The organism is Pseudomonas sp. GW823-FHT06B06 (assembly GCF_058795195.1).
This window is the reverse complement of record NZ_JBXAHO010000011.1, coordinates 56,215-110,582: the sequence shown is the minus strand read 5'-3', so window position 1 is coordinate 110,582 and position 54,368 is coordinate 56,215. Positions and strand designations below refer to the sequence as shown.

Below are 54,368 nucleotides of genomic sequence, written 5' to 3'. Positions count from 1 at the left end.
AAGATGCCAGTCGGTATCATGGAGTCCCTGTGGGAGCGAGCCTGCTCGCGAAAACGGTGGGTCCGGCAGCTATGATGTTGCATGTGCCGACCTCTTCGCGAGCAGGCTCGCTCCCACAATTAGTAATCCTTTGCATTCGGCAAGCAGCGTCCGTATCTTGCGGCGCTTGAGCCTGATCAGACATTTTTGAGGTTGCCGCAATGAGTTTGTCCGAAGCCCGTTTCCACGATCTGGTCGATGCCACCCAGGAAAAACTGGAAGACATCTTTGACGAAAGCGACCTGGATATCGATCTGGAGAGTTCGGCCGGTGTACTGACCGTCAAATTTGAAAACGGAACCGCACTGATTTTCAGTCGCCAGGAGCCCCTGCGCCAGCTGTGGCTGGCAGCTGTGTCCGGCGGCTTCCACTTCGACTACGACGAAGAAAGCGAGCGCTGGATGTGCGACAAGAGCGAAGAGCAGTTGGGCGAGATGCTTGAACGTATCGTCAAGCAGCAGGCTGACGTCGAGCTCGATTTCGAAGGCCTGTAATCTCGTGACCCAGTCCGCGCCTGCTCGCCCTCCCAAGCCGCTTTACAGCAACGTCAGCCCGGCGGTGCCTTCCCCGTGCAGCGGCGTGTGTCGGCTGGACGAGCAGAAGGTCTGTCTCGGGTGTTTCCGTCATGTGGAAGACATACGCGAATGGCGCTCGGCGGATGACGAACGCCGCCGGGTGATCTGCGCCCAGGCCTCGCAACGCAAAACCACCGACACTCCCCGGTAGGGACACACAGCCGTACGCCGGTGGCGGCTTGTATATTTTTTGAGCTGTGATAGTGTCCAGAAACGCCTCAACCCATCGAGGCTTGTGAAAACCCCGCCTTTTTCTGGCGGGGTTTTGCTTTTTTCGTGCAGAAGAAAGGAGTCTGCCCTGATCATGACCGCACCTTCCATCACCCTTACCCGTCTAGACGTTCAGCGTCTGGAGCGTCTGATCGACAGCCTGGATGAATCGCTGCCGGGCGTTATCGCGCTGCAAACCGAACTGGATCGCGCCGATACAGTGGTCGGCCACGATGAAGTGCCCGCCGATGTCGTGACCATGAATTCCCGCGTGCATTGCCGTGAAGAAGGCAGTGGCAAGGACTACCACCTGACGCTTGTGTATCCGAAGGATGCCAACGCCGATGAGGGCAAGATTTCCATTCTGGCGCCAGTCGGCAGCGCGTTGCTGGGCCTGAAAGTCGGCCAGCACATCGACTGGCCAGCACCGGGCGGCAAGACGTTGAAACTGACCCTGCTTGAAGTCGAATCGCAGCCAGCCAATGGCGGCTCCTTCCCCGAGTGACGCCCTTTCAGACCTGCCCGAGCGCCTCGTTCAATGCGCGCTCCAGGTCGGCCTTGTAGCGCAGATACAGATTGCTTGACCCCTGACCATCACCGAGCAGGCCTGACAGGTCCAGATCGGTGATGTAGCAGCGGTAGCGTTCGGTCTCGTGGCGCTGCTCGACGATTTCCCGGGCGACCACGCTGAACAGCTGGTCGCCATGTTCCAGCTCGCTAAACTCCCGCTGATTGCAATACAACGTGACCTGCAACTTGCCCGGAGCGGCTTTGCCGACGATCGCCTGTACGTCATAGAAGGGTTTGTTGACCGGGGTTTGCGGTGCCGACCGCGCATCCACCCGCCGCGCCCGGCCTGTACCCGAAGGCAGCAGTTGGTAATACCGGGTGTCCAGGTTCGCAGGCTGAGCCGTGTCCATTGGCAACGCGGCGTCGCGCCGGTACTGGATCGATTGCAGGAAACGCTGCAGCGGCGCCAGCAGGCTTTGCTCGTCATGCCACGGCAGGCGTTGCTGCCACAGGGCATTGAATTCGTCGAGCACGTACAGATCGGCCTGTGCTTCATTGACCCGGTAGAACACCTGGATGCAGCCGGGCCGACCCATCGGCAGCAGCAAGGACAGGTCGTGGTCGTCCAATGCCATCGGGTCCAGGTGCAGCGGGCTGTAGCTCGCCCGGTCTTCGCCGAGACAGTCCAGCAGTCCCGGCAGCGTGGCCTGCGTGATGTGATTGACCTGGCCGGGTATCAGCTCAAGTACGTGGTAATGCTGCTGGACCTGGATCAGATAGCGGTGATTGAGATTGCTCAGCAGCAGGTTCTGCGCGGTTTCGAGAATGTCTTCGACGCGCTGGGCAATGAATTGCGCACGGTTGTGACAGAAACAACGGACTCTCAACCTGGGTTGGCGTGGCCCACCAGGCAGAGCGTTGAGATAGTCGCGTAGGCAATCAAGCAGGGCGTGGGGACCGTCGTAGCGGCTGACCAGCACCTCGTTCCAGCTGTTGAGCGTGACCTGGTCCAGGGTCAGCACCAGGTTTTCCTTTACGCCTGCGTAGCTCAAGGAGTCGGTGCGCTCGGTGGTCATCAGGATGTTCAGTTCGCGGTGGTGCTTGAGTGGATCGATGCCAACGTTTACCAGAATAAGCACTTCGCTGGGCGCGCTGGCACGCAGCAGGGCTTTTTCGGCGACGGCCGGCAGTGGCAGGGGAATGCTTTGTTGCAGGCTGCCAAGCAGGTTGAACAGCTCGAATTCGCTGAGGTCGCTGCTGCCCGGGTGCAAGGCCAGGCGGGTGCTGCTGTCGATCACGCCGTTGCGGTGGCACCAGGCGAGTAGCTCGATTAAATGGCGACTGCGTTTGATCGGGGCGAAATGTTCCCACTCAAGGGCGGTGAGGCTGCCGTTGTACAAGCCCCACTGGCTTTGGTCCGGTTCTTTCCTGCTCGGCGCGTACACCAGCGTCAGGGTATCTTCGGCCAGGTCCGGGGCGATTCCGGGGTTGATGAACTCGACCTTGTTCGCCTTGCGTTCAAACGCTGCGTACAGTCGCCTGCCCAGTACGCTGAGGTCGCGCTTGTTGATCGGGCTGATGGTTTGTTCATGGCGGGCAAACTGGGTCAGGAAGCGATAGCTGAAATTCAGTTCGTTGACCAGGGCCCGGCGCTCCGAGATGACCTGGCGGACTTTCCACTGGCTGCGGCTATCCAGCAGGGCCAACTGGCGCTGATCCCATTGCCATTCGCGGGCCAGGCGCTCAAGTAATGAGCGTTGCCAGCCCTGGGTGCGCCCACCGCTGCCGGTGAGTTTGCGGTTGACCTTCAGGTACAGCGCCCGGCGCACCAACTCCAGCCGCTCCGGTTCGTTGCGGGCGATGAGGTACTGCGCGATGCGCCGATAGACCACGACGTACGGGTCCAGCTCATCGAGGTCGAGCCGATTGGCGAACACCTCCTGTTTGAAACGCAGGCTCAGGCATTGGACTCTGGGGTGTTCGCTGGCGTACACCTCGATCAGCAGGAGTTTGAGCACCGACTTGTACGGCGACTCGATGCCCTTGAACAGCTGCCAGAGCCCGGCACCAATGAACTCGCCGGGCGGAATGCGGGCCAGATGGCCCAGGTCCAGGGTTTCATCGGCGCGAATGAAGCGCTTGGACGTCAGGGTATGGGTGTACTGGGCATAGTTGGCTTCCTCATACACCGGCACCAGCCACCAGATCGGCGTGCGCCCCGCCAGCCAGATCGCCGTGCGATAGAACTCGTCCAGCAACAGATAATGCTGGGTGGTACCGCAGTCTTCCGAACTCAACTGGCCGTCGCGCTCGCCTTTTACGAAACGGACCGGATCGATCAGGAAAAAGTGCGCTTCGGCGCCCTGGGTCGCAGCCCAGGCTTCGAGCAGATGGCATTTGCGGCGCAACTCGGTCAGTTCGTTTTCGCTCAGGTCCGGACTGTGGCAGACCCACACATCCATATCGCTCTGGTCGGCCTGGGCCAGGGTGCCGAGGCTACCCATCAGGAACAGGCCGTGAATCGGCCGTGGTGGATTGCTGCCGTGGCGCGGCTTATAGGAAAAGGAGCGGGTCAGGCGCTGGGCTTCGGCGAGGACGTTGGCATCCGGCTCGAAATTCGACAGCCCGGCCGGCGTGCCGCCCGAAACGTAACCCGGCAGCAATGGGTGATTGACATGGAAGAACAGCGGAAGGAGGTTCAATACCCCTTGCTGGCGCGTCGACAACCCTTCCATGGCACGGGCCATGCGCCCCTCGTTGAGCTTGAGGAAGCGTGCGCGCAGTTGGCTGAGCACCTTGCGGTCAATTCCCTGGTCCAGATCGGGGCGGATTTCATGGGTGCGGGTCATGTCAGCTCAAACCGGCTCGCAGGGCTCGGACGTGGAGGCTCTCGGGATGAGGGGCAGTTTAGCGCCTGGGCCCCGGGACTTTTAAGCTGATTTTTTATTTCTGGCGTCAGATTTGTATCGTGTTACGAAAGCGGGCTACAAAGTGCGCCCGCGGAAATCCTTGAGCAGGAGTTTCCGTGGGCGGTGCAGGGGAATTCAGGCTGTTTCTTCGGCTCTCAGAATGGTGAGCACGGTTTGCACGTTTTGCGCGGCATCACGACCCAGGCTGGTCAGGTAACCGCCATCAGGCTGGTCGATCAGTTCTTTTTCATGCAGGCGTTTGGCAGCGGCAATGTGTTTCGGGGCAGCGGTTTGATGAATTTTCAAACCTTCCTGGGAACTGTCCAGGTTGAAGAGTGCGAGGACTTCCAGTTCGGCAACCAACTCAGGGGTAAGCGACATAAGGACTCCAGACTTTCTAGGAATTTGGCGACAGCGTCCCTAAGGTGATCCCACTTGTGCGGCATGTCCAGTGTTCGTGACAGGGTTATTTCTTTTCCGGCGGCAACTCGGGCAGAGCCCGCAGCGCGGCTTCGTACCATTCGGTATTGAACGCGCGGTCTTCGTCGAGCATCGTGTCGATTTCTATGGCCAAAACGTGAGCCATCAGATTGAGGATGTCTTCGCGCTCGTAGCCCACCAGCGTCAGCTTGTTGAAGGTCGCTTTGGCAGCCGGCGGATTGTCGCTTTCGATCTGGTTCTCGATGGCTTCGGTCAGCGTGGTTTCGGCGAATTCTTCTTCGTCGTTATCGATATCGGTTGGCTCGGTCATGGCAGGCTCCTCTGGGAAAGTTCATCAGTTTAACTGCATTCAGCCGCGTGATGCTGCTGGAAAGAAAGCCCGGAGCATTCTATAAACAGGCACTGCCCACCCCCGCACAGCCTGGAGGCTATGTGATGCTCAAGCTTTATGGTTTTTCCGTCAGCAACTACTACAACATGGTCAAGCTGGCGCTGCTGGAGAAAGGATTGCCGTTCGAAGAAGTGCCGTTTTACGCGGGCACCAGCCCTGAGGCGTTGGCCATCAGCCCGCGCGGAAAAGTTCCGGTACTGCAGGCAGAGCAGGGATTCATCAATGAAACCAGTGTGATTCTCGAATACATCGAGCAAAGCCAGGGTGGCAAGTCATTGCTGCCAAGCGACCCCTTTGAGCGGGCGCAGGTGCTGGCGCTGGCCAAGGAGATCGAGCTGTATATCGAGCTACCGGCGCGTGCCTCTTATCCCGAAGCGTTTTTTGGCATGACGCTACCGGATGCGATCAAGGAAAAAACCAAGGCCGAACTATTGCAGGGTATTGCGGCGCTAGGCCGGCACGGAAAATTCAGCCCCTACGTGGCAGGCGAAAACCTGAGCGTGGCGGATCTTTATTTCCTGTACAGCGTGCCGCTGGCGTGCGGAGTAGCGAAGAAGCTGTTCGAGATCGATCTACTGGCTGAGCTGCCGGCAGCCAAGGCGCTGCTGGAGCGTCTGGGCGATAACCCGAATGTTCAGCGAATTGCGGCGGACAAGGAAGCAGCGATGCCAGCGTTCATGGCGATGATCGCGTCCAAGAAGTAGATTGTAGCGTTCTGAAATCAGTCATCGCGAGCAGGCTCGCTCCCACAGAATTTGATGTGTGAACACCATCCAATGTGGGAGCGAGCCTGCTCGCGAAGCTTTTAGCTTTTAGCTTTTAGCGGCTGGCGAGCAGTGCCTGACCGCGTGCTACGGCGGCCTTGACCTGTGCTGGCGCTGTCCCGCCGATATGGTTACGGGCATTGACCGAACCTTCCAGGGTCAGCACGGCAAACACGTCCTGATCGATCTGGTCGCTGAACTTGCGCAGTTCTTCCAGGCTCATTTCCGCCAGGTCCTTGCCGTTTTCCACGCCGTATTTCACGGCATGGCCAACGATTTCATGGCAGTCGCGGAAAGGCAGGCCGCGGCGTACCAGGTAGTCGGCCAAGTCGGTGGCAGTGGAGAAGCCGCGCAGGGCTGCTTCGCGCATCATCGCGTGCTTTGGCTTGATCGCCGGGATCATGTCGGCAAAGGCACGCAACGAGTCGCGCAGTGTGTCAGCGGCGTCGAACAGCGGTTCCTTGTCTTCCTGGTTATCCTTGTTGTAGGCCAGGGGCTGGCCTTTCATCAAGGTCAGCAGGCCCATCAGCGCGCCGAATACACGACCGCTCTTGCCACGTACCAGCTCCGGCACGTCAGGGTTTTTCTTTTGCGGCATGATCGAGCTGCCGGTGCAGAAACGGTCCGGCAGATCGATGAACTGGAACTGCGCGCTGGTCCATAGCACCAGCTCTTCGGAGAAGCGCGACAAGTGCATCATCGCGATGCTGGCCGCTGAGCAGAACTCGATGGCGAAGTCGCGATCGGACACGTTGTCCAGCGAGTTGCCGCCCACGGCGTCGAAGCCCAGAAGTTGGGCGGTGTATTCGCGGTCGATCGGGTAGGTGGTGCCGGCCAGCGCGGCGCTGCCCAGTGGCATGCGGTTGGTGCGCTTGCGGCAGTCGACCAGGCGCTCGTAGTCGCGGCTGAGCATTTCGAACCAGGCCAGCATGTGGTGCCCGAAGGTCACCGGCTGAGCCGTCTGCAGGTGAGTGAAGCCAGGCATGATGCTACCCGCTTCGCGCTCGGCCTGCTCCAGCAGGCCTTTTTGCAGGCGGGTGATTTCGCCGAGGATCAGGTCGATTTCGTCACGTAGCCACAGTCGAATGTCGGTGGCGACCTGGTCGTTACGGCTGCGGCCGGTGTGCAGTTTTTTACCGGTCACGCCAATGCGGTCGGTCAGGCGTGCCTCAATGTTCATGTGCACGTCTTCGAGGTCGACGCGCCAATCGAACTGGCCGGCCTCGATTTCACCCTGGATGGTCTTCAGGCCATCGATGATGCTGTCGCGCTCGGCATCGGTCAGCACACCGACCTTGGCCAGCATGGTGGCATGGGCGATCGAGCCCATGATGTCGTGGCGATACAGGCGCTGGTCGAAGGTGACGGAGGCGGTGAAGCGGGCGACGAAGGCGTCGACGGGTTCACTGAAGCGGCCGCCCCAGGACTGATTGGTCTTGTCAGTGCTCATGAATTCGCTCGTATCGGCTGTAGAAAGATGGCGTTGAAAGCTGCCGCGGATAATAACAGGGTTGCCAATCCTGTCGCTGGCACTGGTCGACTGGTTTTCATTGCCCAGGGTGTCAGAGCATGTGTGCGAACAATTTGCACAACGATATTTTTCAATTGAGCAATAACGTTCCGGCAACCGTCTACAGTTGGACAGTAGGATGAGCGCACTTCTCGGTGCGCAAGAGGACTATAAGAAGAGGGGGTGTTCATATTGCGTATCAGCAAACCCTGTGGCGATGTGTCGCCAAAGCGGGCCTGGGCCGCTAATCGCCCGGCAGATAAAAATTTAGCTGCCCGACCAGCGGCACTTTTTGACGCTCGCGCTAGTCTTAGCGTGGATCGCGGTGACGGACGTCACTTCACCTGTCTACGCTATCCTTGTGCGAGACTCACGCAGGAATCCAGCGCAATATGAATGTCCTGATCGTTGATGACGACCCCCTTGCCCGCGAGCGCCTGAGCCGAATGGTTGGCGAGCTCGAGGGATACAGTGTCCTGGAGCCCAGCGCTACGAACGGCGATGAAGCGTTGGCACTGATCGACAGCCACAAGCCGGATATCGTGCTTCTTGATATCCGCATGCCAGGCCTCGATGGCCTGCAAGTGGCCGCGCGATTGTGCGAACGTGAAACCCCGCCCGCCGTGGTGTTTTGCACGGGGCCCGATGAATTTGCCGTGGAAGCCTTACAGGCCAGCGCCGTAGGCTATCTGGTGAAACCTGTGCGAACTGAACAATTACATGACTCGTTGAAAAAAGCCGAACGGCCCAATCGTGGCCAACTCGCCGCCCTGACTCGCCCTGCCGCCGAAAGTGGCAACGGCCCGCGCAGCCATATCAGTGCTCGTACCCGCAAGGGGATCGAACTGATCCCGCTGGACCAGGTGGTCTATTTTATTGCCGACCACAAGTACGTGACCTTGCGTCACGAAAGCGGTGAGGTGCTGTTGGATGAGCCGCTCAAAGCCCTTGAAGATGAGTTCGGTGACCGTTTCGTGCGTATTCACCGCAACGCACTGGTCGCTCGCGAGCGCATCGAACGGTTGCAACGAACACCGCTGGGGCATTTCCAGCTGTTTCTAAAGGGCCTGAACGGCGATGCATTGATCGTCAGCCGACGCCATGTGGCCGGCGTGAGGAAAATGATGCAACAGCTTTGATTCGCTGGTTGCTGGCGGACTTCACACCCGATTGCCGGATATCCGGGGCCAGGGAGGCCGAGTAGTTTCTGATACAAGTCAAAGTGGATTTGGCTGAGCTGTTATTATCCGCCGTATCTATTCAGTACGGATTGATCCATGTCCTCTCGCCAGATCCGCATCGCCACCCGCAAAAGCGCTCTTGCCCTGTGGCAGGCCGAATATGTCAAAGCCCGTCTGGAACAGGCCCATCCGGGTCTGCTCGTGACCTTGGTGCCCATGGTCAGTCGCGGCGACAAGCTGCTTGACTCACCCCTGTCGAAAATCGGCGGCAAGGGCCTGTTCGTCAAGGAACTGGAAACCGCGCTGTTGGAAAACGAAGCCGACATCGCCGTGCATTCCATGAAAGACGTGCCGATGGACTTCCCCGAAGGTCTCGGCCTGTTCTGTATTTGCGAGCGCGAAGACCCTCGCGATGCATTCGTGTCCAACACTTACGCCAGCCTCGATGCATTGCCTGCGGGCAGCATCGTTGGCACGTCGAGCCTGCGCCGCCAGGCCCAGTTGCTGAGCCGTCGTCCGGATTTGGAGATCCGCTTCCTGCGCGGCAACGTCAACACGCGCCTGGCCAAGCTCGACGCTGGCGAATACGACGCCATCATCCTTGCGTCCGCCGGCTTGATCCGGTTGGGCTTTGAAGATCGCATCACCTCGGCCATCAGTGTCGACGACAGCCTGCCGGCCGGTGGCCAGGGCGCAGTGGGCATCGAATGTCGCACCGCCGACAGCGAAATCCACGCACTGCTTGCACCGCTGCATCACCAGGACACCGCGACTCGCGTGAGCGCCGAACGTGCCCTCAATAAACACCTCAATGGCGGCTGCCAGGTGCCGATCGCCTGCTACGCCGTGCTTGAGGGTGAACAGGTCTGGTTGCGTGGCCTGGTGGGAGATCCGAGTGGCGGCCTGCTGCTCAGTGCCCAGGCCCGAGCGCCGCGTGGTGACGCCGAGGCGTTGGGGGTGCAAGTGGCCGAAGACCTTTTGAGCCAGGGCGCCGCCGAAATTCTGAAAGCGGTCTACGGCGAGGCAGGCCACGAGTGACGGGCTGGCGCCTGCTGCTGACGCGTCCGGCGGATGAGTCGGCGGCGTTGGCCAGTCTTTTGGCCGACCAGGGGATTTTCAGCAGTAGCTTGCCGCTTTTAGACATAGTGCCGATCCCTGTCTCTGACACAATCTGCGAAGTGATCCGCGAGCTCGATCGCTACAGTGCGGTGATTGTGGTCAGCAAGCCCGCTGCGCGAATCGGCGTCGAACTGCTCGAGCGATTTTGCTCTCAAGCACCGCGTGTGAAGTGGTTTAGCGTCGGCTGCGCGACGGCACGGATTCTTCAGGATCACGGCATGGACGTGAGCTTTCCGGAGGAGGGCGACGACAGCGAAGCCTTGCTCGAGCTTGCGAGTTTGCGCGAGGCTCTCGCCGGGCCTGATCCGCGTGTGCTGATTTTGCGCGGGGAGGGCGGGCGTGAACTGCTGGCTGAGCGTTTGCGCGAGGCAGGTGCTAGTGTCGAGTATCTGGAGTTGTACCGCCGCGAGCTGCCGCAATACCCCTCGGCAGCCTTGGAGCAGCGGATCGAAACGGAACGCCTGAATGCACTGGTGGTCAGCAGTGGACAAGGTTTTGAGCACCTGCATCAATTGGCTGGCGATGCCTGGCCGCAGTTGTCGCGGTTGCCGTTGTTTGTACCAAGCCCCAGGGTCGCCGAGCTGGCACGTGCCGCCGGAGCCCAAACAGTTGTGGATTGTCGTGGCGCCAGCGCCACGGCATTGCTGACGGCGTTGCGGGAGTATCCCGAACCCGTTCTCTAATGCAAAGGATGGATACGTGAGCGAAACAGCCTTGCCAAAAGATGACGTCCGGCCAGTGCTTGAAGCGCCGGTTGATGAAATGCAGCCGCCACCTGCTGCGGTGCAGCGCCGCGGCAATGGGCTGGCCATCGTCGCGCTGCTGCTGGGCGCCGCCGGTGTCGCGGTGGGTGGTTGGGGGGTCTGGCAGGTGCGTCACCTGCAAGCGATCAACCAACAGCAGTTGGGTCAGGTGCAGGCGTTGAGTGACGAGGCGCAGAGCCTGAAACTCAATGATCAACGCCTAAGCGCGCGTCTGGAGCAACTGCCCGGCGCCGATGTGCTGGAAGAGCGCAGTCGGCTGGTGATTCAGCTTCAGGGTGATCAGCAGCGACTCAATCAACGCCTGGAAACCGTCCTCGGCGCCAGCCGCAAGGATTGGCGACTGGCAGAGGCCGAGCACTTGCTGCGTCTGGCCAGCCTGCGCCTTTCGGCCCTGCAGGACATCAGCAGCGCCCAAGCCCTGGTGCAAGGCGCCGATGAAATTCTCCGTGAACAGAATGACCCTGGCTCCTTTGCCGCTCGCGAGCAAGTGGCCAAGACCCTGGTGGCCCTGCGCAGCACCGAACAGCCGGATCGCACCGGTTTGTTCCTGCGACTGGGGGCGTTGCGCGACCAGGTGATCAACCTGACCGAGCTCGCGCCCGAGTACAAGGATCGCGGCGAATCCTTGCTGGGACTGACCGCCGATGGCGACGGCGCCAGCCGCTGGGCGCAATGGTGGGATCAGATCTCGCGCTACATCCGTATCGATTTCAACGCCGACAAGAATGTTCGTCCTTTGCTGGCCGGGCAGAGCCTGAGTCAGGTTCGCCTCGCGCTGAGCCTGGCGCTGGAGCAGGCGCAATGGGCTGCACTCAACGGTCAGGCAGCGGTGTATTCGCAAGCACTGGCAGAGGCGCGGGATGTGCTCAAGGGCAACTTCAACCCGGACAATCCCCAGAGCAAAGTGATGCTCGAACAGGTAGCGGAACTGAGCAAGCAGCCGGTCTCCGTGGTCACCCCGGACCTGACTGGCACCCTGAGTGCGGTCCAGGGCTATTTGGAGCGGCGTAACGTCAACGCCGAGGACTCGATCAAGCCGCTGGCCAAACCTGCCGCGAATACCGCGCAGGAGGCCACCCCATGAAACGCCTCTATGTGATCGTGTTCCTGGCCATTGCGGCTGCGGCTGCGCTGGGCTTGGCCATCGCCGAGCATTCAGGCTACGTCCTGATCGCCTACAAGAGCTTTCGCTACGAATCGAGCCTGTGGGCAACCCTGGCCTTGATCGCCGTTCTCTGGCTGGTCTTCTGGGGCATCAAGGCGTTGATCGAACTGGTGACGACCTCCGGTGGCGTGGTCAACCCGTGGTCACGGCGCAATCGCAGTCGCCGGATCCAGGTGGCGATAGAGCATGGGCAGCTGGACCTGGCCGAAGGTCGCTGGGCCAGCGCGCAGCGTCATTTGCATCGGGCCGCAGAAGCCGAGCGCCAGCCGCTGCTTTACTACCTCGGGGCTGCGCGGGCCGCGAACGAACAAGGTCGATACGAAGAAAGTGACAAGCTGCTGGAGCGTGCTCTGGAGCGTCAGCCCCAGGCCGAGTTGGCGATTGCCTTGAATCACGCGCAGTTGCAGACCGATCGTGGTGATACCGAGGGCGCCCTGGTGACCCTGCAGGCCATGCACGAGCGTCATCCGCATAACGCACAGACGCTGCGTCAGTTGCAGCGCCTGCATCAGCAGCGAGGTGATTGGTCGGCAGTGATTCGCTTGCTGCCTGAGCTGCGCAAGGACAAAGTCCTGCCAGCGGCTGAACTGGCCGAACTGGAGCGTCGAGCCTGGGGTGAGAACCTGTCCCTGGCGGCGCATAAGGACGTGGAAGGGGCGCTCGGTTTACAGGCGCTCGATCGCGCGTGGCAACAGCTGACTTCGGCTCAGCGCCAAGAGCCGCAATTGGTGCTCGCCTATGCCGAGCAACTGCGGCAACTGGGGGCCCAGGTGCAGGCCGAAGAAGTCTTGCGCACGGCGCTGAAGCGTAACTATGACAGTCATCTGGCGCGCCTTTATGGATTGGTACGCGGCAGTGACCCGGCTCGCCAGTTGCAACTCGCCGAGGGCTGGCTCAAGGATCATCCGACAGATCCTGGCCTGTTGCTGACGCTGGGTCGCCTGTGTCTGCAAAGCAGCCTGTGGGGCAAGGCCCGGGATTATTTGGAAAGCAGTCTGCGGGTACAGCGCAACCCGGAAGCATGCGCCGAACTGGCCCGCCTGCTGGCACAGATGGGAGACACCGAACGCAGCAACCAGCTATTCCAGGAAGGCCTGGGCTTGCTCGATGAGCGCTTGCTGGCGGCACCGTTGCCGGTGTTGGCTCGCGTTTGACCACTGAGTGAAGGATCGCTCGAATGGGCGATCCGCTGCTCCAGAGTCTGTCGGAATTCTCCCTTCACAATCCCGCTTCAGCAAAGTCCTACAGACCATTGCATCTTATCCTCCGATGCCTGTCGGGATTTCCTAACGTATTTGCTGAAGTGTCTGCATCTGCCCGCCTTGTAAGGGTTGCGCAGTTTCCACTACCGTAGCTGTCGGACTCTTATTGTTACGGAAACGCCATGTCGTTGGCCTGCCCCCGCTCCCTGTTTTTCACTGTGTTCATCGCAGGCGCCCTGGCCTTGGGCGTTTCCTATTACCTGGAATATGCAGTCGGCCTCCAGCCATGTGGCTTGTGTCTGTTGCAGCGGGCTTGCCTGGCGCTGTTGACCGGTTTGAGCCTGATAGCTTCGGTGCACGGTCCCGGTCGCCTGGGGGCCTTTGTGTATTGGCTGCTCGGGCTGTTCTGCGGCCTGTTGGGCACATTCACGGCCTGGCGCCAGGTGTTGCTGCAAAGCGACCCAGTGCATCAACTTTCCGCCTGCTCGCCCGACCTTGCCGAGGTATTTACCAGCGCCCCGTGGTTACGGGTTGCGCAGCAGTTGTTCCAGAGTGCCGTCGACTGCCCGCGGATAGCCTGGACGTTGTTCGATTTGAGCATTCCGGAATGGAGCCTGCTGTTCTTCGTAGCGGTGATGATTCCGGGAATTTATCAGCTCATTGGCCTGGCCTTGAGCGCCAGCAGACGACCGCTCGGCGGCGAGTCGTCGCATCGGGTGCTTGCCAAAGATTAAACACTTGTATGAACTTTATCGTCTGAGTACCTTGAAGCCACCGTCGTGCGGGCATAATCTGGCCCGCACGTGTCATTGGATTTATGTTGCTCGATGACGCTCTGCCTGGTCGATCTTGATTCTCAAGTGTGTGACAGGTGTAGAGCAGCATGACCCACAAGGGAAGAGAGACCGCCATGCTCGAAAGTTGTCAGAATGCTCAGGAACGTTGGGGTGGAGTTCATCTGCTGATTGACCGCTGGTTGCAGGAGCGTAAAGAGCTGATCGATGCGTACGACAAGCTCGGAGCAAAACCTGAGGCACTGTCCGAGAACCGCAAGCCCTTGCAAGAGTTCTGCGGCGTCCTGGTCGATTACGTATCCGCCGGCCACTTCGAGATCTACGAACAATTGACGGGGGAGGCCAAGGCCTTCAACGACAAGCGTGGCCTGGAACTCGCCGAGACCATCTACCCACGCATCGACGTCATCACCGAGAAACTCCTCGCGTTCAACGACCTGTGCGATGCCGGGAAGTGTGTTGCTGATGAGTTCAAGACGCTGGGGGGCTTGCTGCATGAGCGCTTCGAACTGGAAGACTGCCTGATCGAAGTGCTGCATACCGCTCACAAGGAAGAAGATTCGGTTCAGGCCTGATCGTTCTCCCCGCAAAACATGAAAACGGTGCGCCATGGCGCACCGTTTTTCGTTTGTGCTTTCAGCTGGAGGCGTCGCGCAATTCGACTTCGAATACCAGGGGAGTGAAGGGGGCGATCAGGTCGCCGGCACCGTCGGCGCCATAGGCCTGCGATGATGGAATCACCAGGCGCCATTTGGCACCGACTGGCATGTTTTGCAGCGCGCTGCGCCAGCCGCTGATCACGCTATCGAGACTGAACCATTGCGGTTGATTGTTTTGGTCGAACACTGTGCCGTCAGGAAGTCTCCCGATGTAAAGCACCTGGACCTTTGCGTTTGGTCCGGCCTTGGTGCCGTTACCCGGTGCCAACTCGGTCAGCAGGATTCCATCCGCCAATTCGCGAACGCCAGGTTTGGCTTTTTCCTTGGCGAGAAAGTTTTGCTCGTTTTCCAGCGCCAACGTGTTTTGCGGCGCAGGCGTCTGCATGCTCACCCGCGCTTCGTGCTCGCTCAGAATCTGTTCGATCTGCTCGTCCTTCAACGCCAGTGGCTTGCCTTGATAGGCCTGCTGCAATCCGTCGACCAGTGCCTGAATCTGCAAGTCAGGAACCTCTTGGCGCAAGCGCTCGCCGAGACTTGCTCCCAGGCTGTAAGCGAGATCGTGAGCGTCTTTTTCCGGGTTTTTTTCGGCGGCTTGGGCTACGGAAAAAAACACGCAAAACGATAAAAACAGGTAGCGCGACATCGACACTCTCCAGCCTGGGATGCGGCCGATTATGCCAGTGCGAATGCATTCAAAGGTGAACTGCTTTTGCGCCAGCGCAGAACATTTTCAGTTCGTTGCAACGCAGCGCTTTGGATACTGTCAAGATGCCCTAGCGGCGGTAGCAGCAGAGGTCTAGTATGAGCCGCACTCACCCCAGCCAGGAGGTAAACCATGTCGGCCACCAAGAAGCCTGTAAGTACTCCGTTGCACCTGCTCCAACAACTCTCGGGCAGCCTGCTCGAGCATCTGGAAAACGCTTGTTCCGAAGCTTTGGCTGATGCTGAAAAATTGCTCGCCAAACTGGAAAAGCAGCGCGGAAAAGCGCAAGAGAAACTGCACAAATCCCGCACCAAATTGCAGGACGCAGCGGCGGCCGGAAAGGCCAAGGCGCAAGCCAAGGCCAAGGGCGCGGTGAAAGAGCTCGAGGACCTGCTTGATGCACTCAAGGATCGTCAATCGGAAACTCGCGGCTACATCCTGCAACTCAAGCGCGACGCCCAGGAAAGCCTGAAACTGGCCCAGGGTGTTGGTCGCGTTCAAGAGGCTGTCGGCAAGGCGTTGTCCCTGCGTTCGGCCAAGCCAGCTGCGGCTCCTGCGAAGAAAGCCGCTGCCAAACCGGTTGCCGCAAAAGCACCGGCCAAGCCTGCCGCCAAACCTGCCGCCAAGGCACCGGTGAAAGCCGCAGCCAAACCTGCTGCAACCTCTGCAGCGAAAAAACCTGTCGCGGCCAGTGCTGCAAAACCGGCTGCTAGAACCGCTGCTGCCAAACCTGCTGCCAAGCCAGCTGCTGCCAAGCCAGCTGCTGCCAAAACAGCGGCCGCGAAACCGGCTGCCAAAACCGCCGCTGCGAAACCTGCCGTAGCCAAAACCGCAGCCGCCAAACCAGCCGCTAGAACTGCCGCTGCGAAACCGGCTGCCAAACCTGCCGTGGCGAAAACCGCTGCCAAGCCTGCTGCAAAACCAGCGGCCAAACCGGCGGCGAAAGCAGCTGCGAAACCTGCCGCGAAACCTGCTGCAAAACCAGCGGCTAAAACCGCTGCGGCCAAACCAGCCACCGCCGCAAAACCTGCCGCGGCGAAACCGGCAGCAAAACCCGCCGCTGCCAAGCCAGCAGCAAAACCGGCAGCGAAACCAGCAGCGAAACCTGCCGTGAAAAAACCGGCCGCTGTTGCCAAGCCGGCTCCGGCCCCTGCTGCCAAGCCAGCGACGCCAGCGCCAGCGCCATCCGCTTCGGCTGCTCCTACGCCGACAGCAACAACCTCGACAGCCTCCACCGCGCCAACGCCAGTGGCACCGTCGAACTCCAGCACCAACCCAACCAGCGCTTCTTAAGTGCCGGTTACCGCGACGCGCAGCTGATGCAGCGCGTCGCGGTGCAGGTGGGCGGCATCTGCCGTCACACCTTCCAGCCAGATCGCCAGGTCGGTCGCGACACCGTGCGGCCAATCCCGAGACGATCGCTCCAGGCGCAACAGCAGATTTCTCTCGGCCTCCAATTCTAGTGCCTTGACCTGTTCGCGCAGCAAGTGCAGCTCGGCATCCTGTTCGGCGGCAACCTTCCATTGCACGCGCAGCGCCCGCAACGGTTGCACGACATCGACGTCCCAGGCTTGTGCCACACCGCGAAGTTTCTCCAGGCGCTGTTCATCGCAGGCGATACCCCGCTGTCCCAGCCATGCCGCGCACAGCAGCAGACACACACTGACGCCGGCCGCCTGCATTTGCAGGCATGCCTGTTCAACGCCCGGACGCGCATAAAGGGTAAGGGAAAAGCTCCACAGGTCAGAGGACATAGTGCTACTCGCGCCAGTTGCGAGCGAAGCTGGTAGACTCCGCCGCCATTATGATTCGACTTCAGAACCTGACTTTACAGCGTGGCCCGCAACGTCTGCTAGATGACGCCGAGCTGACCCTGCACGCCGGCCAGAAAGCCGGCCTCATCGGTGCCAACGGCGCCGGCAAATCGAGCCTGTTCGCCTTGCTTCGGGGTGAGCTGCACCCGGACTCGGGCGATTGCTTCCTGCCGGCCGACTGGCGTATCGCCCACATGCGCCAGGAGGTCGACACGCTCGAACGCCTGGCGGTCGACTACGTGCTCGATGGCGACTTGCGCCTGCGCCAGGTGCAACGTGACCTGGCGGCAGCCGAAGCGGCCCATGACGGTGCCGCACAGGCCCGCTACCACTCCGAGCTGGACAGCGCCGACGGGTACACCGCCGACGCAAGGGCGCGCAAGCTGCTGGCCGGCCTGGGCTTCACCAACGAGCAGATGGATCGCCAGGTCGGCGATTTCTCCGGTGGCTGGCGGATGCGCCTGAACCTGGCGCAGGCCTTGATGTGTCCTTCGGACCTGCTGTTGCTCGACGAACCGACTAACCACCTGGACCTCGACGCCATCATCTGGCTCGAGGAGTGGCTCAAAAGCTATCCTGGCACCTTGATGCTGATTTCCCACGACCGGGACTTCCTCGATGCCGTGGTCGATCACGTGGCTCACGTCGATCAACGCAAGATCACCCTCTATCGCGGCGGCTACAGCGCCTTCGAGCGTGCCCGAGCCGAACGCCTGGCCCAGCAACAACAGGCCTATGAGAAGCAGCAGGCGCAACGGGCGCACATGGAAAGCTACATCGCCCGCTTCAAGGCCCAGGCGACCAAGGCCCGCCAGGCCCAGAGCCGGATCAAGGCCCTGGAGCGCATGGAAGAGCTGACGGCGGCGCACGTCGACTCGCCGTTCGACTTCGTCTTCCGCGAGTCGCAGAAGATTTCCAGCCCGCTGATCGACCTGTCTGATGCCCGCCTGGGTTACGGCGAGAAAACCGTGCTGGAGAAGGTCAAGCTGCAACTGACTCCCGGTGCGCGCATCGGTTTGCTTGGCCCGAACGGCGCCGGTAAATCGACCTTGATCAAAAACCTTGCCGGTGAGCTCTCGCCTCTGGCGGGCCGCTTGACCCGTGGCGAAAATACCGTCGTTGGTTACTTCGCGCAGCACCAGCTTGACTCCCTGGATGCCAAGGCCAGCCCGTTGCTGCACTTGCAACGCCTGGCGCCAACCGAGCGCGAACAGACCCTGCGTGACTTTCTCGGGGGCTTTGACTTCCGCGGCGCGCGGATCGACGAGCCAGTCCTGAATTTCTCCGGTGGCGAAAAGGCGCGCCTGGCGCTGGCGCTGATTGCCTGGGACCGGCCGAACCTGTTGCTGCTCGACGAACCGACCAACCACCTGGACCTGGAAATGCGCCTGGCGCTGACCATGGCCTTGCAGGAATTCAGTGGTGCGGTACTGGTGGTCTCCCACGATCGCCATTTGCTCAAAAGCACTACCGACAATTTCTATCTGGTGGCAGACGGCAAGGTCGAAGAGTTCGACGGTGACCTGGAAGACTACACCCGCTGGCTGGTGGAGTATCGCCAGCGCAATGCGCCGGTCAGCAACACCCCGGTTAACCCGGACAAGACCGACAAGAAAGCCCAGCGTCAGGCTGCCGCTGCATTGCGCCAGCAACTGGCGCCGCACAAGCGTGAGGCTGACAAGCTCGAAGCCGAGCTGGGCAAGCTGCACGAGAAACTCGCGAAGATCGATGCCAGCCTTGGCGACAGCGATATCTACGAGCCGATGCGCAAAAACGAGTTGCGTGACTTGCTGGCCGAGCAAGCCAAGCTGAAGGTGCGCGAAGGGGAGCTGGAAGAAGCCTGGATGGAAGCCCTGGAACTGCTGGAAAGCATGCAGGCGGAGCTGGAGGCGCTGTCCTGATGGAGGCGTTCAAGCTGCCGCTGCCAGCGATGTGGATCGAGCCGATCTGGCTCGCTGTGCAAATCCTGCTGATCCTGTTGGCTGGCTACATCGCCCAGCGTTTCGTTGCCAAGTGCCTGACCCGTCTCGGTGAGCGCTATCCGTTTCCGCCGCAGTTGCTGATGCCGCTGCGCGGCGGCCTGCGTTGGCTGATCATGGGCAGTGCATTGATTTTTGTGCTGGAGCGCCTGGGGGTTTCGGCCACGGTGCTCTGGACCGCGCTGTCGGGATTCGTCGCGGTGGCGGCGGTGGCGTTTTTCGCCATGTGGAGCGTGCTCTCCAATCTGTTGTGCGCGATCCTGATCTTCACAGTCGGGCCGTTTCGCCTGGGCGATGTGGTCGAGTTGGTGGACACCACCGACAAGCCCGGCGTCAAAGGCCGGGTAGTGGCGATCAATCTGCTGTACACCACGTTGATCGAGGCTGAAGAGCTGGGTACTGGTAGCGCGATGGTGCAGGTGCCCAACAGTTTGTTCTTCCAGCGATCGGTGCGGCGTTGGCGCGGGACTGATGTGTTTCCTTCCAGCGGGTTTGAAAAGTAGGCCTTCTGTTGCCTGATACACCGCCTTCGCGAGCAGGCTCGCTCCCACACTCGACCAGGTTCAACCAGGAGAGACGCAAGCCAAGGTGGGAGCGAGCCTGCTCGCGAAAGGGACCTAAAGGCATACAACGCTGGTCGGCAGTCGCCACTTCCTTCAAAAAATCGGTAGTCATCCACCCAAAGCCGCATTAGCTTAGACATCTGTCACGAGTCCGAGTCGAGGTGTGCAATGGAGCTTCAAACATGGCTGGCGTTTTTTGCCGCCTGCTGGGTGATCAGTCTTTCTCCCGGTGCCGGCGCCATTGCGTCGATGTCCAGTGGCCTGCAGTACGGTTTCTGGCGCGGCTACTGGAACGCCTTGGGCTTGCAGTTGGGCCTTGCTGTGCAGATTGCCATTGTTGGCGCCGGTGTCGGCGCGATTCTCACGGCGTCGGCCACTGCTTTCCATGCGATTAAATGGTTCGGTGTGGCCTACCTGGTTTATCTCGCCATCAAACAATGGCGTGCGCTACCCAGCGATATGAGCGATGACGCGGCGATCCGGCAGATTGGCAAGCCAATGGCCCTGGTGTTCCGAGGCTTCCTGGTGAACATCAGCAACCCCAAGGCGTTGGTGTTCATGCTGGCGGTGTTGCCTCAGTTCATTGATCCGCACGCGCCACTGCTGATCCAGTACGTGATCATCGGTGTCACCATGGTCTGCGTGGACCTGATCGTCATGGCCGGTTACACCGGTTTGGCCTCGAAGGTGCTGCGTATGTTGCGCACGCCGAAACAGCAACGGCGCATGAACCGTACCTTTGCCGGGCTGTTCATTGGCGCGGCGGCGTTCATGGCCACCCTGCGTAAAGCCACGGTTTAAGCATCAAGCACAAAAAAGGCGACCTCTTCAGGTCGCCTTTTGCGTTTATGCGCTGTCGTGCAATCGACGACAAAGCTTGAGTGAAACTGATTGGGAGTGAACAATATGTTACTTCGTATTTCCAATTGAGATTCGTTCATGATTGCCCCGTCCCGATTCCTGGCCTGGCTGTTAGCGCCGGTGTTTGCCCTGTGCAGCTTTAATCTGCTGGCCGACACCGTGGAAGGCGCTCCGCAAGCGCTGCACTTGCTCGATTACCTCGGCGCGGACTATCCGCAAGCAGTGCAGGCAGGCAAGGTCGTCAACGAATCCGAATACCGCGAACAGCTGGAGTTTGTCCAGGTGTTGCAAGGCTTGATCGCCGGCATGCCGGCCAAACCGGAAAAAGCCGGGCTGGAGCAGGGCGTCAGCGCGCTGCGCGAGGCGATCTCCGCGCGTCGGGACGGTGCGGACGTTGCCCGCCAGGCTCGGCAACTCGGCGCAAAATTGGCCGTGGCCTATGAAGTCAGCCAGGCGCCGATCATTACCCCGGACCCGACTCGCGGCGCGCCACTGTACGCCCAGCATTGTTCGGTGTGCCACGGCGAAACCGGCGCTGGCGATGGTCCGGCGGGTGTGGGGCTAACCCCAGCGCCGGCCAATTTGCGAGATAACACGCGCCTGGACCACCTGAGCCTCTACGCGATCTACAACACACTGGGCCTGGGGGTCGAAGGCACCGATATGCCGGCTTTCGGCGATCAGCTCGATGATCGTCAGCGTTGGGACCTGGCAACCTATATCGCCAGCTTCAGCGCCGATCCGCAGGCCGCCAGTAGCGACAAGACCTACAACATTGCCGATCTGGCCCGTCAGACGCCGGCCGAAGTGCAGGCCGCCGACGGTCCGCAGGGCGCAGCGACTTTCCGCGCGCAACGGGCTCAGCCGCCGCAAGCCAAGCGTGGCCCGGCGCAGTTGCTCGACTACACCGCTACTACCCTGGACAAGAGCGTCGCGGCCTACCGCGCAGGCGATCACGATCAAGCCTACGACCTGTCGGTAGCGGCGTACCTGGAAGGCTTCGAGCTGGTCGAAAGCTCCCTGGACAACGTCGATGCCAACGTGCGCAAAGACACTGAAAAGTCGCTGATGGCTTACCGTCAATCATTACAGGATGGCCTGCCGGTGGAGCAGGTGGAACAGCGCCTGGAGGCGGCCAAGGCCAAGTTGAAAGCGTCTGCCGGATTGTTGGGCAGCGATGGTTTGAGCTGGTCGCTGAGCTTCATTTCCGGCCTGCTGATTCTGTTGCGCGAAGGCCTGGAAGCCATCCTGGTGCTGGCGGCGATTCTCGCCTTCCTGCGTAATACCGGCCAACAGTCGGCGGTACGAAGTGTCAATGTCGGTTGGGGCCTGGCCCTGTTGGCCGGTCTGGGTACCTGGGCGCTGGCGGCGTATGTGATTGATGTCAGCGGCTCGCAGCGTGAGTTGCTGGAGGGTGCAACGGCCCTGTTCGCCAGCGTCATGGTGTTGTGGCTCGGTGTGTGGATGCATGACCGTCGTCATGCCGCGGCCTGGCAGGATTACATCAAGAGCAGCCTGGTGGGCGGTGGTGGACGTTTCGGTTTTGCGATCCTGGCGTTTTTCTCGGTGTATCGCGAACTGTTCGAAGTGATCCTGTTCTATGAAACCCTGTGGTTGCAGGCTGGCCCTGCGGGCCATGACGCAGTACTGGCCGGTGGTGCGACGGCGCTGGTGTTGTTGGTAGGCCTGGCCTGGGTGATCCTGCGCGGCTCGGCGAAACTGCCGTTGGCGCTGTTCTTCAGCATCAACGCCGGCCTGCTCTGTGCCTTGTCGGTGGTGTTCGCCGGGCATGGCGTTAAGGCGTTGCAGGAAGCCGGTATCTTCGGCACGCGGCCGGTGCCGTTCTTTGAGTTCGATTGGTTGGGGATTCATGCGGATGCGTATTCGCTGAGTGCGCAGGCGGTGGCGATCGTTGCGATCGTTGTGTTGTATGGTCGTAGTCGTGTGGCTGAAAAGCGGCGGGTTACGGCTTAACAGCATTCGCTTCGCTCATATTCGCGAGCAGGCTCGCTCCCACAGGATTTGTGTATAACCTGTGGGAGCGAGCCTGCTCGCGAAGCTTTTTAGAGAGGACAAGAACATGCGCGTATGGATCGATGCCGACGCCTGCCCCCGGGCGGCCAAGGACCTGGTGGTGAAGTTCGCCCTCAAGCGCCAGTTCGAAGTGGTGCTGGTGGCCGGCCAGCCACAGATCAAGCCCGGCCTTGCCCTGGTGAAGTTGATCGTGGTGCCAAGTGGCCCTGATGCGGCCGACGACTACCTCGTGGAGCACGCGGTACCTGGTGAGCTGGTGATCTGCAGCGATGTGCCGCTGGCCGACCGCTTGGTGAAAAAAGGCGTTGCTGCGCTGGACCCGAGGGGCAAGGAGTTCGATGCGCAGAACATGGGCGATCGCCTGGCCGTGCGCAACCTGTTCACCGATTTGCGCGAACAGGGGCAGATGAGTGGCGGGCCAGCGCCGTTTGGTGAGCGGGAAAAGCAGGCGTTTGCCAATGCGCTGGACCGGATCCTTACAAGGCTGACCCGCCAAGCTTGAACCTTGTAAAGAACCCTGTGGGAGCGGGCTTGCTCGCGAATGCAGTGTATTAGTCACCATCATTGTTGAATGACACACCGCTTTCGCGAGCAAGCCCGCTCCCACATTTAATCGATGTCAGGCGTCGTTTTCGTGGGTCAGTTCGAGCACCCGGTCGACCAGTTTGTTAATGCCCGAAGCCGCTTCGCTGATCGATTGCGCCAGCATGTAGGCCGGTGTCGTCACCAGTTTGCGCGCCTTGTCTTCGACGATATCGCTCACGGCACATTCCTTGTGGGTGGCGCCCATCTTGTTCAGGGCCGCTGCCGTTTCTGCGTCGTTGCCGATGGTGCATGTCACGCCGGGACCATAGATTTTCGCCGCCAGGGCAGGTGAGATGCAGATCAGGCCGACCGGTTTGCCGGCCTCGGCAAAGGCTTCGGTCAATGCCAGGACATCCGGTTGCACCGTGCAGCCAGTACCTTCGATGGCAAAGTTGGAGAGGTTCTTGGCCGAGCCGAAGCCGCCGGGAATGATCAGTGCATCGAACTCCTCGGCGTCGGCTTCGCGGATATCCTTGATCTCGCCGCGGGCTATACGGGCAGACTCCACCAGCACATTGCGCGACTCGGGCATTTCTTCGCCGGTCAGGTGGTTGATCACGTGCAGCTGCGCGATATTCGGGGCAAAACACTGCACCTGCGCGCCACGCTGGTCCAGGCGCAGCAGGGTCACCACACTTTCGTAAATCTCGGCGCCGTCGTATACGCCACAACCGGAAAGGATCACTGCAACTTTTTTGCTCATGGGCTTTTCTCCAGATTCATGGCGTTAAATGTCCACTAATTTGTCACTCGTTGCCATAGGGATAATTCGAGGCTACACATAGGATCTGTCCTCAAGATTCCGACCAGGGCGCGTCATGGACTTCATTCTGTATGCGGTGCCGTTTTTCTTTGTGCTGATCGCTGTCGAGCTGCTGGCCGACCGTTGGCGCGGGGTCAGCAACTATCGGCTGGCGGACGCGATCAACAGCATCAGCACCGGTGTGCTGTCGACCACCACCGGCCTGCTGACAAAAGGCGTAGGGCTGGTGACCTATGCGTTCGCCCTCAAGCACCTGGCACTGTTCGAGCTCTCGCCCGACAGCATCTGGGTCTGGGTGTTTGCCTTCGTCTTTTACGATTTCTGCTACTACTGGCTGCACCGCATGGGCCACGAGCGCAACATCCTCTGGGCCGCGCATTCGGTGCATCACCAGAGCGAGGACTACAACCTCTCCACCGCCTTGCGCCAGACGAGCACCGGATTCCTCCTGAGCTGGATCTTCTACCTCCCCATGGCCGTCGTCGGTGTGCCGTTGCTGGTGTTCGTCAGCGTCGCGGCGCTTAACCTGCTGTACCAGTTCTGGGTGCATACCCGGCACATTCCCAAGCTCGGCTGGTTCGAGTGGTTTTTCGTCACGCCATCCAATCATCGGGCCCACCATGCACAGAACGCTCTCTACATGGATCGCAACTACGGCGGTGTGTTCATTATTTGGGACCGTCTATTTGGCTCGTTCCAGGAAGAAGACGATAACGAGCCGGTGATTTTCGGCGTCACCACACCGCTGTCGAGCTGGAACCCGGTGTGGGCCAACGTGCAGTTCTACGCCCAGTTGTGGGCGGATGCGCGGCGTGCCGAAAGCACCTGGGACAAGCTGCGGATCTGGTTCATGCGCACCGGCTGGCGGCCGGCGGATGTGGCGGCCAAGTACCCGATGAACAAGCCGGACCTGAGCCAGTTCCGCAAATTCGAGGTGCCATTGGACGGGCGTCAGCAGCTCTACGTGCTGTTACAGTTCTGCGTCTACATCGCGTTTGGCAGCTATTTGATGAACCTCGCGCCCAATCTGTCGACGGCCGCGTTGGTGTTGGGCTGGGGAGCTGTGGCGCTGGGCCTGTTCGTGCTGGGCGTGGCCCTGGAGAATCGCCCGTGGGCGCTGAAGCTGGAGTTGCTGCGGCTGGCATCGAATGTGCCGCTGGTATGGCTGGCGCCGCTGGTGGGGCTGTGGCCGGCCAGCGCGGTGGGCTGGGTCGGCCTGCTCAGTTACAGTCTGATCAGCGGTATCGGGCTCTACTGCTGCAGAAACCGTTTTACTCGATTGGCGTCTTAGGGTTGCCGGCATTGTGCTGTTGGGCTTTCAGGGCTTGCTCGTCGGCATAGATCTGCCTGGCCAAGCGAGCATTCTTGAACCGGCGGCGCAGCCACAGGCCCAACCCGAGGACGAGCAGGGCACCGAGCACCCACAGTTCGTATTTCTTGATGCTGCCGAGCATCCCTTCCAGTACCGCGCCAAAGTGATAGGCCGCCGCCGCCAGTGCGGTGGCCCAGATCGCAGCGCCAATTCCGTTGAGCAGCAGATAACGGCCCGGCGGATAGCCAGACAGGCCGATTGCCACCGGCATCACGGTGCGCAGGCCGTAGACGAAGCGAAAGCTCAGGACCCAGATATCCGGATGCTTGCGAATGTGCTCGAGCGCCCGATCACCCATTAACTGCCAGCGCGGCTTGCGTGCCAGCAGCTTGCGCCCGTGCTTGCGTCCCAGGAAGTACCACAGCTGATCGCCGGCATAACTGCCGAAGAACGCCACGACCACCACCAGGTTGATGTCCATGTATCCACGGAACGCGAGGAAGCCCGCGAGCACCAGGATGGTTTCGCCTTCGAAGAATGTGCCTAGAAATAGGGCAAAGTAGCCGAAGTCATGCAGAAATTGTTGGAGCATTGTCTGGGTGCTGGCGAAATGAACGCGCAGCCTAACCCTTCGTACACATTCAGGAAAGTGTCCAAATGTGTCTCGACGTGAACATTTCCTACAAGGACAATGGAATGCGGCTACCTGTCACAGGTTGCACACAACTGTCATGTGATCGTCATAATGGCCGCTTATAACTGTCACGCTCGCCCGTCCGCGCGGGCTCAGGAGTCTGCCGTGAGCTTTACCCCCGCCAACCGCTTGTTCCCCGCAACCCGCCTGCGCCGCAACCGTCGCGATGATTTTTCGCGTCGACTGGTCCGTGAAAACGTGTTGACCGTCGATGATCTGATCCTGCCGGTGTTCGTACTGGACGGTGAAAACCGTCGCGAAGCGGTGGCCTCGATGCCGGGCGTCGAACGCCTGACCATCGATCTGTTGCTGGAAGAGGCAGCCAAGTGGGTCGAGCTGGGCATTCCGGCGCTGGCGCTGTTCCCGGTGACACCTCCAGAGCTCAAATCGCTGGATGGCGCCGAAGCCTGGAACCCCGAAGGCATTGCCCAGCGCGCCACCCGCGCCCTGCGTGCACAGTTTCCTGAGCTGGGCGTGATTACCGACGTCGCGCTGGACCCGTTCACCACCCACGGCCAGGACGGCATTCTCGACGAAGAAGGCTATGTGCAGAACGACATCACCGTCGACGCACTGGTCAGGCAAGCCCTGTCCCATGCCGAAGCTGGCGCCCAGGTGGTTGCGCCTTCGGACATGATGGACGGTCGCATCCAGGCTATCCGCGAGGCCCTCGAAGTGGCCGGTCACGTCAACGTACGGATCATGGCCTATTCGGCGAAGTACGCCAGCGCCTATTACGGCCCGTTTCGCGATGCGGTCGGTTCGGCACTGAACCTGGGCAAGGCCAACAAGGCCTCCTATCAGATGGACCCGGCCAACAGCAACGAAGCCCTGCACGAAGTGGCGGCTGACTTGTCAGAAGGCGCAGACATGGTCATGGTCAAGCCAGGCATGCCCTATCTGGACATCCTCTGCCGGGTCAAAGAAGAATTCAAAGTGCCGACTTTTGTTTATCAAGTCAGTGGCGAATACGCCATGCACATGGCGGCGATCCAGAATGGCTGGTTGAGCGAAGGGGTTATCCTCGAATCCCTGACCGCTTTTAAACGCGCAGGCGCTGATGGCATCCTGACATATTTTGCCGTTCGTGCTGCTCAACTGTTACGAGAGCAAAAATAGCCCTCCCAGGAACATTCGATGAATACCGAAGTACTCACTGAAGTTGCCGTAAAAGACGCCCAACCTGTGGTGGAGCAAGTCGACGAGACCCCGCCGGAGCTGGAGCCAGCTCCGCCCGCGGCGGTCGTCGAAACCGCTGTGGCAGCGCCGGCGATTGCCATTCCCGGCCTGGATGACAGCAGCCTGTACATTCACCGCGAGCTGTCGCAGCTGCAGTTCAACATCCGCGTGCTGGAACAGGCACTGGACGAGTCCTACCCGTTGCTGGAGCGCCTGAAGTTCCTGCTGATCTTCTCCAGCAACCTGGACGAGTTCTTCGAGATTCGTGTCGCCGGCCTCAAGAAGCAGATCACCTTCGCCCGGGAGCAAGCGGGTGCCGACGGCTTGCAACCGCACCAGGCCCTGGCCCGCATCAGTGAACTGGTCCACGGTCACGTCGATCGTCAGTACGCGATCCTCAACGACATCCTGCTGCCGGAGCTGGAAAAACATCAGGTCCGCTTCATTCGTCGCCGTCACTGGACGACCAAGCTAAAGACCTGGGTGCGCCGCTATTTCCGTGACGAGATCGCCCCGATCATCACCCCGATCGGCCTCGACCCGACGCACCCGTTCCCTTTGTTGGTGAACAAAAGCCTTAACTTCATCGTCGAGCTCGAGGGTATCGACGCCTTTGGTCGCGACTCCGGCCTGGCGATCATCCCGGCACCGCGCTTGCTGCCGCGGGTGATCAAGGTGCCGGAAGAAGTCGGCGGCCCTGGCGACAACTATGTATTCCTGTCGTCGATGATCCACGCTCACGCCGATGACTTGTTCCAGGGCATGAAGGTCAAGGGCTGCTATCAGTTCCGCCTGACCCGAAACGCCGACCTGGCGCTGGACTCGGAAGATGTCGAAGACCTGGCGCGTGCCCTGCGCGGCGAGCTGTTCTCCCGTCGTTATGGCGACGCGGTGCGATTGGAAGTTGCCGATACCTGCCCGAAACACCTGTCCGACTACCTGCTCAAGCAATTCAACCTCAGCGAGAGCGAGCTGTATCAGGTCAACGGCCCGGTGAACCTGACGCGTCTGTTCAGCATTACCGGCCTGGACAGCCAGCGCGAGCTGCAATACACGCCGTTCACCCCGCAGATTCCGAAACTGCTGCAGAACAGCGAAAACATTTTCAGCGTGATCAGCAAGCAGGACATCCTGTTACTGCACCCGTTCGAGTCGTTCACTCCAGTGGTCGACCTGCTGCGCCAGGCCGCCAAGGACCCGCACGTGTTGGCGGTGCGTCAGACCCTGTATCGCTCCGGCGCCAACTCGGAAATCGTCGATGCGTTGGTGGATGCAGCGCGTAACGGCAAGGAGGTCACCGCGGTGATCGAATTGCGCGCGCGGTTCGACGAAGAGTCCAACCTGCAGTTGGCCAGCCGTCTGCAAGCGGCCGGTGCGGTGGTGATCTACGGTGTGGTCGGCTTCAAGACCCACGCCAAGATGATGCTGATCCTGCGCCGCGAAGCGGGTGAGATCGTGCGTTACGCCCACCTCGGTACGGGTAACTATCACGCCGGCAACGCTCGCCTGTATACCGACTACAGCCTGCTGACCTCCGACGACGCCCTGTGCGAAGACGTCGGAAAACTGTTCAGCCAGTTGATCGGCATGGGCAAGACGCTGCGCATGAAAAAGCTGCTGCATGCGCCGTTTACCCTGAAAAAGGGCATGCTCGACATGATTGCCCGCGAAACCCAGTTCGCCCTCGAGGGCAAGCCGGCGCACATCATCGCCAAGTTCAACTCGCTGACCGATCCGAAGATCATCCGCGCGTTGTACAAGGCCAGCCAGTCGGGCGTGCGCATCGACCTGGTAGTGCGTGGCATGTGCTGCCTGCGGCCGGGCATCGCCGGGGTGTCGCACAATATCCATGTGCGCTCGATCATCGGTCGCTTCCTGGAGCACACCCGGGTCTTCTATTTCCTCAATGGCGGGGAAGAGCAGATGTTCCTCTCCAGCGCTGACTGGATGGAGCGCAACCTCGACAAGCGCGTCGAGACTTGCTTCCCGGTAGAGGGCAAGAAGCTGATCATGCGGGTCAAGAAAGAGCTCGAGCTGTACCTCACCGACAACACCCACAGCTGGAGCCTGCAGTCGGACGGCCGTTACATCCGCAATACACCGACCGGCAACCAGAACCCGCGCAGTGCGCAGGCTACCTTGCTGGAGCGGTTGGGTAGCCCGATCCTGGCGGTTCGGTAACACCGGCACGAGGTAAAAAAATGGCGATCCCTTTGGATCGCCATTTTTGTTTCCACCCTGTAGGAGCTGCCGCAGGCTGCGATCTTTTGATCTTGTTTTGAAGGGCAAAATCAAAAGATCGCAGCCTGCGGCAGCTCCTACAGGTTCAGCGCACGGTCAGGACGGTGTCTACGCGGGTGAGCCACTGCGCTTCAATCTCGAAGTCGGCCTGGGTCAGTTGGTTGTCCTCCAACCAGTTTTCCGGGAAAACAACTTCCAGGTGGTTGCCATTGGCGTTCAGTTCCACCTGAGGCATTTGCTGGGTGCCGCGGATGTGATGGAACAGGATCGCGAAACGTAGCAACACGCAAAGACGAATCAGCTTGATGCCGTCATCGCCGAATTCGGCGAACTTGTCCTTGGGGATGTTGCGGCGGTGGCCGCGCACCAGCAGTGCAAGCATCAGTTGGTCTTCGCGGGAGAAACCGGCCAGGTCCGAGTGCTCGATCAGGTAGGCGCCATGCTTGTGGTACTGGTAGTGGGCAATGTCCAGGCCCACCTCATGCACCTTGGCCGCCCAGCCGAGCAGTTCGCGCCAGACGCCGTCTTCCAGGTCCCAGTCCTTGGCCACCTGATCGAAGGCATGCAGGGCCTTGCGTTCGACTCGCACCGCTTGTTCCAGGTCGACGTGATAACGCTCCATCAGCGACGTCAGGGTGCGTTCACGCACGTCTTCGTGATGATGACGACCCAGCAGGTCATAGAGAACGCCTTCGCGCAACGCGCCTTCACAGTGGTCCATGCGTTGCAGTTCAAGTGAATCGAAGATGGCTTCGAGGATGGCCAGGCCGGCCGGGAAAATCGCCCGACGGTCCGGCTTGATGCCCTCGAAGTCGATTTTCTCGACATCGCCAAGCTTGATCAGCTTGCGCTTGAGCCAGGCCAACCCTTCGGCATTCACTTCACCGGTGCCGTGGCCGCCGGCTTTCAGCGCCAGGCCGATGGCGCGGATGGTGCCCGAGGAGCCGATGGCTTCATCCCAGGTCAGGCGATGCAGGGCGTGTTCAATGCTCATGATCTCCAGCCGCGCCGCGGTATACGCCTGGGCGTAGCGGGCCGGGGTGATCTTGCCGTCCTTGAAATAGCGCTGGGTGTAGCTGACGCAACCCATCTGCAGGCTTTCGCGCAACAAGGGCTCGAATCTCTGCCCGATGATGAACTCGGTGCTGCCACCGCCGATGTCGGCCACCAGGCGTTTGCCCGGGGTGTCGGCGAGGGTGTGGGACACGCCCAGATAGATCAGGCGCGCTTCTTCACGGCCGGAGATGACTTCCACCGGGTGGCCGAGGATTTCTTCGGCGCGGTGGATGAATTCGTTGCGGTTACGGGCTTCACGCAGGGCGTTGGTGCCGACGATCCGCACGGCGCCTGGGGGCATACCGTTGATCAGTTGGGCGAAACGCTTGAGGCAATCGAGCCCGCGTTGCATGGATTCTTCGCTGAGGTGGCGTTCGTCGTCGATACCGGCGGCCAACTGAACCTTCTCCCCGAGACGTTCGAGAATGCGGATTTCGCCGTTCTGGGCCTTGGCCACGACCATGTGAAAGCTGTTGGAGCCCAGGTCGATTGCGGCGATCAAGGACAGATTCTTGGCTTGGGATTGCGGCATGGTCAGGGGTCTCGGTCGATAACCTCGACATCCTGCCACGATCAAAGGCTGCCGCCAACGCGTTGTGTTCAAAGCCGATCGTTCCCACGCTCTGCGTGGGAATGCAGCCCGGGACGCTCTGCGTCCCCAAAGCGGACGCGGAGCGTCCGTTGAGGCATTCCCACGCGGAGCGTGGGAATGATCAGGTGGTCGCCTCAACCGTCCCAATGAAATTCGCCAACTCCACCGTCCGCGGATTGGCAAACAACTCCTTTGGATCGCCCACCTCATGCACCAAACCTTGATGCATGAACACCAACTTATCCCCAACCTCCCGGGCAAAGCGCATTTCATGGGTGACCATGATCAGCGTCATGCCTTCCTTGGCCAGTTGCCGAACCACGCTCAGCACTTCGTTGACCAGCTCTGGGTCGAGCGCCGAGGTGATTTCGTCGCACAGCAGCACCTTGGGCGACATCGCCAGCGCACGGGCAATCGCCACCCGCTGTTGCTGCCCGCCGGACAGGCGATCGGGGAAGGCATCGAACTTCTCCCCAAGCCCGACCCGTTCCAGCATCTGTCGCGCCAGTTCGGCAGCCTGTGTCTTCGGTACTTTCTGCACCACCTGCGGCGCAAGCATCACGTTCTCGCCCACCGTCAGGTGCGGGAACAGGTTGAACTGCTGGAACACCATCCCGACTTTCTGGCGCAGGCTGCGCAGGTCGGCGCGGGCGGCGTCGAGGTATTCGCCGTCGACTTCGATGACGCCATCGTTGATCGATTCCAGGCCGTTGAGGGTGCGCAGCAAGGTCGACTTGCCCGAGCCGCTGCGGCCGATGATCGCCACCACCTGGCCTTGCTCGACACTCAGGTCGATGCCTTTGAGCACATGGTGGTCGCCATAGTATTTATGCAGGGCGGAAATTCTAAGCAGAGGCATGCAGTCTCCTTTCCAGGTAGCGCGCACTGAGGGACAAGGGGTAGCAGAGCAGGAAGTAGCCGAGGGCGACCAGGCCGTAGACCATGAAGGGCTCGAAGGTGGCGTTGGCCAACATGCCGCCGGTCTTGGTCAGTTCGGTGAAACCGATGATCGAGGTCACGGCGGTGCCCTTTACCACTTGCACGGAGAAGCCCACGGTCGGCGCCACGGCGATGCGCAACGCTTGTGGCAGGATCACGTAGCGCAATTGCTCCAGGGGATTGAGCGCCAGGCTCGACGAGGCTTCCCATTGGCCGTTGGGGATCGACTCGACGCAACCCCGCCAGATTTCCGCCAGGTAGGCGCTGGTGAACAACGTCAAGGCGATTGCCGCCGCGGCCCAAGGCGAAATCTCCACCCCGGCCAGCGCTACACCGAAGAACACCAGGAACAGCTGCATCAACAGCGGCGTGCCCTGGAACAATTCGATGTAGGTACGGGCAACGCTGCGCGGCAAGGCTTTTTTCGAGAGGCGCATGACCATGATCAACAAGCCGATCAGCCCGCCGCCAACGAACGCCACCAGCGACAACGCCAGTGTCCATTGCAGGCCCGTGAGCAGGTTGCGCACGATGTCCCAGAAGGTGAAATCGCTCATCGGCCGCTCCTCGCAATGAACCGGTAGCCGATCCAGTTCAGCAACTGGCGGATCAGCAAGGCCATGCACAGATAGAGCAGCGTGGTCAGTGCATAGGTTTCAAAGGCGCGGAAGTTACGCGACTGAATGAAGTTGGCAGCGAAGCTCAGCTCTTCAGTGGCGATCTGCGAACAGACCGCCGAACCGAGCATGACGATGATGATCTGGCTGCTCAGGGCCGGCCAGACCTTGCCCAACGCCGGCAGCAGCACCACATGGCGGAAGGCTTCGAAGCGCGTCATCGCCAGGGCCGCCGCGGCCTCCAGCTGACCTCGCGGGATCGCCTGGACGCCGGCACGGATGATCTCGGTGGAATAGGCGCCCAGATTGATCACCATCGCCAGTACCGCTGCCTGCCATTCGGAAATCTGCACACCCAAGGTGGGCAGGCCGAAAAAAATGAAAAACAACTGCACCAGAAACGGCGTATTGCGGATCAACTCGACGTAGACCGCAAAAATCCCGGAGAAGGGGCGGATGTTCCACGCCCGCACCAGCGCCCCGACGATGCCCAGACCCACCCCCAGTACCGCGCCGATGGCCGTCAGCTCAAGAGTGAACAGCGCACCGCGCAGCAACAGGTCGGTGTTGTGCACCACCGGCAAGAAATCGAACTGATAAGCCATCGCGTGTCTCCTGCGCGCCGGATCAGAGATCGGCCGGCAGCGGTTCTTTCAACCAGGCCAGGGCATTTTTCTCCAGCGCGCCGTCGCTCTTGGCGGTCACAAGAATCTGGTTGACCTTGTCCAGCAGCGCCGGCTCGTTCTTGTTCACGCCCACGTAGACGGGCGAGTCCTTGAGCTTCACTTTCAGCGCTGGCACGCGTTTCGGGCTCTTCTCGCTGATGGCGACCATTACCACGTTGCCGCTGGCGATCAGGTCCACTTGCCCCGCCAGATACGCGGCGATGGTCGAGTTGTTGTCTTCGAAGCGCTTGATGGTCACGCCTTCGGGGGCGACCTTGGTCAGCTCGATGTCTTCGATGGCGCCACGGGTGACGCTGACGGTTTTGCCCTTGAGGTCGTCGAGGCTCTTGATGTCGGCATCTGGAGGACCGAACACGGCGAGGTAGAAGGGCGCATAGGCGCGGGAGAAATCGATGACTTTTTCGCGTTCCGGGTTTTTGCCGAGGCTGGAGATCACCAGGTCGACCTTGCCGGTGGTCAGGAACGGAATGCGATTGGTGCTGTTGACCGGGGTCAGTTCGAGTTTGACCTTGAGCTGGTCGGCCAGCAGTTTGGCGGTGTCGATGTCCAGGCCGCGCGGCTTCATGTCCGGGCCAACCGAGCCGAAGGGCGGGAAGTCCTGCGGTACGGCGACCTTGAGAACGCCGCGCTGCACGACATCCTCCAGGGCGTCGGCGTGGGCGGGGGCCTGGCTCAGCACGAGGCTGGCGAACAAGGCTGCGAGGAGGGCGCTGTAACGCTGGGTCATGGCAAGTCTCCGGATCTTTGCGAAGGGATTTCTGCGGATCGACAGAGCATGGGCCATGCCAACATGGCGTTGGTGGGCCGCCAGGCCGCGGATTTGCTGGCGTCACACGGTCTTACTGGTCTGAACAGTCAGGTGGCGTTTCGCACCCCGATGGCGCAGCGGCGAAAGTCACCGAACCCCCATGGGGCACGACTTGCCGGGCGCTTCGAATAGCTTTACAACTGAGCGCTCATTGGCCAGGTTCGACTGGAAAACCATGAATTCGATCTCTCGCGCCGTACCTGAACTGGCGCTGCAAGCCATCCGCAAACTGATCACCGAACAGGGTTTCGGGCCCGGGGATGCCTTGCCCTCGCAGCGGGACCTGGCGGTGCAACTGGGGGTCAGTCGGGCGTCGTTGCGTGAGGCGCTGTCATCGCTCAGCGCACTGGGTGTCATCAGTATCCAGCCGGGCAAAGGCGTGTTCGTGCAGTCGCCGGTGGAGCTTGAGCGAAGCGAGGCCGCACCCGGTTGGCCCTTCGCGGCGCAGGCTTCGCCCCTGGATATCTTCCAGTTGCGTTACGCGCTGGAGGGATTCGCGGCGGGGCTGGCGGCCGTGACCTTGAGTACCGATGAGCTCGATGCGCTGGAAGATAACGTCGCCGCCATGCGCAACGACCTCAAGTGCGGCGACTTCGAAGCGGCAGCCCGCCTGGACTTCGAATTCCATCGGCGCATTTTGCTGGCCAGCGGCAATCAGGCGATGCTGAGCATCCTGACGGCCAGTGCCGAGATTTTCCTGGAGAGTCAGAAGCTACCGTTCATCCGGGCCGAGCGGGCCATGGAAACCTGGCATGAGCACCGCAAAATCCTTCGCGCGCTGGCGCGCCGGGCCTCGGGGGCCGCGCAAAAGGCCATGCACGAACACGTGCGCAATGCGGCGCTGCGTACCGGGATCGCTTTCGTCGCTCCCGCATTGGCGTGACCTGGGCTATACCCAAACTCATGGAACACCATAGCGAGACTCAATCATCTGCACCTTCCTGAACGAGGGAAGGGCGGCTATGATGGGCCACGTTTTTTTGCTTACAACCCTGGAGAATTCCATGAGCAGCGATCTTATCAAACACGTTAGCGACGCTAGCTTCGAGGCCGACGTACTCAAGGCTGAAGGCGCTGTACTGGTCGACTACTGGGCTGAATGGTGCGGCCCTTGCAAAATGATCGCTCCTGTCCTGGACGAAATTGCCGAGACCTACAAAGGCAAGCTGACCGTTGCCAAGCTGAACATCGACGAAAACCAGGAAACCCCCGCCAAGCACGGCGTGCGCGGTATCCCGACGCTGATGCTGTTCAAGAACGGCAACGTTGAAGCGACCAAGGTCGGCGCACTGTCGAAGTCGCAGCTGGCGGCTTTCCTCGACGCCAACATCTAAGCGTCGTAGTAGCGTGTCAGATAAAGGCCCCGCAGATAGCGGGGCTTTTTTCGTTGTAGAGGGCTAGACGCTCCGAAACTCAGGTGTTACATTCGGCCCCGCGCTGGTTTCTCCAGTGCCCCCTGCTAGCCGTCGCCGACGCTCTCCTTTTCGAATAAGTACGCGATCCTGTCGCCTTCTCCGCGGCGCGGCCTCATTAAGCCAAAAGCTTAATTTCCCCCCTCCATAAATGATTACGTCATTCCTATATGAATCTGACTGAACTCAAGCAAAAGCCGATTACCGAACTGCTCGAATTGGCCGAACAGATGGGCATAGAAAATATGGCCCGTTCGCGCAAGCAGGACGTGATTTTCTCCCTGCTGAAAAAGCACGCGAAAAGCGGCGAGGAAATCTCCGGTGATGGCGTGCTGGAGATTCTCCAGGACGGCTTCGGCTTCCTTCGCTCTGCTGACGCCTCCTATCTCGCCGGCCCAGACGATATCTACGTCTCGCCGAGCCAGATCCGTCGCTTCAACTTGCGTACCGGTGACACCATCGTTGGCAAGATCCGACCTCCTAAGGAAGGCGAGCGTTATTTCGCACTGCTCAAGGTCGACACGATCAACTTCGACCGTCCGGAAAACGCGAAAAACAAGATTCTCTTCGAGAACCTGACCCCGCTGTTCCCGACCGTGCGCATGAAGATGGAAGCCGGTAACGGTTCCACCGAAGACTTGACCGGTCGAGTCATCGACCTGTGCGCCCCGATCGGTAAAGGCCAGCGCGGTCTGATCGTTGCACCGCCCAAAGCCGGTAAGACGATCATGCTGCAGAACATCGCGGCGAACATCGCGCGTAACAATCCTGAAGTTCATCTGATCGTCTTGCTGATCGACGAACGTCCGGAAGAAGTAACCGAAATGCAGCGTACCGTGCGCGGCGAAGTGGTTGCCTCGACGTTCGACGAGCCGCCAACCCGCCACGTGCAGGTTGCCGAAATGGTGATCGAGAAGGCCAAGCGCCTGGTCGAACACAAGAAGGACGTGGTGATCCTGCTCGACTCCATCACCCGTCTGGCCCGTGCCTACAACACCGTGATCCCGAGCTCCGGCAAGGTATTGACCGGTGGTGTCGATGCCCACGCCCTGGAGAAACCGAAGCGTTTCTTCGGCGCTGCGCGGAACATCGAGGAAGGCGGCTCGCTGACCATTATCGCCACCGCGCTGGTTGAAACCGGCTCGAAGATGGACGAAGTGATCTACGAGGAATTCAAAGGCACCGGCAACATGGAACTGCCTCTGGATCGCCGTATCGCTGAAAAGCGTGTGTTCCCGGCGATCAACATCAACCGTTCCGGTACTCGTCGCGAAGAGTTGCTGACTGCCGACGACGAGCTGCAGCGCATGTGGATTCTACGCAAGCTGCTGCACCCTATGGACGAAGTGGCTGCCATCGAGTTCCTGGTCGACAAGCTGAAAACGACCAAGACCAACGATGAGTTCTTCCTGTCGATGAAGCGCAAGTAAGTCGATAGACCAGCAAAAGCCGGGGAAACCCGGCTTTTTGCTATCTGATTTTTGATCAACCCGTAGTTCGTGGTTCTGAAGCATGAGGTTCGGCGCTAAACTGCCTGCCCCCGAACGCCACGGCCAACACGAGGCTCACGCATGCAGTATCGCGACTTGCGCGACTTTATCAGCGGCCTGGAACAGCGCGGCGAACTCAAGCGCATCCAGGTTCCGGTGTCCCCAGTGCTCGAAATGACCGAGGTCTGCGACCGCACCTTGCGCGCCAAGGGCCCGGCCCTGCTTTTCGAAAAACCCACCGGTTTTGACATTCCCGTGCTCGGCAACCTGTTCGGTACCCCCGAGCGCGTGGCGTTGGGCATGGGCGCCGAAGCGGTCAGCGAGCTTCGCGAAATCGGCAAGTTGCTGGCGTTCCTCAAGGAGCCCGAGCCGCCCAAGGGGTTGAAAGACGCCTGGTCCAAGCTGCCGATCTTCCGCAAGATCATCTCGATGGCACCCAAGGTGGTCAAGGATGCGATCTGCCAGGAAGTGGTCATCGAAGGCGACGACGTCGACCTGTCGACGTTGCCCGTGCAGACCTGCTGGCCAGGCGACGTCGCGCCGCTGATCACCTGGGGCCTGACGGTCACCAAAGGTCCGAACAAGGACCGGCAGAACCTCGGCATCTACCGTCAGCAAGTGATCGGCCGCAACAAGGTCATCATGCGCTGGCTGAGTCACCGTGGCGGCGCGCTGGATTACCGTGAATGGTGCGAAAAACATCCCGGCCAACCGTTCCCGGTCGCCGTGGCGCTGGGTGCTGACCCGGCGACCATTCTTGGCGCCGTGACCCCGGTGCCGGACAGCCTTTCCGAGTACGCCTTCGCCGGCCTGTTGCGCGGTAACCGTACCGAGCTGGTGAAATGCCGTGGCAACGACCTGCAAGTGCCGGCTACCGCCGAGATCATCCTTGAAGGCGTGATCCATCCAGGCGAGATGGCCGATGAGGGGCCGTACGGCGACCACACCGGTTACTACAATGAAGTCGACAGCTTCCCTGTGTTCACGGTCGAGCGCATCACCCACCGGATCAAGCCGATCTACCACAGTACCTACACCGGGCGTCCACCGGATGAGCCGGCGATCCTGGGTGTGGCGCTGAACGAAGTGTTCGTGCCGATCCTGCAGAAGCAGTTCCCGGAGATCACCGACTTCTACCTGCCGCCCGAAGGCTGTTCATACCGCATGGCCGTCGTGACCATGAAGAAGTCGTACCCGGGGCATGCCAAGCGGGTAATGCTCGGTGTCTGGTCGTTTTTGCGACAGTTCATGTACACCAAGTTCGTTATCGTCACTGACGACGATATCAACGCCCGCGACTGGAACGACGTGATCTGGGCCATTACTACGCGCATGGACCCCAAGCGCGACACGGTGATGATCGAGAACACGCCCATCGACTACCTGGACTTCGCCTCGCCGGTGTCCGGCCTGGGCTCGAAGATGGGGCTCGATGCCACGCATAAATGGCCGGGTGAAACCACGCGCGAGTGGGGCCGTGTAATCGTCAAGGACGACGCCGTGACCCAGCGGATCGATGCCATCTGGAATCAGTTAGGAATAGATTGATGCGTGTAACCTTGCAGCCCTCCGGAGCAGTACTGGATATCTTGCCCGGCGAGCGGATTCTCGATGGCGCACGTCGCCTGGGCTATGAATGCCCGCAAAGCTGTCGCAACGGTAACTGCCATGTGTGCGCGGCACTGCTGGTGGAAGGGCGCGTGGAGCAGGCGGGCGATGTGCGTGACCATGGCGAGTTCTACACTTGCATAGCAGAGCCGCTGGAAGACTGCATCGTGCTGTGGGATGGCGTGCTCGCGCTGGGAGAATTGCCGGTGCGCAGTCTGTCGTGTCAGGTCACCAGTTGCACCGAGGTCGGTGGTGATACCTGGCGGGTGCGGCTGCGGGCCCCCGCCGGCAAGCCGCCGCGATATCACGCGGGCCAGTATCTGATGATCCATCGCGACAACGGCGAGAAGTCGTCCTTCTCCCTGGCCTCGGCACCCTCCGGTGGCCGTGACCTGGAAATCCACGTGCTGGCGCGTGAAGCCAGCGCGCTCAACCTGATCGAGCAACTTCAGCGCAACAGCATGGTGCGTGTCGACATGCCGTTCGGTGATGCCCACCTGGCCGAGTTGCCGGACGGTCCATTGGTATTGATCGCCGCGGGCACCGGCATGGGCCAGGTCCATGGCCTGATCGAGCATTGCCGCGCCGAGGGCTTCAAGCATCCGGTGCACCTGTATTGGGGGGTGCGTCGTCCTGAAGACTTTTATGAAGTCGAACATTGGGATGAATGGCTGAAGCTGCCCAACCTGTTCCTGCATAAAGTCGTCAGCGATCAATGCGGTTGGCAGGGACGCTGCGGCATGTTGCATGAGGCGGTATGCGAAGACTTTCCTGATCTCAAAGCCCTGCACGTGTACGCCAGTGGTTCGCCGGCCATGGTCTACGGCACGTTGGATGCGCTGGTCGAGGCGGGGATGGACGCCCACCAGATGCGCGCCGACGTATTCGCGTACGCCCCTCGATCTTGATCCACGATCTTGATCCAGCCCTTGTAGGAGCTGCCGCAGGCTGCGATCTTTTGACCTTGCCTTGAAGATCAAAAGATCGCAGCCTGCGGCAGCTCCTACAGTTCCTCCCGTTATAACTCTCTATATAGCCGATCGGTATTTATAAAATCATATAAATGTCGGTAGGTTATATATCGTTCAAGTAATTAATTAAGAGTTGCGCCAATGCGCTTCAATTACTTGAATACATATGTGCCTTATTGCTACAGCGGTGCGTTCTATTTAGTAACTGTCTACTCGCGGGGAGCTGAACGCTATTCGCCATGAGCGCCATTGAATCTTCGTTTCTGAACCTGTCCTATCCTCCGCAGCTCGATCTGGGGCCGCAACTCACGCACGAACAATTGCTCAGCTCTATGCAGTCGACCATGGCGCGTCACAAAGGCGGGCCGGTGTGGTTGTTCGCGTATGGGTCGCTGATCTGGCGCCCTGAATGCACGGCGGTCGAGCGCGTTCGTGGGCGAGTGCATGGCTATCATCGCGGTTTGTACCTGTGGTCCCACGAGCATCGTGGCACGCCGGAAATGCCCGGGCTGGTCTTTGGTCTGGATCGCGGCGGCTCCTGCAGCGGTTTCGCCTATCGCTTGCCTGATGAACAGCTGGACGCGTCGTTGTATGCGCTATGGAAACGTGAGATGCCATTTCCGTCCTATCGCCCGCACTGGCTCAACTGCCGACTTGAAGACGGCAACCAGGTTCAGGCATTGGGATTTGTCCTGGAGCGGCATCTGCCCAGTTATGCCGGTAACCTGCCGGATCATGTCCTGAGCCACGTGTTCGAGAACGCTTGCGGGCGCTACGGCACTACTCGCGATTATGTCGAGCAGACCGCCCACGCCCTGCGTAGCCACGCCATGCCAGACCGCAATCTGGAGGCGCGGCTCAAGCGCTGCAAGTCAAAGGATGATCAAGCCAGTGCTTCGCGGCTCTGACTGGCGACTTGCTTGTGCCATAGGGTTGGCGCCAGGAAGGCCATCGCCAGCAGGCAGGCGCCGATCAGCAAGATGAAACCGCCGTCCCAGCCGAAATGGTCCACGGTGTAGCCCATCGCTGCACTGGCCGCGACCGAACCTCCCAGGTAGCCGAACAGCCCCGTGAAGCCCGCAGCCGTACCGGCGGCTTTCTTCGGTGCCAGTTCCAGTGCCTGCAGGCCGATCAGCATCACCGGGCCGTAGATCAGGAAGCCGATGGAGACCAGCGCAATCATGTCGACAGTCGGGTTACCGGCCGGGTTGAGCCAATACACCAGTGTCGCCACGGTCACCAATGCCATGAACACCATGCCTGTCAGGCCACGGTTGCCACGGAAGATCTTGTCTGACATCCAACCGCACAGCAACGTGCCCGGAATACCGGCCCACTCATAGAAGAAATACGCCCAGGACGTCTTGTCCACAGTGAAGCCCTTGGCCTCCTTGAGGTAGGTCGGTGCCCAGTCCAGCACGCCGTAGCGCAGCAGGTAGACAAAGACGTTGGCCAGGGCGATGTACCAGAGCATCTTGTTGCGCAGCACGTACTTGACGAAGATTTCCTTGGCGCTGAATTCCTCTTCGTGGCTCGCGTCGTAGCCTTCCGGATAGTCGTTCTTGTACTTCTCGATCGGCGGCAGGCCGACCGATTGCGGGGTGTCGCGCATGGTGATGAAGGCAAACACCGCCACGGCCATGGCCACTGCCGCCGGTACATAAAACGCAGCGTGCCAGTCGTTGAACAGGCCCATGCCGATCAGGAACAGTGGGCCGATCAAGCCGCCACCCACGTTATGTGCCACGTTCCACAGCGACACCACGCCACCGCGTTCCTTCTGCGACCACCAGTGGACCATGGTCCGCCCACTTGGCGGCCAGCCCATGCCCTGCGCCCAGCCGTTGATGAACAGCAGGATGAACATGATGGTCACGCTGGACGTCGCCCAATGTGCGAAACCGAACGTGAACATCACCGCTGCAGAGACCAACAGGCCGAACGGCAGGAAGTAGCGCGGATTGGAACGGTCGGAAACGATGCCCATCAGAAACTTGGACAAACCATAGGCAATGGCAATCGCCGACAGCGCCACGCCCAATTCTCCACGGGTATAGCCCTCTTCGATCAGATAAGGCATGGCCAGGGAAAAGTTCTTGCGCAGCAGGTAGTAACCGGCGTAACCGATAAAGATACCGGCGAAGATCTGCCAGCGCAGGCGTCGGTAGGTGCTGTCTATTTTTTCTTCAGGCAGCGGAGCCTGATGTGCGGCAGGACGAAAGAAAGCAAACATTCAAGAGCTCCAAATTTCTTGTTTTGACTGCGGATGCGAATGTTACAGTTTCGTTACCGAAACTAGCATCGGTTCTCATCGACAAAACAGCGGAAATGTTGGAAATCGAGCGTTCTTTTATGAACATGTCGCTCAGACGTAAATGAAGGGCGGTGTAGGAAGCGTTACCGTTTCGACGTAGATGTGCCTGATCTGAACGCAATAGGGCAGCTTTTTGGGAAAGGTCCTGCGCTTTTACCGGAAGCCATGACCTTCAGCCCAAAGCCTTCGATCTTTACCCTTTGTCTGGCAGCCAGGTTTGGCGATGCAGGGTAAGAAGGGGGATGCGTTATGCGGTGGGTTATGTGTTTGGTGCTGTTGGTTTTGTCTGTTGAAAGTAGGGGAGGTGACGTGTTCCTGATACCGGAGCACAACCCCAAGCCGATTTATCCGCCAGCGCTGCAACGGGCCGGAATCATCGGTGATGTCAGGGTCAGGTTTACGGTCCATGCCGATGGCTCGGTCAGCAAGGTAAGTATTTTGCAAAGCGATCATCATGATTTGGCCGAGGCGTGCAGGGTGGCGATAGGGCAGTGGCGGTTCAAGCCATGGACGGTTGAGGATGGGAAGCCTGCGGAACAGGAAGTGATTGCGCCGATGGTCTTTGGATTCAATTCAGCGTTACCCCTTCATCTCAATGAATGGCTTAAGAAACTGAAATGTCGCGATCTAAATGCAGTCACGGCCAACACGCCGGAACACGCCTGGGCTGATACCACTGCGTTCCACTACACCCGTGCATATTTATCGAATGCCTTTTCTGCGACGACATTACCCAATGAGCGGCGCCTGGCGCTGATAGCCAGGATGAACAGGAAAGTACCGATCATTGTCAGGGAGTGCCTTAACAACCCGGTGTCCAGGTATGTGAGGTTTTTGCCGGAGGATATTCGCAAGTTGCTTTAGTTTGGGGCGGCCTGGACACCATTGACGGGAGTCCAGACCGTGTGGCGGGCTCAGCGAACCTGCACAACCACCTTGCCAACGGCCTTGCGCTGGCCCAGGTCATTGATGGCCTGCGCGGCATTGCTTAGCGGGTACACCTGCGACACCAGCGGCTTCAACTTGCCTTCGGCAAACCAGCCAAACAATTGCTGGAAGTTGGCGGCGTTATCCTGCGGCTGACGCTGGGCGAACGAGCCCCAGAACACGCCGAGTACAGCCGCGCCCTTTAGCAGCGCGAGGTTTACTGGCAGTTCGGGAATGCGTCCGCTGGCAAAGCCAACCACCAGCAGGCGGCCGTTCCAGGCGATGGCGCGGATGGCCTGGTCGAACAGGTCGCCGCCCACCGGGTCGTAGATCACGTCGGCACCCTGGCCATCGGTCAGGCGCTTGATTTCGTCCTTGAGGCTGGTTTCGCTGTAGTTGATCAGCTCGTCGGCACCTGCAGCCTTGGCCACGGCAAGTTTTTCCGCGCTGCTGGCCGCGGCGATCACCCGGGCGCCCATGGCCTTTCCGATTTCCACAGCCGCCAGGCCGACACCGCCGGAGGCGCCCAGTACCAGCAGGGTTTCGCCGGGATGCAGGTTGGCGCGCTGCTTGAGGGCGTGCATCGAAGTGCCATAGGTCATGCTGAAGGCGGCGGCGGTGTTGAAGTCCATGGAAGGCGGAATCGGCAACACGTTGTAACCCGGCACCGCGACCTGTTCGGCGAAGCTGCCCCAGCCGGTAAGGGCCATGACCCGGTCACCGACTTTCAGGTGGCTGACTTTTTCGCCCACGGCGCTGACTACGCCGGCGGCTTCACCGCCGGGGGAAAAAGGGAAGGGCGGCTTGAATTGGTACTTGCCCTCGATGATCAGCGTGTCGGGAAAGTTCACCCCGGCGGCGTGCACCTCCAGCAGGATTTCGTTCTTCTTCGCGACAGGACTGGCGACGTCTTCCAGCACCAGCGATTCGGCAGGGCCGAAGGCTTTGCACAGCACGGCTTTCATCAGGGCTATTCCTTTGGGAGTGTTGGCCGATAAGTGTAGGTGTGTGAGTCGACGGGTCAACGAGCATGCCCGTCCCTGATAACCAGCCATAAGCTTGTGCTGGCGTAGCGGCTGGTTATGCTAGGCCGCAAACCGGATAAGGAGCGAATTGTGAAAGCGTGGATCATGTTGTTGCTGGGCGTTTCCTTGCCTATGGCAGCGGTGGCCGAAGAGGCCAAGGAAGAGGTGGCGCCGAAGGTCAATTACGTCACCTTGAGCCCGCCGTTCGTGGGCAACTACGGGCTCGATGGCACGCCGAAGCTCAAGGTCTACAAGGCTGATGTGGCATTGCGTGTGACGGGTGACGAGGCCGCCAAAGCGGTGAAGGCCAACGAACCGTTGATTCGTAATCAACTGGTGGCGCTGTTTGCCCAGCAGTCCACCGAGACGATGAACAATGTCGAGGCTAAGGAAAAGCTGCGTCAGGAAGCCCTTAAGCAAACCCAGCAGATCATGAATGATGAAACCGGCAAGCCGGTGGTTGAGGACCTGTTGTTCAACAACCTGATCATTCAATAAGCTTTTTGCTGTGCGGACGGGCACTCGTTGCGAGAGTGCCTCTCTACTCGTTCCTCAGGACGCCAGGCTCTTGCGAAACCGCATCAGTGCAATGGTAAAAAACAGCAGGCCGATGGCACTTAATGCGAGCAAGTCTGGCCAGACGACACCGATGCCGGCGTCGCGAAACAGTATCGCGGCGCTGAGGCTGACGAAGTGCGTCGATGGCGAGCCCTGCATCACCCATTGCAGCCATTGCGGCATGCTGTCCAGGGGCGTACTGCCCCCGGAAAGCAGCAACATCGGGATAATCACCGGAATCGCCAACAAGCCGAACTGCGGTGTCGAGCGGGCGAGGGTCGCGAGGAAGATTCCAAGCGCCGTGCTGGCGAACAGATAAACCGCCGTTACCAGCAGGAAAAAGCTCATGGAACCGGCCAGCGGCACGCCAAGGGCGCCTTTGACAATCACCTCCAGCGAAACCCAGGTGCATAGCACCACCACCAGCATATTGCTCCAGACTTTCGCCAGCATGATTTCCAGTGCCGTCAGTGGCAGTACCAGCAGATGGTCGAGGGTGCCATGCTCGCGTTCACGCAGCAGCGCTGTGCCCGTCAGGATGATGGCCAGAATCGTGATGTTGTTGACGATCTGAATCACCGCCAGGAACCAACCACCCTCCAGATTGGTATTGAACAGCGCTCGTGTTGTCAGCAGCACGGGTGTCTGGCTGGCCGCGTCGCCCTGACCACTGTAGCTCAGCAGCTCGCGCTGGAAAATCCGCCCGATATAGCCTGCGCCCATGAACGCCTGGCTCATGGCGGTGGCGTCAACGTTGACCTGCACCGCTGGCTGGTGGCCGCCCAGCAGATCGGCCTGAAAATTGGCTGGAACATTGATCACGAAGGTGTACCGCCCGCTGTCCAGCACTTCGTCCAGTTGACCATAAGGCAGCGGCACCGGCGGTTGGAATTCCGGCGGCCGCAGAACCTGAGCCAGTTGGCGCGACATGGGGCTGTGATCTTCATCGACCATGGCCACGCTGGCGTTGTGTACACCGATCACTGAGCCCGCGGCCGGCATGTAGATCGCCACTGTAAAGGCGTAGAACAGGAACAGCAGCAACACACTGTCATGTCGCAGGCTGGTGAGCTCCTTGAGGCCAAGACGCAGGATGTGCCCAAGCTTGTGCATCAGACCTCCTGCTTTTTCAGCATGGCCAGGCTGAGCCCGGTGAACCCGAGAAAGAACCCGAACAGTGCCAGGCATTGTGGCCACAACTGCCGGATATCCAGGGCCTTGGTAAAGGTGCCGACAGCGATATCGAGAAAATAGCCTGCCGGAAACAGCATCCCCATGACCGCGGCCGCACCATCGAGCGACGATCGCGGCACGATCAAACCGGAGAACTGGATGGTCGGCAGACTGGTGATGATCATAGTGCCGAGAATCGCGGCGATCTGGGTTCGGGTGAACGCCGAAATCAACAGGCCCATGCTGGTGGTCGCCAGCACGTAGAGCAATCCGCCGAAGGCCAGGGTCAATGCGCTGCCCTTGAAAGGGACGCCGAACAGCCAGCGGTTCATGGCTGCCAGCACGGCGAGATTGATCAGACTGACGGCCAGATACGGCACCTGTTTACCTAGCAGGAACTCCAGGCGGGTCAGCGGTGTGGCGTAGAAGTTGGTGATCGAGCCCAGTTCCTTCTCCCGCACAATGCCCAGAGCAGTCAGCATGGCCGGGATGAACGCCAGGATCAGCGCCATTACTCCAGGGCCGATGGCGTTGACGCTGACGACATCCTGGTTGTAGCGGAAACGGGTTTCCAGTTTGGCTGGTGCTTGCCGGGGTGGTGCGGGACTGGACTGATCCGCCAGTTGCTCCAGGTTGGCCTGGTGTACCGCTTCCACATAGTTGCGGCTGGTTTCAGCGCGAAACGGCATCCCGCCGTCGAGCCACGCCGCTACCGCAGGTTGGCGACCGGCGAACAGATCCCGACCGAATCCGGGGGGAATCTCCAGCGCCAGTTTGATTTCCGAGCGCTGCAGTCGTCGATGCAACTGCGTTGGATCGCTTATCGGGGGTTGCTCGTCGAAGTAACGGGAGCCGCGGAAGGCCTCCAGATAAGCCCGGCTTTGTGGGGTCTGGTCCTGGTCGTAGACCGCGAAGGCGAGTTTCTCCACGTCCAGGGAAATGCCATAGCCGAAAATCACCATCATGAGCATCGCCCCGAGCAGTGCGAAGGCCAGGCGCACTCTATCGCGCAGCAGTTCCTTGCCTTCACGACTCGCCAGCGCCCTCAGCCGCCCAAAGCTGAAGCGACGATCGTTCATCGATGTGGTGGGTGCGAGCGTTGTGTCGATGGGTGTTGATGGCGCCGTTGTTGCGACCGGGCCCTGGGCCTGTTCCAGGCAGGTGACGAACGCGGCCTCGAGCGTCTGGCCGTTGAACTGCTGTTGCAGTGCTGCCGGGGTGTCGCAGGCCAATACCTTGCCTGCGTGCATCAATGAGATGCGGTCGCAGCGCTGGGCTTCGTTCATGAAGTGGGTGGACAGGAATATCGTCACCTCCTGTTCACGGGACAGTTCGGTCAGCAGTCGCCAGAAATCGTCCCGCGCCGCCGGGTCAACGCCGGAGGTGGGTTCGTCGAGGATCAGCACTTCCGGGCGATGCAGTACCGCCACCGCCAGGGATAATCGTTGGCGCAGACCCAGCGGCAATGCACCGGACGACTGATGGGCGACGCTGGCCAGGCTGAAGCGCTGGATCAGTTCGTCGATGCGCTGAGTGCTGTCGGCCTGGGGCAAATCGAACAGTCGCGCATGCAGGTCCAGATTCTGTCGCACGCTGAGCTCGCCATAGAGCGAGAAGCTCTGAGACATGAAGCCGACGCGCTTGCGGGTGGCCAGGTCCTTGGCGTTTACTGGGTTGCCCAGCAACGTGGCACTGCCTTCACTGGCCGGGATCAGCCCGGTGAGCACTTTCATGGTGGTGGTTTTTCCGCAACCGTTGGATCCCAGAAACCCGAAGATCTCGCCGCGACCGATGGCGAAGCTGACTTTGTCCACAGCGGTGAAATCGCCGAAGCGTAGGGTCAGGTCATGGGCTTCGATGGCGATGTCAGCCTTGGCGTTGGTCCGGGGAGGGATCACTAGCGGCCGGTTGTCGTGGCCGGTGTCGCCCTGAAAGTGGGTGAAGGCTACATCGAGTTTGCCGCTGGGGGTTACCGCCCGCAGGTCGCGGCTCAAACCGCCGGCGATCAGCTTGCCGTCATCGAGCATCAGGCAGTGTTCGAACTGCTCGGCCTCTTCCATGTACGCGGTGGCGACCAGCAGCGTCAGTTGCGGGCGTTGGCGCCGAACGTCATCAATCAACTCCCAGAAATGCCGTCGGGACAAAGGATCGACGCCAGTGGTCGGCTCATCGAGGATCAACAAATCCGGCTCATGGATCAGCGCACAACAGAGGCCGAGCTTCTGTTTCATTCCGCCCGACAGCTTGCCGGCCGGGCGCTCGGCAAATCGCAGCAGATCGGTGGCCAGCAGCAGGCTGTGCATGCGCTGATCGCTTTCGGCCCCGGACAGCCCGAACAGTGTGGCGAAAAAGTGAATGTTCTCGCGGATCGACAGATCAGGGTACAGGTTGCCGCCCAGGCCTTGAGGCATGAACGCTATGCGCGAGTAGAGGCTGTTGCGGTGGCGCCGGTCCTGGATCGAGCCACCGAGCACTTCCAGTTGTCCCTCCTGTAGTGTCTTCACGCCGGCGATCAATCCCAGCAGGCTGGATTTGCCGGCGCCATCCGGGCCAATCAACCCACACCGGGTACCGGTGGGCAGACTGAGCGTGATGTCGGTCAGTGCACGCCGCTCGCCATAGCGGTGCTGAAGGCGAGTGGCATGCAGTGCCAGGCCGGTCATTGAAGATTGGCCGGCCAGTCAATGGGAGCGGTGCGCACGTAGCCGTTGCCGGGCATCCCCGGTTTGGCCTGGGGCACGGCGCTGGGGCGGGTCAGGCGTAGCTTGACCCGAAACACCAGCTTCTGACGTTCGTCGCGGGTCTCGACTTCTTTGGGTGTGAACTGCGATTTGGCCGCCACGAAGCTGATTTTTGCCGGCAACGGCTGGTCGGGCAGGGCGTCCAGCAGGATCCGCGCTTCATCGCCGACCGCCAGGCGTCCGGCGACGGATGCTGCAAGATAGAGGTTCATATATTGGTCGTGCGGGTCAATCAGCAGCAATACTCGCCCACCCGCGCCGAGCACTTCTCCAGGTTCGGCCATGCGAAGCTGAATGATCCCGTCGATAGGAGCCCGCAAGCTACTGTCGTCGATTTCGCTGTTTAACTGAGCCACTTGCGCTTGTGCAGCGCCAATGGCGGCGCTGACGGCGGACACCTGCGCGCGGGCCGCGGTAACAGCCGCGTTGGCGGTATCGAAGCGTGACTGCTGTTGGTCGATGATCTGGCCGCTGGCGAAACCGCGATTGAACAACGCCTGAGAGCGTTTGAGTTCTTGCTGGGCGAGCAGTTGCTCGCTCTGGCGCAGTTTCACATTGGCCTGGGCCGCGGAAAGATTCTCCTGAGCGCGTATCACTTCGGCTTCAGCCTGGTTGCGCTGGGCTTCGAGGGTCCGGGTGTCCATGCGGGCCAACATTTGACCCTGGGTTACCTTGTCGCCTTCGTCCACCAGCACTTCAGCCAATCGACCGGGTGTTTTACTGGCGATCTGGACTTCAGTGGCTTCAAGTCGACCATTGCCGACATGCAACCCTTCGGGCAGCCGGTTAACGGTCGACCGCCAATAACCAATCACTCCGGCGGCCAGCAGCACAGCCCCCAGTAAAAATACGAAGAAAAGCGAAGAACGGCTGTGCGTCGACATGTCGGCATCCTGCGTCTATTGCGTCCCAGTCTGGCAGGAACGCGCTTGAGCACCTTGATGATAGTCAACTGAGGGTCAAGCCTGACTGGTTGGCAAGGTCAGCCAGAGTGACAGGCGGCCGTGCATTGATCAGCGCAGACCAAGCACCGCTGCCCATTGCTCGGCGGTCACGGGCATCACCGACAGTCGCGAGCCTTTCTGTACCAGTGGCATTTCGGCCAGCGCCGATTGCTGTTTCAGGAAATCCAGCTTCAACACTTTGGAAAACGTTTCGCCGTGAGCGACATCGATAGCGCTCCAGGCGTTTTTCTCGGCAGTGGCCTTCGGATCGTAGTAATGACTCTCGGGCTCCAGTGCGGTTGGGTCCGGATAGGCGGCTTTGACGATCTTTCCAATCCCGGCAATCCCCGGCTCAGGGCAGCTCGAATGGTAGAAAAAGAACTCGTCCCCCACCGCCATTGCGCGCAAAAAATTACGCGCCTGATAGTTGCGAACCCCGTCCCAGCGCGCTCTGCCAAGCTGCTCCAGGCCTTTGATCGAGAGTTCGTCGGGCTCGGATTTCATCAGCCAATAGGCCATGGTTTGGATCCTTGCGAAGTGGGTGGAAAGGTCGTCGGGCAATTTTATGACAAACCGACGGTCGGTTGACGCCAGCATTTGCGTGCGGGTTCACGTTGTCGCAAAATGCCGGCCTTTCAAGCTTGACGCTGCTGCACGGCCTACAAATGGAAACCGCTGCTGACATCGTGTTGATATGCCTTTGGGGGGCAATCGATGAAACGCAAACCGGATTTACTTTGGATTTTGGTTATTTTGTTCGGCCTTGGCGTCGTAACCACTGGCTATGCCCAAAGCCTGTGGAACAACAAGACCGATGCACCCATCGAGGTCTCGGCGCTGCAGCAACAGTCGACAGCCTTCAAGCGCTGATCCTTGCTTTTTGACGCCTGAGCGCGGTGGCGTCTAGCCTGCGTAATACCAGGCCTTGTCCGTCACCGTTCCTTGCAACGGCACATCCCAGCTCGCTTGAGCCAGTCGCTCGACCTTCTGGCATTCATGGGCCAGCCCTAGCAATGTCGGTTTACGCCAGTCATTGCGGCGCGCCAGGTAGGCGAGGCTTCGATCATAGAAGCCGCCGCCCATGCCCAGGCGTCCGCCAACATCGTCAAACCCCACCAATGGCAGCAGCACCAGGTCCAGCGCCCAGACTTTGCGTTGTCGTGCGAGGTTGTGCCTGGGTTCGAGGATACGGAAGCGATTGGGCTTGAGCTTTTCGCCGGGGCGGATGCGCTGGAACACCATTTTGGTTCGCGGCCAGGCACTGAGCACCGGCAGATAGGTGGCCTTGCCCCGACGTTGAGCCGCACGCAACAACAGGCGCGGATCGATTTCACCGTCGGTGGGCAGGTAAAGAGAGATGTGTTTGGCGCGGCGGAACAGCGGTTGCTGGGCCAATTGCTTGTACAGCCCGCGAGCCGCCTGGCGCTGCTGACTGGTTGTCAGTGCGCGGCGGGCCTTGCGCAGCATGCGTCGAAGTTGCGGTCGAGGGAGCAGCGCAGGTTCGGTCATGGATTTTGGCTTCGGCAATACGGTTACCTAAAGCGCCTCTGTAAAAAAGCAGAGCAGTAAAAACGCCGATGCCGGTATTAAAACCGGCATCGGACTGGAATCAGGCTCCCCGGATGTGCCGCTGTCGACTTAGCCCTTGAACCCGAAAGTTCAAGGTGGAAGACGCAGTAGGCTTTAAGGCTTTCCGTCTAGCGGACATGCACACCAGCCCAACGTGCGACCTCCAGGGTATAGCAAATCGGCTCAGGGACATCGCCAACTGGCAAGCACCCCAGGGAGTGATCAGAGTATACCGCAAGCGGTGACGCGAATCAGCCCTTGGTGACATCCGGATCAGTGGCGAGCACCAGATCGACGCGATCGAGCAGGTCGCGCACCTGTTCGCGGGTTGAACCGCTGGCCTGGATATCCGGTCGTTCTTCCTTGTGCAGCAAATCGTGCGTGATGTTCAGCGCGGCCATCACGGCGATGCGATCGGCGCCGATGACTTTGCCGCTGCTGCGGATTTCGCGCATCTTGCCGTCCAGGTAGCGAGCGGCGCTCACCAGGTTGCTGCGCTCTTCCTGGGGGCAGATGATCGAATATTCTTTGTCGAGGATCTGCACAGTGACGCTATTGCTTGAACTCATGAGTCTTGCTCCAGGGCCTTGAGGCGCGAAATCATCGATTCGACCTTACGCCGGGCGATTTCGTTTTTTTCAATGAGGTGCGCGCGTTCCTCGCGCCAGGTCTTTTCCTGAGCTAGTAAGAGTCCGTTTTGGCTCTTAAGTTGCTCGACTCGGGTAATCAACAGTTCGAGTCTGGCCATCAGCGCTTGCAGGTCGGTGTCTTCCATTGTGTCCACTGTTCGTCTGATGGGTGGTAACTGTAGGAGCGAGCATGCTCGCGATGAACCTGAGAACGCCGCGGGGTGTCAGGACCCCAGGGATATCGTTGACGACCATCGCGAGCGTGCTCGCTCCTACAGGGGTAGTCGATGTAGGATACAAGGCCTTCATTCTAGACATAGCGCCGTCTGGCGCCTAGCTGCCCATGACCATTCAGAATTCCCCGTACCAAGGCTTCGCCACCCTGCTGACCTCCAGCGGTCATAACGTCTCGCCTGCCGAACTGCACGGCCTGCTGCTCGGCCGCAGTTGCGCCGGCGCCGGTTTCGACGCCGAAGGCTGGCTGATCGACGCCGCCGAACTGCTCGAAAGCGAGCCGCAGGACAACGTTCGCAGCGCCCTGATCGGCCTGCAAGAGATGGTCAAGGGTGAGCTCACCGGCGACGACGTAACCGTGGTCCTGTTGCTGCCGACCGACGACGCTCCGCTGACCGAACGCGCCGTGGCTCTGGGCCAGTGGTGCCAAGGCTTCCTCAGTGGTTTCGGCTTGAATTGCCGCGACAGTAGCATGCTCAGCACTGAGGCAACTGAAGTGTTGCAGGATCTTGCAGCCATTTCCCAGGTGCAAGACGCGCTGGAAGAGTCCGAAGACGGCGAAACCGACTATATGGAAGTCATGGAGTACCTGCGCGTCGCGCCGCTGCTGCTGTTCTCGGAAACCAAGAAAGACGCAGCGGCTGCGGCCAAGCCGTCGCTGCACTGATCAATGCCAGGGAACGCCATCTGCCCATGATTCATATCCCGAAATCGGAATACAGCCGTCGCCGCAAGGCCCTGATGGCGCAGATGGAACCCAACAGCATCGCCATCCTGCCCGCCGCCGCGGTAGCCATCCGCAACCGCGACGTCGAGCACGTCTATCGCCAGGACAGCGACTTCCAGTACCTCAGCGGTTTTCCCGAGCCTCAGGCCGTGTTGGTCCTGATGCCAGGGCGCCTGCATGGTGAATACATCCTGTTCTGCCGTGAACGCAACGCCGAACGCGAGTTGTGGGACGGCCTGCGCGCCGGGCAAGAGGGCGCGATTCGCGACTTCGGTGCCGACGACGCCTTCCCGATCACCGACATCGACGACATCCTGCCCGGCCTTATCGAAGGCCGTGACCGCGTCTACTCGGCCATGGGCAGCAACCCGGAATTCGACCGGCACCTGATGGAATGGATCAACGTGATCCGCTCCAAGGCCAACCTCGGCGCCCAGCCGCCGAACGAATACGTTGCCCTGGATCATCTGCTGCACGACATGCGCCTGTATAAATCGGCGGCAGAAGTGAAGGTGATGCGCGAAGCCGCACGGATTTCCGCCCAGGCGCATGTGCGTGCGATGCAGGCCAGCCGTGTCGGGTTGCACGAGTTCAGCCTGGAAGCCGAACTCGATTACGAGTTCCGCAAAGGCGGGGCGAAGATGCCGGCCTACGGCTCGATCGTCGCGGCGGGGCGCAACAGCTGCATCCTGCATTACCAGCAGAATGACGCGCTGCTCAAGGACGGTGACCTGGTGCTGATTGATGCCGGTTGCGAGATCGACTGCTACGCCAGCGACATCACGCGTACCTGGCCGGTCAACGGCAAATTCAGCGCAGAACAGAAGGCAATCTACGAATTGGTGCTGGCCGCCCAGGAAGCCGCGTTTGCCGAGATTGCCCCGAACAAGCACTGGAACCAGGCCCACGAAGCCACGGTGCGGGTGATTACCTCGGGCCTGGTCGAGCTGGGACTGATGCAGGGTAACGTCGACGAACTGATCGCCAGCGAAGCCTACAAGGCGTTCTACATGCACCGCGCCGGTCATTGGCTGGGCATGGATGTGCATGACGTCGGCGAGTACAAGGTCGGTGGCGAATGGCGCGTGCTGGAAGTGGGCATGGCGCTGACCGTGGAGCCGGGGATCTACATTGCTCCGGACAACCAGAGCGTGGCGAAGAAATGGCGCGGCATTGGCGTGCGCATCGAGGACGATGTCGTGGTCACCAAGGCCGGCTGTGAAATCCTGACGAAAGGCGTACCGAAAACCGTCGCCGAGATCGAGGCCCTGATGGCGCAAGCACGGACACAAGCGGCATGAATCGAGTCAACCTGGCGATTATCGGTGGCGGCCTGGTCGGCGCCAGTCTGGCGTTAGCCTTGCAGGCCGGGGCAAAGGCCCGTGGCTGGAAGATCGTGCTGATCGAACCGTTTGCCCCCGGGGACAGCTATCAACCCAGTTACGATGCGCGTTCCACGGCGTTGTCCTTCGGTGCGCGGCAGATTTATCAGCGCCTGGGCGCCTGGCAGGAAATCTCCCGCCGCGCAGAGCCGATCAAGCAGATTCACGTCTCTGACCGTGGGCGTTTTTCCACGGCGCGACTGTCGGCGATGGAAGAGGGCGTTCCGGCGCTGGGGTATGTGGTGGAAAACGCCTGGCTTGGCCATTGCCTGTGGCAAGGCCTGGACCAGGGCGTGATCAGTTGGCGTTGTCCGGCGGAAGTCACGCGCATGGAGCCGCTCACTGATGGCTACCGCCTGACCCTGAATGACGAAACCACGCTCGATTGCGACCTTGCGGTGCTCGCCGATGGCGGCCGTTCAGGCTTGCGCGAGCAACTGGGCATCGGCATCAAGAAACGCCCATACAACCAGAGCGCGCTGATCGCCAACATCACCCCGAGCGAAGCCCATGACGGCATGGCGTTCGAACGTTTCACCGACGACGGCCCAATGGCGTTCCTGCCGTTGCCGGACAATCGTTGCGCGCTGGTCTGGACCCGCCAGGGCATGGATGCACAGCGCCTGGCCGCCCTTGATGAGCGCAGTTTCCTGAGCGAGCTGCAGGGGGTGTTCGGTTATCGCCTTGGCACGTTGAAGCAAGTCGGTGTGCGGCACTTGTATCCGCTGGCGCTGGTGGAGGCCGAAGAGCAGGTGCGCTCGCACCTGGTGGTTCTCGGCAATGCTGCCCACAGCCTGCATCCGATTGCCGGCCAGGGGTTCAACCTGTCCCTGCGCGATGCCCAGGCGCTGGCCGATGCGCTGCTCGCCAGCGAACGCCTGCCGGGCGACTTCGCCACCTTGCAGGATTACCGCGAGCGCCAGCGATTGGACCAGAGCCTCACCGTGGGCTTCTCCGACCAGGTCACGCGCCTGTTCGGCAGTACTCAGCCGCTGGTCTCATTGG

General features: G+C 60.3%; 55 protein-coding genes and 1 other RNA gene (1 of these 56 running past the window's edge). 33 read left to right on the top strand and 23 right to left on the bottom strand.

Annotation, left to right across the window (positions count from 1 at the left end; translation table 11 throughout):
* The first annotated feature begins 200 nt into the window (after window positions 1-200).
* The 3 genes from cyaY to rnk all read left to right on the top strand — a co-directional run bounded on the left by cyaY (window position 201) and on the right by rnk (window position 1,329).
* Entirely contained in the window at window positions 201-533 is a 333-nt protein-coding gene (gene cyaY, locus AC1Q8Q_RS12660) for an iron donor protein CyaY (RefSeq protein ID WP_020799338.1), read from the top strand.
* Window positions 534-537: 4 nt separating this feature from the next.
* Window positions 538-765 carry a DUF1289 domain-containing protein gene (locus AC1Q8Q_RS12655; protein WP_081648183.1) on the top strand — a complete coding sequence of 76 codons (228 nt, stop codon included), beginning with the start codon at window positions 538-540 and terminating at the stop codon, window positions 763-765.
* A gap of 153 nt (window positions 766-918) precedes the next feature.
* Entirely contained in the window at window positions 919-1,329 is a 411-nt protein-coding gene (rnk, locus tag AC1Q8Q_RS12650) for a nucleoside diphosphate kinase regulator (protein WP_020799336.1), read from the top strand.
* Between the two features lie 7 nt (window positions 1,330-1,336).
* Here the strand turns inward: rnk and AC1Q8Q_RS12645 are convergent, their stop codons facing one another.
* The 3 genes from AC1Q8Q_RS12645 to AC1Q8Q_RS12635 form a co-directional block, all read right to left on the bottom strand.
* Window positions 1,337-4,183 carry a class I adenylate cyclase gene (locus AC1Q8Q_RS12645; protein WP_151143729.1) on the bottom strand — a complete coding sequence of 949 codons (2,847 nt, stop codon included), beginning with the start codon at window positions 4,181-4,183 and terminating at the stop codon, window positions 1,337-1,339.
* 195 nt (window positions 4,184-4,378) lie between these two features.
* Window positions 4,379-4,624: a TIGR02647 family protein gene (locus tag AC1Q8Q_RS12640; RefSeq protein WP_008066390.1), complete on the bottom strand. Its 246-nt coding sequence runs from the start codon at window positions 4,622-4,624 to the stop codon at window positions 4,379-4,381.
* Window positions 4,625-4,709: 85 nt separating this feature from the next.
* The gene (locus AC1Q8Q_RS12635; protein WP_020799334.1) at window positions 4,710-4,994 is read right to left on the bottom strand and encodes a hypothetical protein; all 285 of its coding nucleotides are present in this window, start codon (window positions 4,992-4,994) and stop codon (window positions 4,710-4,712) included.
* Between the two features lie 125 nt (window positions 4,995-5,119).
* Here AC1Q8Q_RS12635 and AC1Q8Q_RS12630 point away from each other — a divergent pair, with 125 nt between their 5' ends.
* The gene (locus AC1Q8Q_RS12630; RefSeq protein WP_168759112.1) at window positions 5,120-5,779 is read left to right on the top strand and encodes a glutathione S-transferase family protein; all 660 of its coding nucleotides are present in this window, start codon (window positions 5,120-5,122) and stop codon (window positions 5,777-5,779) included.
* A gap of 115 nt (window positions 5,780-5,894) precedes the next feature.
* Here AC1Q8Q_RS12630 and argH read toward each other — a convergent pair whose 3' ends face one another.
* Window positions 5,895-7,289 carry an argininosuccinate lyase gene (argH, locus tag AC1Q8Q_RS12625; protein WP_033039373.1) on the bottom strand — a complete coding sequence of 465 codons (1,395 nt, stop codon included), beginning with the start codon at window positions 7,287-7,289 and terminating at the stop codon, window positions 5,895-5,897.
* A 452-nt stretch (window positions 7,290-7,741) separates the two neighbouring features.
* Between argH and AC1Q8Q_RS12620 the strand changes: the two genes are divergently transcribed.
* From AC1Q8Q_RS12620 to rsd, 7 genes are all read left to right on the top strand, one after another.
* The gene (locus tag AC1Q8Q_RS12620) at window positions 7,742-8,488 is read left to right on the top strand and encodes a LytR/AlgR family response regulator transcription factor (RefSeq protein WP_020799331.1); all 747 of its coding nucleotides are present in this window, start codon (window positions 7,742-7,744) and stop codon (window positions 8,486-8,488) included.
* Between the two features lie 138 nt (window positions 8,489-8,626).
* Entirely contained in the window at window positions 8,627-9,568 is a 942-nt protein-coding gene (gene hemC, locus AC1Q8Q_RS12615; RefSeq protein ID WP_020799330.1) for a hydroxymethylbilane synthase, read from the top strand.
* Window positions 9,565-10,332, top strand: coding sequence for a uroporphyrinogen-III synthase (locus AC1Q8Q_RS12610; RefSeq protein WP_033039378.1), 768 nt, complete (start codon window positions 9,565-9,567; stop codon window positions 10,330-10,332). The genes hemC and AC1Q8Q_RS12610 overlap by 4 nt, the downstream gene beginning before the upstream one ends.
* A 16-nt stretch (window positions 10,333-10,348) precedes the next feature.
* Window positions 10,349-11,497, top strand: a complete 1,149-nt coding sequence (locus tag AC1Q8Q_RS12605; protein WP_020799328.1) for a uroporphyrinogen-III C-methyltransferase — start codon at window positions 10,349-10,351, stop codon at window positions 11,495-11,497.
* Complete coding sequence (locus AC1Q8Q_RS12600; RefSeq protein WP_492615082.1) at window positions 11,494-12,732, top strand: heme biosynthesis protein HemY; 1,239 nt, start codon at window positions 11,494-11,496, stop codon at window positions 12,730-12,732. Before AC1Q8Q_RS12605 ends, AC1Q8Q_RS12600 begins: the two co-directional genes overlap by 4 nt.
* A gap of 230 nt (window positions 12,733-12,962) precedes the next feature.
* The gene (locus AC1Q8Q_RS12595) at window positions 12,963-13,514 is read left to right on the top strand and encodes a disulfide bond formation protein B (protein WP_020799326.1); all 552 of its coding nucleotides are present in this window, start codon (window positions 12,963-12,965) and stop codon (window positions 13,512-13,514) included.
* 176 nt (window positions 13,515-13,690) lie between these two features.
* Complete coding sequence (rsd, locus tag AC1Q8Q_RS12590; RefSeq protein ID WP_083349898.1) at window positions 13,691-14,149, top strand: sigma D regulator; 459 nt, start codon at window positions 13,691-13,693, stop codon at window positions 14,147-14,149.
* Window positions 14,150-14,210: 61 nt separating this feature from the next.
* Here rsd and AC1Q8Q_RS12585 read toward each other — a convergent pair whose 3' ends face one another.
* Window positions 14,211-14,876 carry an FKBP-type peptidyl-prolyl cis-trans isomerase gene (locus AC1Q8Q_RS12585; RefSeq protein WP_168759111.1) on the bottom strand — a complete coding sequence of 222 codons (666 nt, stop codon included), beginning with the start codon at window positions 14,874-14,876 and terminating at the stop codon, window positions 14,211-14,213.
* Between the two features lie 192 nt (window positions 14,877-15,068).
* Here AC1Q8Q_RS12585 and AC1Q8Q_RS12580 point away from each other — a divergent pair, with 192 nt between their 5' ends.
* Entirely contained in the window at window positions 15,069-16,229 is a 1,161-nt protein-coding gene (locus tag AC1Q8Q_RS12580; protein WP_492615081.1) for an AlgP family protein, read from the top strand.
* Here the strand turns inward: AC1Q8Q_RS12580 and AC1Q8Q_RS12575 are convergent.
* A complete protein-coding gene (locus AC1Q8Q_RS12575) occupies window positions 16,226-16,690 on the bottom strand; it encodes a TIGR02444 family protein (protein ID WP_083349896.1) in 465 nt (154 codons plus the stop codon). The two genes, AC1Q8Q_RS12580 and AC1Q8Q_RS12575, sit on opposite strands and share 4 nt — an antisense overlap.
* A gap of 50 nt (window positions 16,691-16,740) precedes the next feature.
* On the opposite strand from AC1Q8Q_RS12575, the gene AC1Q8Q_RS12570 reads away from it, so the two are divergent.
* The 5 genes from AC1Q8Q_RS12570 (at window position 16,741) to AC1Q8Q_RS12550 (ending at window position 22,689) form a co-directional block, all read left to right on the top strand.
* Window positions 16,741-18,651 carry an ATP-binding cassette domain-containing protein gene (locus AC1Q8Q_RS12570; protein ID WP_492615080.1) on the top strand — a complete coding sequence of 637 codons (1,911 nt, stop codon included), beginning with the start codon at window positions 16,741-16,743 and terminating at the stop codon, window positions 18,649-18,651.
* A complete protein-coding gene (locus tag AC1Q8Q_RS12565; RefSeq protein WP_020797242.1) occupies window positions 18,651-19,232 on the top strand; it encodes a mechanosensitive ion channel family protein in 582 nt (193 codons plus the stop codon). Before AC1Q8Q_RS12570 ends, AC1Q8Q_RS12565 begins: the two co-directional genes overlap by 1 nt.
* 228 nt (window positions 19,233-19,460) lie before the next feature.
* Window positions 19,461-20,093, top strand: a complete 633-nt coding sequence (gene rhtB / locus AC1Q8Q_RS12560; protein ID WP_151143718.1) for a homoserine/homoserine lactone efflux protein — start codon at window positions 19,461-19,463, stop codon at window positions 20,091-20,093.
* A 138-nt stretch (window positions 20,094-20,231) separates the two neighbouring features.
* Entirely contained in the window at window positions 20,232-22,127 is a 1,896-nt protein-coding gene (locus AC1Q8Q_RS12555; RefSeq protein ID WP_168759108.1) for an FTR1 family protein, read from the top strand.
* A 106-nt stretch (window positions 22,128-22,233) separates the two neighbouring features.
* The gene (locus AC1Q8Q_RS12550; protein ID WP_020797245.1) at window positions 22,234-22,689 is read left to right on the top strand and encodes a YaiI/YqxD family protein; all 456 of its coding nucleotides are present in this window, start codon (window positions 22,234-22,236) and stop codon (window positions 22,687-22,689) included.
* A gap of 117 nt (window positions 22,690-22,806) precedes the next feature.
* Here the strand turns inward: AC1Q8Q_RS12550 and elbB are convergent, their stop codons facing one another.
* The gene (elbB, locus tag AC1Q8Q_RS12545; RefSeq protein WP_020797246.1) at window positions 22,807-23,475 is read right to left on the bottom strand and encodes an isoprenoid biosynthesis glyoxalase ElbB; all 669 of its coding nucleotides are present in this window, start codon (window positions 23,473-23,475) and stop codon (window positions 22,807-22,809) included.
* 115 nt (window positions 23,476-23,590) lie between these two features.
* Here elbB and AC1Q8Q_RS12540 point away from each other — a divergent pair, with 115 nt between their 5' ends.
* Entirely contained in the window at window positions 23,591-24,826 is a 1,236-nt protein-coding gene (locus tag AC1Q8Q_RS12540; protein ID WP_033040564.1) for a sterol desaturase family protein, read from the top strand.
* On the opposite strand, the gene AC1Q8Q_RS12535 is transcribed toward AC1Q8Q_RS12540, so the two are convergent.
* Entirely contained in the window at window positions 24,807-25,439 is a 633-nt protein-coding gene (locus tag AC1Q8Q_RS12535; protein WP_020797248.1) for a DedA family protein, read from the bottom strand. The two genes, AC1Q8Q_RS12540 and AC1Q8Q_RS12535, sit on opposite strands and share 20 nt — an antisense overlap.
* Before the next feature lie 207 nt (window positions 25,440-25,646).
* Between AC1Q8Q_RS12535 and hemB the strand changes: the two genes are divergently transcribed.
* Window positions 25,647-26,660, top strand: coding sequence for a porphobilinogen synthase (gene hemB / locus AC1Q8Q_RS12530; protein ID WP_020797249.1), 1,014 nt, complete (start codon window positions 25,647-25,649; stop codon window positions 26,658-26,660).
* A gap of 18 nt (window positions 26,661-26,678) precedes the next feature.
* Window positions 26,679-28,901, top strand: a complete 2,223-nt coding sequence (gene ppk1 / locus AC1Q8Q_RS12525; RefSeq protein WP_020797250.1) for a polyphosphate kinase 1 — start codon at window positions 26,679-26,681, stop codon at window positions 28,899-28,901.
* Between the two features lie 145 nt (window positions 28,902-29,046).
* Here ppk1 and ppx read toward each other — a convergent pair whose 3' ends face one another.
* From ppx to AC1Q8Q_RS12500, 5 genes are all read right to left on the bottom strand, one after another.
* The gene (ppx, locus tag AC1Q8Q_RS12520) at window positions 29,047-30,549 is read right to left on the bottom strand and encodes an exopolyphosphatase (RefSeq protein WP_083349891.1); all 1,503 of its coding nucleotides are present in this window, start codon (window positions 30,547-30,549) and stop codon (window positions 29,047-29,049) included.
* Between the two features lie 181 nt (window positions 30,550-30,730).
* Window positions 30,731-31,468, bottom strand: a complete 738-nt coding sequence (locus AC1Q8Q_RS12515; protein ID WP_020797253.1) for an amino acid ABC transporter ATP-binding protein — start codon at window positions 31,466-31,468, stop codon at window positions 30,731-30,733.
* Entirely contained in the window at window positions 31,455-32,105 is a 651-nt protein-coding gene (locus tag AC1Q8Q_RS12510; RefSeq protein ID WP_033044598.1) for an amino acid ABC transporter permease, read from the bottom strand. The genes AC1Q8Q_RS12515 and AC1Q8Q_RS12510 overlap by 14 nt, the downstream gene beginning before the upstream one ends.
* On the bottom strand, window positions 32,102-32,770 hold the full coding sequence (locus tag AC1Q8Q_RS12505; RefSeq protein ID WP_492615079.1) for an amino acid ABC transporter permease: 669 nt from the start codon (window positions 32,768-32,770) through the stop codon (window positions 32,102-32,104). The genes AC1Q8Q_RS12510 and AC1Q8Q_RS12505 overlap by 4 nt, the downstream gene beginning before the upstream one ends.
* Window positions 32,771-32,792: 22 nt before the next feature.
* Entirely contained in the window at window positions 32,793-33,578 is a 786-nt protein-coding gene (locus AC1Q8Q_RS12500; protein WP_020797256.1) for a transporter substrate-binding domain-containing protein, read from the bottom strand.
* 48 nt (window positions 33,579-33,626) lie between these two features.
* Between AC1Q8Q_RS12500 and AC1Q8Q_RS12495 the strand changes: the two genes are divergently transcribed.
* The 7 genes from AC1Q8Q_RS12495 to AC1Q8Q_RS12465 all read left to right on the top strand — a co-directional run bounded on the left by AC1Q8Q_RS12495 (window position 33,627) and on the right by AC1Q8Q_RS12465 (window position 40,048).
* On the top strand, window positions 33,627-33,791 hold the full coding sequence (locus tag AC1Q8Q_RS12495) for a hypothetical protein (RefSeq protein ID WP_020797257.1): 165 nt from the start codon (window positions 33,627-33,629) through the stop codon (window positions 33,789-33,791).
* A gap of 43 nt (window positions 33,792-33,834) precedes the next feature.
* Window positions 33,835-34,542, top strand: a complete 708-nt coding sequence (locus AC1Q8Q_RS12490) for a FadR/GntR family transcriptional regulator (protein WP_083350198.1) — start codon at window positions 33,835-33,837, stop codon at window positions 34,540-34,542.
* 121 nt (window positions 34,543-34,663) lie between these two features.
* Window positions 34,664-34,993, top strand: a complete 330-nt coding sequence (gene trxA, locus AC1Q8Q_RS12485; RefSeq protein WP_003206727.1) for a thioredoxin TrxA — start codon at window positions 34,664-34,666, stop codon at window positions 34,991-34,993.
* Between the two features lie 248 nt (window positions 34,994-35,241).
* Window positions 35,242-36,501, top strand: a complete 1,260-nt coding sequence (rho, locus tag AC1Q8Q_RS12480) for a transcription termination factor Rho (RefSeq protein ID WP_003206716.1) — start codon at window positions 35,242-35,244, stop codon at window positions 36,499-36,501.
* 141 nt (window positions 36,502-36,642) lie between these two features.
* The gene (gene ubiD / locus AC1Q8Q_RS12475) at window positions 36,643-38,109 is read left to right on the top strand and encodes a 4-hydroxy-3-polyprenylbenzoate decarboxylase (protein WP_020797260.1); all 1,467 of its coding nucleotides are present in this window, start codon (window positions 36,643-36,645) and stop codon (window positions 38,107-38,109) included.
* A complete protein-coding gene (locus AC1Q8Q_RS12470; protein WP_020797261.1) occupies window positions 38,109-39,077 on the top strand; it encodes a CDP-6-deoxy-delta-3,4-glucoseen reductase in 969 nt (322 codons plus the stop codon). The genes ubiD and AC1Q8Q_RS12470 overlap by 1 nt, the downstream gene beginning before the upstream one ends.
* A gap of 302 nt (window positions 39,078-39,379) precedes the next feature.
* Window positions 39,380-40,048, top strand: a complete 669-nt coding sequence (locus AC1Q8Q_RS12465) for a gamma-glutamylcyclotransferase (protein ID WP_020797262.1) — start codon at window positions 39,380-39,382, stop codon at window positions 40,046-40,048.
* On the opposite strand, the gene glpT is transcribed toward AC1Q8Q_RS12465, so the two are convergent.
* The gene (gene glpT / locus AC1Q8Q_RS12460; RefSeq protein ID WP_110748025.1) at window positions 40,024-41,373 is read right to left on the bottom strand and encodes a glycerol-3-phosphate transporter; all 1,350 of its coding nucleotides are present in this window, start codon (window positions 41,371-41,373) and stop codon (window positions 40,024-40,026) included. The two genes, AC1Q8Q_RS12465 and glpT, sit on opposite strands and share 25 nt — an antisense overlap.
* A gap of 330 nt (window positions 41,374-41,703) precedes the next feature.
* Between glpT and AC1Q8Q_RS12455 the strand changes: the two genes are divergently transcribed.
* Entirely contained in the window at window positions 41,704-42,318 is a 615-nt protein-coding gene (locus tag AC1Q8Q_RS12455; RefSeq protein WP_168759104.1) for an energy transducer TonB, read from the top strand.
* Window positions 42,319-42,368: 50 nt separating this feature from the next.
* Here AC1Q8Q_RS12455 and AC1Q8Q_RS12450 read toward each other — a convergent pair whose 3' ends face one another.
* Window positions 42,369-43,346, bottom strand: a complete 978-nt coding sequence (locus AC1Q8Q_RS12450; protein WP_168759103.1) for an NADPH:quinone oxidoreductase family protein — start codon at window positions 43,344-43,346, stop codon at window positions 42,369-42,371.
* Window positions 43,347-43,496: 150 nt separating this feature from the next.
* On the opposite strand from AC1Q8Q_RS12450, the gene AC1Q8Q_RS12445 reads away from it, so the two are divergent.
* Window positions 43,497-43,904: a flagellar basal body-associated protein FliL gene (locus AC1Q8Q_RS12445; RefSeq protein WP_492615078.1), complete on the top strand. Its 408-nt coding sequence runs from the start codon at window positions 43,497-43,499 to the stop codon at window positions 43,902-43,904.
* A gap of 54 nt (window positions 43,905-43,958) precedes the next feature.
* Here the strand turns inward: AC1Q8Q_RS12445 and AC1Q8Q_RS12440 are convergent, their stop codons facing one another.
* From AC1Q8Q_RS12440 to AC1Q8Q_RS12425, 4 genes are all read right to left on the bottom strand, one after another.
* Window positions 43,959-45,077, bottom strand: a complete 1,119-nt coding sequence (locus AC1Q8Q_RS12440) for an ABC transporter permease (protein ID WP_033042145.1) — start codon at window positions 45,075-45,077, stop codon at window positions 43,959-43,961.
* A complete protein-coding gene (gene rbbA, locus AC1Q8Q_RS12435) occupies window positions 45,077-47,800 on the bottom strand; it encodes a ribosome-associated ATPase/putative transporter RbbA (protein ID WP_033042144.1) in 2,724 nt (907 codons plus the stop codon). The genes AC1Q8Q_RS12440 and rbbA overlap by 1 nt, the downstream gene beginning before the upstream one ends.
* Complete coding sequence (locus AC1Q8Q_RS12430) at window positions 47,797-48,762, bottom strand: HlyD family secretion protein (protein WP_168759101.1); 966 nt, start codon at window positions 48,760-48,762, stop codon at window positions 47,797-47,799. Before AC1Q8Q_RS12430 ends, rbbA begins: the two co-directional genes overlap by 4 nt.
* Before the next feature lie 129 nt (window positions 48,763-48,891).
* The gene (locus AC1Q8Q_RS12425) at window positions 48,892-49,341 is read right to left on the bottom strand and encodes an EVE domain-containing protein (protein WP_033042140.1); all 450 of its coding nucleotides are present in this window, start codon (window positions 49,339-49,341) and stop codon (window positions 48,892-48,894) included.
* 195 nt (window positions 49,342-49,536) lie between these two features.
* Here AC1Q8Q_RS12425 and AC1Q8Q_RS12420 point away from each other — a divergent pair, with 195 nt between their 5' ends.
* Complete coding sequence (locus AC1Q8Q_RS12420) at window positions 49,537-49,692, top strand: hypothetical protein (RefSeq protein ID WP_020797268.1); 156 nt, start codon at window positions 49,537-49,539, stop codon at window positions 49,690-49,692.
* Window positions 49,693-49,725: 33 nt separating this feature from the next.
* Here the strand turns inward: AC1Q8Q_RS12420 and AC1Q8Q_RS12415 are convergent, their stop codons facing one another.
* The 4 genes from AC1Q8Q_RS12415 to AC1Q8Q_RS12400 all read right to left on the bottom strand — a co-directional run bounded on the left by AC1Q8Q_RS12415 (window position 49,726) and on the right by AC1Q8Q_RS12400 (window position 51,166).
* A complete protein-coding gene (locus AC1Q8Q_RS12415; RefSeq protein WP_033042138.1) occupies window positions 49,726-50,331 on the bottom strand; it encodes a 5-formyltetrahydrofolate cyclo-ligase in 606 nt (201 codons plus the stop codon).
* A 102-nt stretch (window positions 50,332-50,433) separates the two neighbouring features.
* A non-coding RNA gene (ssrS, locus tag AC1Q8Q_RS12410) (6S RNA) lies at window positions 50,434-50,612 on the bottom strand.
* 30 nt (window positions 50,613-50,642) lie between these two features.
* Window positions 50,643-50,960, bottom strand: coding sequence for a cell division protein ZapA (locus AC1Q8Q_RS12405; RefSeq protein ID WP_008055229.1), 318 nt, complete (start codon window positions 50,958-50,960; stop codon window positions 50,643-50,645).
* The gene (locus AC1Q8Q_RS12400) at window positions 50,957-51,166 is read right to left on the bottom strand and encodes a TIGR02449 family protein (RefSeq protein ID WP_007982902.1); all 210 of its coding nucleotides are present in this window, start codon (window positions 51,164-51,166) and stop codon (window positions 50,957-50,959) included. The genes AC1Q8Q_RS12405 and AC1Q8Q_RS12400 overlap by 4 nt, the downstream gene beginning before the upstream one ends.
* A gap of 197 nt (window positions 51,167-51,363) precedes the next feature.
* Here AC1Q8Q_RS12400 and AC1Q8Q_RS12395 point away from each other — a divergent pair, with 197 nt between their 5' ends.
* The 3 genes in view from AC1Q8Q_RS12395 to ubiH are tightly spaced (at most 26 nt apart) and all read left to right on the top strand, a layout consistent with a single transcriptional unit that may run on beyond the window.
* The gene (locus AC1Q8Q_RS12395; protein ID WP_020797270.1) at window positions 51,364-51,921 is read left to right on the top strand and encodes a YecA/YgfB family protein; all 558 of its coding nucleotides are present in this window, start codon (window positions 51,364-51,366) and stop codon (window positions 51,919-51,921) included.
* Window positions 51,922-51,947: 26 nt separating this feature from the next.
* Window positions 51,948-53,282, top strand: coding sequence for a Xaa-Pro aminopeptidase (gene pepP / locus AC1Q8Q_RS12390; RefSeq protein WP_020797271.1), 1,335 nt, complete (start codon window positions 51,948-51,950; stop codon window positions 53,280-53,282).
* Window positions 53,279-54,368, top strand: partial view of a 2-octaprenyl-6-methoxyphenyl hydroxylase gene (gene ubiH / locus AC1Q8Q_RS12385; protein ID WP_492615077.1) — the 5' portion only. 98 nt of this gene lie beyond the right edge of the window; only the first 1,090 of its 1,188 coding nucleotides appear in the window; the start codon lies at window positions 53,279-53,281; its stop codon lies beyond the right edge, outside the window. Before pepP ends, ubiH begins: the two co-directional genes overlap by 4 nt.

Bases quoted from the DNA above. Each gene is read 5' to 3' on its own strand.
- argH (WP_033039373.1), bottom strand. From the start codon at position 7,289: ATGAGCACTGACAAGACCAATCAGTCCTGGGGCGGCCGCTTCAGTGAA.
- AC1Q8Q_RS12585 (WP_168759111.1), bottom strand. From the start codon at position 14,876: ATGTCGCGCTACCTGTTTTTATCGTTTTGCGTGTTTTTTTCCGTAGCC.
- AC1Q8Q_RS12425 (WP_033042140.1), bottom strand. From the start codon at position 49,341: ATGGCCTATTGGCTGATGAAATCCGAGCCCGACGAACTCTCGATCAAA.
- ubiD (WP_020797260.1), top strand. From the start codon at position 36,643: ATGCAGTATCGCGACTTGCGCGACTTTATCAGCGGCCTGGAACAGCGC.
- AC1Q8Q_RS12565 (WP_020797242.1), top strand. From the start codon at position 18,651: ATGGAGGCGTTCAAGCTGCCGCTGCCAGCGATGTGGATCGAGCCGATC.
- AC1Q8Q_RS12455 (WP_168759104.1), top strand. From the start codon at position 41,704: ATGCGGTGGGTTATGTGTTTGGTGCTGTTGGTTTTGTCTGTTGAAAGT.
- AC1Q8Q_RS12600 (WP_492615082.1), top strand. From the start codon at position 11,494: ATGAAACGCCTCTATGTGATCGTGTTCCTGGCCATTGCGGCTGCGGCT.
- AC1Q8Q_RS12540 (WP_033040564.1), top strand. From the start codon at position 23,591: ATGGACTTCATTCTGTATGCGGTGCCGTTTTTCTTTGTGCTGATCGCT.
- elbB (WP_020797246.1), bottom strand. From the start codon at position 23,475: ATGAGCAAAAAAGTTGCAGTGATCCTTTCCGGTTGTGGCGTATACGAC.
- AC1Q8Q_RS12440 (WP_033042145.1), bottom strand. From the start codon at position 45,077: ATGCACAAGCTTGGGCACATCCTGCGTCTTGGCCTCAAGGAGCTCACC.
- ppx (WP_083349891.1), bottom strand. From the start codon at position 30,549: ATGCCGCAATCCCAAGCCAAGAATCTGTCCTTGATCGCCGCAATCGAC.
- trxA (WP_003206727.1), top strand. From the start codon at position 34,664: ATGAGCAGCGATCTTATCAAACACGTTAGCGACGCTAGCTTCGAGGCC.
- AC1Q8Q_RS12570 (WP_492615080.1), top strand. From the start codon at position 16,741: ATGATTCGACTTCAGAACCTGACTTTACAGCGTGGCCCGCAACGTCTG.
- AC1Q8Q_RS12575 (WP_083349896.1), bottom strand. From the start codon at position 16,690: ATGTCCTCTGACCTGTGGAGCTTTTCCCTTACCCTTTATGCGCGTCCG.
- AC1Q8Q_RS12395 (WP_020797270.1), top strand. From the start codon at position 51,364: ATGACCATTCAGAATTCCCCGTACCAAGGCTTCGCCACCCTGCTGACC.
- AC1Q8Q_RS12495 (WP_020797257.1), top strand. From the start codon at position 33,627: ATGGGCCATGCCAACATGGCGTTGGTGGGCCGCCAGGCCGCGGATTTG.
- rsd (WP_083349898.1), top strand. From the start codon at position 13,691: ATGCTCGAAAGTTGTCAGAATGCTCAGGAACGTTGGGGTGGAGTTCAT.
- AC1Q8Q_RS12415 (WP_033042138.1), bottom strand. From the start codon at position 50,331: ATGACCGAACCTGCGCTGCTCCCTCGACCGCAACTTCGACGCATGCTG.
- AC1Q8Q_RS12515 (WP_020797253.1), bottom strand. From the start codon at position 31,468: ATGCCTCTGCTTAGAATTTCCGCCCTGCATAAATACTATGGCGACCAC.
- AC1Q8Q_RS12465 (WP_020797262.1), top strand. From the start codon at position 39,380: ATGAGCGCCATTGAATCTTCGTTTCTGAACCTGTCCTATCCTCCGCAG.
- AC1Q8Q_RS12635 (WP_020799334.1), bottom strand. From the start codon at position 4,994: ATGACCGAGCCAACCGATATCGATAACGACGAAGAAGAATTCGCCGAA.
- AC1Q8Q_RS12470 (WP_020797261.1), top strand. From the start codon at position 38,109: ATGCGTGTAACCTTGCAGCCCTCCGGAGCAGTACTGGATATCTTGCCC.
- AC1Q8Q_RS12500 (WP_020797256.1), bottom strand. From the start codon at position 33,578: ATGACCCAGCGTTACAGCGCCCTCCTCGCAGCCTTGTTCGCCAGCCTC.
- AC1Q8Q_RS12555 (WP_168759108.1), top strand. From the start codon at position 20,232: ATGATTGCCCCGTCCCGATTCCTGGCCTGGCTGTTAGCGCCGGTGTTT.
- rbbA (WP_033042144.1), bottom strand. From the start codon at position 47,800: ATGACCGGCCTGGCACTGCATGCCACTCGCCTTCAGCACCGCTATGGC.
- AC1Q8Q_RS12430 (WP_168759101.1), bottom strand. From the start codon at position 48,762: ATGTCGACGCACAGCCGTTCTTCGCTTTTCTTCGTATTTTTACTGGGG.
- AC1Q8Q_RS12450 (WP_168759103.1), bottom strand. From the start codon at position 43,346: ATGAAAGCCGTGCTGTGCAAAGCCTTCGGCCCTGCCGAATCGCTGGTG.
- AC1Q8Q_RS12595 (WP_020799326.1), top strand. From the start codon at position 12,963: ATGTCGTTGGCCTGCCCCCGCTCCCTGTTTTTCACTGTGTTCATCGCA.
- ppk1 (WP_020797250.1), top strand. From the start codon at position 26,679: ATGAATACCGAAGTACTCACTGAAGTTGCCGTAAAAGACGCCCAACCT.
- rhtB (WP_151143718.1), top strand. From the start codon at position 19,461: ATGGAGCTTCAAACATGGCTGGCGTTTTTTGCCGCCTGCTGGGTGATC.
- AC1Q8Q_RS12645 (WP_151143729.1), bottom strand. From the start codon at position 4,183: ATGACCCGCACCCATGAAATCCGCCCCGATCTGGACCAGGGAATTGAC.
- AC1Q8Q_RS12630 (WP_168759112.1), top strand. From the start codon at position 5,120: ATGCTCAAGCTTTATGGTTTTTCCGTCAGCAACTACTACAACATGGTC.
- AC1Q8Q_RS12420 (WP_020797268.1), top strand. From the start codon at position 49,537: ATGAAACGCAAACCGGATTTACTTTGGATTTTGGTTATTTTGTTCGGC.
- hemC (WP_020799330.1), top strand. From the start codon at position 8,627: ATGTCCTCTCGCCAGATCCGCATCGCCACCCGCAAAAGCGCTCTTGCC.
- AC1Q8Q_RS12405 (WP_008055229.1), bottom strand. From the start codon at position 50,960: ATGAGTTCAAGCAATAGCGTCACTGTGCAGATCCTCGACAAAGAATAT.
- AC1Q8Q_RS12580 (WP_492615081.1), top strand. From the start codon at position 15,069: ATGTCGGCCACCAAGAAGCCTGTAAGTACTCCGTTGCACCTGCTCCAA.
- AC1Q8Q_RS12535 (WP_020797248.1), bottom strand. From the start codon at position 25,439: ATGCTCCAACAATTTCTGCATGACTTCGGCTACTTTGCCCTATTTCTA.
- AC1Q8Q_RS12620 (WP_020799331.1), top strand. From the start codon at position 7,742: ATGAATGTCCTGATCGTTGATGACGACCCCCTTGCCCGCGAGCGCCTG.
- AC1Q8Q_RS12550 (WP_020797245.1), top strand. From the start codon at position 22,234: ATGCGCGTATGGATCGATGCCGACGCCTGCCCCCGGGCGGCCAAGGAC.
- rnk (WP_020799336.1), top strand. From the start codon at position 919: ATGACCGCACCTTCCATCACCCTTACCCGTCTAGACGTTCAGCGTCTG.
- AC1Q8Q_RS12400 (WP_007982902.1), bottom strand. From the start codon at position 51,166: ATGGAAGACACCGACCTGCAAGCGCTGATGGCCAGACTCGAACTGTTG.
- cyaY (WP_020799338.1), top strand. From the start codon at position 201: ATGAGTTTGTCCGAAGCCCGTTTCCACGATCTGGTCGATGCCACCCAG.
- AC1Q8Q_RS12510 (WP_033044598.1), bottom strand. From the start codon at position 32,105: ATGAGCGATTTCACCTTCTGGGACATCGTGCGCAACCTGCTCACGGGC.
- glpT (WP_110748025.1), bottom strand. From the start codon at position 41,373: ATGTTTGCTTTCTTTCGTCCTGCCGCACATCAGGCTCCGCTGCCTGAA.
- rho (WP_003206716.1), top strand. From the start codon at position 35,242: ATGAATCTGACTGAACTCAAGCAAAAGCCGATTACCGAACTGCTCGAA.
- AC1Q8Q_RS12640 (WP_008066390.1), bottom strand. From the start codon at position 4,624: ATGTCGCTTACCCCTGAGTTGGTTGCCGAACTGGAAGTCCTCGCACTC.
- AC1Q8Q_RS12505 (WP_492615079.1), bottom strand. From the start codon at position 32,770: ATGGCTTATCAGTTCGATTTCTTGCCGGTGGTGCACAACACCGACCTG.
- pepP (WP_020797271.1), top strand. From the start codon at position 51,948: ATGATTCATATCCCGAAATCGGAATACAGCCGTCGCCGCAAGGCCCTG.
- AC1Q8Q_RS12490 (WP_083350198.1), top strand. From the start codon at position 33,835: ATGAATTCGATCTCTCGCGCCGTACCTGAACTGGCGCTGCAAGCCATC.